Here is a 57,671-nt window from a genome sequence, read left to right as displayed (position 1 = left end):
GAGCAGGGTCACGCCCCGCACGGTACGAGGGGGTGTCAGAGGTTGACGAGCATAAGGGGCGGTGTGTCGCGAGATCGATCTCGCCGTTACTCTCCGTTTGCCGCGGCTTCTCGATCGCAGGATTCTTACGGAGGGAAAGTCACGGCGGACTCAAGTGCGCCGGGGAAATGCCTGTTTGCGCTCGGCCAGCCAGCGTGCGCGCAGGCCACCGGGCACGTCCTCGACGGTCAGGGCGTAGCAGATGTGGTCGCGCCAGGCTCCGTCGATGTGCAGATGGCGGCGGCGAATTCCCTCTTCCCGGAATCCGAGCTTTTCCACGACGCGGCGGCTCGCCGTGTTCTCCGGGCGGATATTCGCCTCCAGGCGGTGGAGGCCCACGGTGAAGAAACAGTGGTCGACGGCGAGGGCGACGGCGGTGGGAATGACGCCGCGGCCCGCCACCTGCTTGTCGACCCAGTAGCCGATCTGGGCGGATCTGGCCGAACCCCACACGATCGCGCCGATGGTCAGCTGGCCGGCGAACACGTCCTGGTAGGTGACGACCCAGGGCAGGGCGAGACCCTGGCGGGCCTCGCGGCGCATGGTGTGGACCATGCTGACGTAGGGGCCGAGGCCGCTGCGGAACAGCGGCGTCTCGGGGTTCGTGGGCTCCCAGGGGCGGAGCCAGTCGGCGTTGCGTACGCGCAGCTCACGCCAGGCGGCGGCGTCGCGGTGCCGTAGCGGGCGCAGCCCGACGGGACCCTCGGTCAGGGTGGCAGGCCATCCCCGCAAACGTTCCACGGTTCCATGATTCCCTGGTCGGACGTCCGAACGCCATTGATTCTTCCCGAGAAAACGGTCACGCGGGACGTTCTCGTACGCGACGGCACGTCAGCGGGGGTGGTCGCCGCCCTTGATCTGGTCGATGGCGTGGGAGAGGACGCGGCCGAGAACGGCCATGCCGTCGCGGACGCCGCCCGTGGAGCCCGGCAGGTTGACGATGAGGGTGCCGCCCGCGACGCCGGAGAGGCCGCGGGACAGGATCGCGGCGGGCACCTTCTCGCGGCCCTCCAGCCGGATCGCCTCGGCGATGCCCGGGATCTCCCATTCGATGACCCGGCGGGTCATTTCGGGGGTCTGGTCGGTGGGGGTGAGGCCCGTCCCGCCGGAGGTGACGACGACGTCGTAGCCGTCGGCGACGGCGTCGCGCAGGACGCCGGCGACCGGTTCGCCGTCGGGGATGACCACCGGGCCGTCCACCTGGCAGCCGAGGTCCTCCAGCATCTCGACGAGGACAGGGCCGGACTTGTCCGCGTACACGCCGGCGGCGGCCCGGTTCGAGACGGTGACCGCCATCGCTTTGATCATCGGCGCCATTCGCCCTTCTTGCCGCCGGTCTTCTCCTCTACCCGCACGTCGGTGATCACGGCGGCGGGGTCGACGGCCTTGATCATGTCGACCAGCGCCAGCGCCGCGACGCTCACCGACGTCAGCGCCTCCATCTCCACCCCCGTGCGGTCGGCGGTGCGGGTGACCGCGGTGATCGCGACGCCCTCGTCCCGGATCTCCAGGTCGACCGTGACGCCGTGCAGGGCGATCGGGTGGCACAGCGGGACGAGGTCGGGGACGCGCTTGGCGCCCATGATCCCGGCGATGCGCGCGACGGAGATCGCGTCGCCCTTGGGGACGTCGCCGGCGCGCAGGAGGGCAACGCATTCGGGCGATAGCCGGACGAATCCCGTCGCCGTCGCGGTGCGGGCCGAGACGTCCTTGGCCGACACGTCGACCATGCGGGCCGCGCCCGCCTCGTCCAGGTGCGTGAACTCCGAGCCCTTGGCACTCAAGACGGCAACCTCATGACGTCGACGCGGGAACCGGCGGGGAGGGTCTCGATGTCCTCCGGCACCTGGATGAGCGAGTTCGCGGTGGCCAGCGACCCCAGCTGGTGTGAGCCCTGCACCTCGGCGGCGGTGACGGTGTACGTACCGCGGTCGAACGAGAGGTTGCCGCGCAGGAAGTGGCGCAGTCCGGCGGGGGACGCGACCTCCTCCGCAAGGACGGCGCTCACCATGGGCAGTGGGTCGGGTTCCAGTCCCTGCATGGCGCGCAGAGCGGGACGTACGAAAACCTGGAACGACACGTAGGCGCTGACGGGGTTGCCAGGGAGGGTGAATACGGGCGTGCCTTCGAGGAGGCCGAACCCCTGGGGCTTGCCCGGACGCATGCGCACCTTGTGGAAGTTCACCGTCCCGGTGCCGGTCAAGACCTCCTTGACCACGTCCTTGGTGCCCATGGAGACCCCGCCAGTGGTGACGATGGCGTCGGCACGGACGAGCTGGTCTTCGAGCATCTCCAGCACCTTGCCGGGCTCGTCCTCCACGGTGGCCTGCCGAAATCCCACTCCGCCTGCCTCGACCACAGCGGCGGTGAGCATGTAGCCGTTGGACTCCCAGATCTGGCCGTGCCCCAGCGGGGAACCCGGCTCGCGCAGTTCGTCCCCTGTGGCGACGACGACCACGCGGGGCCTCGGACGCACCGTCACCCGGGCCCGGCCCACGGCGGCGATCATGCCGATCTGCGGGGCGCCGAGCCGGGTGCCCGCGGCCACGACGACCTGCCCGGCGCGGACGTCCTCGCCCGCCCGGCGGATGTAGTTGCCCGCCGGCGCGGAGCGGGAGACCCGGACGGTGGCGTTGCCGCCGTCCGTCCACTCGACGGGGATCACCGCGTCGGCACCGGCCGGCATCGGCGCGCCCGTCATGATCCGGGCGGTCAGGCCGGGCGCGATCGCCGACACGCCGGTGTCGCCGGCGACGATGTCCCCGACGACGGGCAGCGTGACCGGGGAGGTCTCGCTCGCCGCGGCGATGTCGGCCGCGACGACGACGTACCCGTCCATCGCGGAGTTGTCGAACGGCGGCAGCGGGGCCTGCGCGGAGACCGGCTCCGCGAGCACCGTTCCCTGCGCCTCGAGCAGCGCCATGTCGAGCGGCGGCAGCGCCGCGACGCTGCCGAGGATCTCCGTCAGGTGCTCGTCTACCGATCTCATGCCCACTGACCCAGCATGGCGTGCCGTCACGCGTCCCCGGAGCCGGCCGCGCCACCGCCGGCATCGTGCTCGCGGACGAACTCGCGCAGCCACGGGAGGAACTCGGGCCCCAGGTCGGGGCGTTCCACGGCGAACTGGACGACGGTCCGCAGGTATTCGAGCTTGTTGCCCGTGTCGTAGCGGCGTCCCCGGAACTTGACGCCGTAGACGCCGCCGCCCTGGCCGGCGGGCGTGTCGGCGAGCGTGCGCAGCGCGTCGGTCAGCTGGATCTCGCCGCCGCGCCCGGGCGGGGTCTTCTCCAGGACGTCGAACACCGAGGGGTCGCAGACGTAGCGGCCGATGATGATCCAGTTGCTGGGCGCCTCCTCGGCGGAGGGCTTCTCGACGAGGTCGGAGATCCGGACGACGTCGTCCTCGTCCGTCGCCTCGATGGCCGCGCACCCGTACGCAGAGACCTGGTCGGGCTCGACCTCCATCAGCGCGACGACGCTGCCGCCGTGCCGCCGCCGCACCTCGATCATGCGCCGCAGCAGCTTGTCGCGGGCGTCGATCATGTCGTCGCCGAGCAGCACGGCGAACGGCTCGTCGCCGACGTGCTGGCGGGCGCAGTGCACCGCGTGCCCGAGCCCGCGCGGCTCGCCCTGGCGCACGTAGTGCATGATGGCCAGGTCGCTGGACTCATGCACGGCCTCCAGGCGCTCGTCGTCGCCCTTGGCCCGCAGCGCCTCCTCCAGTTCGTACGCCCGGTCGAAGTGGTCCTCTATGGACCGCTTGCTGCGGCCGGTGACCATCAGGACGTCGCTGAGGCCGGCGTCGACCGCCTCTTCGACGACGTACTGGATCGCCGGCTTGTCGACGACGGGCAGCATTTCCTTGGGAGTCGCCTTGGTGGCGGGCAAGAATCGGGTACCGAGCCCGGCCGCCGGGACGACCGCCTTGAGCACAGGTGCATTGTCGGCCATGTACAGACCCTAGCCACCCACGAGGACGGCAGCGTGCAGGACATCGTTTCCAAGAGCGACCTACGAGCCGAGCTGCGCCGCAGGCGTGCGGCGATGACGCCGGACGACCGCGCCGCGGCCGGGAGATCGATACGCGACGCGCTGCTGTCGGTCCCCGAGGTCGAGATGGCCGGGACCATCGCGGCATACGTCTCGATCGGCACCGAACCGGACACGCGCGGCCTGCTGTTCGCGCTGTGGAAGCGCGGCGCGTACGTGATCCTCCCCCGCGTGCTCCCGGACGGCGATCTCGACTGGGCGTCCTACGAGGGTCCCGACTCGCTCGTCGAGGGGCCGCGCGGATGCCTGGAGCCGTCCGAGCCGTCCCGCGGTCCCGGCGCCGTGGCCAGCGCGGACGTCGTCATCGTCCCCGCGCTCGCCACCGACCGGACCGGCATGCGGCTCGGGCGCGGCGGCGGCTCCTACGACCGGGCGCTCGCCCGCGTCGGCCCGGCGATCCTGACCGTGGCGCCGCTGTACGACTCGGAGGTCCTGCCGACGGTCCCGGCCGAACCGCACGACCGGCGCGTCCGCGCCGCCGCCACCCCGTCCGACGGCATGCTGCGCTTCGGCTGACGGAACGCCCCTGGCGGCTCATTAGAGTTGGGGGCAAGATCGCCCGAAGGCGGTCATGGGCAGGTGAAACGGGAGGTTCGAGATGACGGCGCCGTGGCGGATCCTGTCGCTGCCCCCGATCGCGGACGAGATCGTCCGGCGGCTGTTCGAGCCGCTCGGGGACGCCGCCGAGGTGACGTTCCCGCAGACCAGGGACCGCGCCGGGCTGCTCGCCGCGCTCCCGGACGCCGACATCGTGGTCGGCGACTTCAGCGCCCGGCTGGCGCTGGACGCCGATGCGGTGCGGGCCGCGCGGCGGCTGGCGTTCGTCCAGATGCCGGCCGTCGGGACCGACAGCCTCGACGTCGCCGCGCTGACGGCGGCGGGAGTGCCGGTCGCGAACGCGGCGGGCTTCAACGCGCGCGGGGTCGCCGAGTGGGCGGTGGGCGCGGCCTTCGCGCTGTGCCGCCACCTCGCCTGGGCGGACCGGCGCGTCCGCGCGGGCGGCTGGCCGCAGCCGGACGTGATCGCCCGGCGGCCCCGGGAGATCCACACGCAGCGCGTCGGCATCGTCGGGTTCGGCGCGATCGGCGCGGAGGCGGCGCGGCTGTTCACCGCGCTCGGCTGCACCGTCTCCTACTGGACGAGGCGTCCGCGCCCTAAGTCCGTGGCCCAGTACAGGGAACTGGACGATCTGCTCGCCTCGTCCGACATCCTTGTGCTCGCCCTACCGCTGACGGACGAAACGCGCGGTCTGATCGGTCCCGAGCGCCTCGCCCTAATGCCGGAGGGCTCACTGCTGGTGAACGTGGCGCGCGGGGGCATCGCGCCCGACGACGCGATCCTCTCCGCCCTGGAGTCGGGACGGCTGGCCGGGGCGGCCCTTGACGTGTTCGACGAGGAACCCCTTCCGGAGGGGCATCCGTTGCGCAGCCACGAGGACGTCCTGCTGTCTCCGCACTCCGCGGGAGCGTCGATCCAGTCGCAGCTGAACCTGGTGTCGGTCGTGCGCGACAACGTCACCGCGGCCGTCCGGGGACACGAGGTGCAAAATGTGATCAACGGGCTGAAGCCGCAGGTCACACGGCGATAGCGAGCTTACGGGGCGGGCCGTCCCTCAACCGCAAATGTGCGTTCGTCCCGTGAATGAATAGGATTGCTAAACGATCCACGGCGAAGGCCCCGCGAAGGGTGGGATGTGCATCTCGACATTTGGCTACTCCTCGGGTCCACCCTCGTACTCAGCGCGATCCTCGCGGTCAGGCTGTCCCACCGGGCCGGTCTGCCGTCCCTCCTGGTCTACATGGGGCTCGGCCTCCTCATCGGCGAGTCCGGTCCCCTGCACATCGACTTCGAGGACGTCGAGCTCGCCCACATGCTCGGCTTCGCCGCCCTCGTCCTGATCCTGGCGGAGGGCGGTGTCACGACCGACTGGCGGCGCGTCCGCTCCGCGGTGCCCGCCGCGATCGTGGTCTCCACCATCGGCACGCTGATCAGCATCGTCATCGTGGCGCTCTCCGCCATGTGGCTGATCGGCATGGACTGGCGGCCGGCGTTCCTGCTCGGCGCGGTGCTCGCCCCGACCGACGCGGCCGCCGTGTTCTCGGTGCTGCGGCGGCTGCCGCTGCCGTCCCGGCTGAGCGGGCTGCTGGAGGCCGAGTCCGGGTTCAACGACGCCCCCGTCGTGATCATCGTGATCGCCCTCAGCGCGCACGCCACCGCACCCAACCTCGCCGAACTCCTCGGCCTGATGCTCTACGAGCTCACCGCGGGCGCCGTCATCGGCGTCGCCATCGCCTGGCTCGGGGCACAGGGGCTGCGCCGGATCGCGCTGCCCGCCTCCGGCCTCTACCCGATCGCCGTCCTGTCCCTGGCCGTCGCCTCCTACGGCGTGGCGTCGCTGCTGCACGCCAGCGGATTCCTCGCCGTGTACGTCGCCGCGCTCGTCCTCGGCAACGCCCGGCTGCCGCACCGTCCGGCGACCCGCGGTTTCGCCGAGGGCATCGCGTGGCTGGCCCAGATCGGGGTGTTCGTGATGCTGGGCCTGCTGGCGTCCCCGAGCGAACTGCCCGGCCAGATCGTGCCCGCGCTGCTGATCGGCTTCGTGCTGCTGCTGGTCGCCCGTCCGGTGTCGGTCGCGCTGTCGACGGTGGGGTTCAAGATGTCGTGGGGAGAGAAGATCTTCGCGTCGTGGGCCGGGCTGCGCGGCGCCGTCCCGATCATCCTCGCCACCATCCCGATGGTGCAGGGGGTCGAGCAGTCCGGCCGGATCTTCTCGATCGTCTTCACGATCGTGGTCGTCTTCACGCTGCTGCAGGGCCCGACGCTGCCGCTCGCGGCGCGGCTGTGCCGGCTGAACAGCGACGAGCAGACGCGGGAGCTGGACGTGGAGGCGGCGCCCCTGGAGGAGCTGCACGCCGACCTCCTGGAGGTGCGGATCCCGGCCGATTCCATGCTGAGCGGCGTGGAGATCTTCGAGTTGCGGCTGCCGCCGGGCGCGTCCGTCACGCTGATCGTGCGCAACGGGTCCAGTTTCGTCCCGGAGCCCACCACGCCTCTGCAGGCGGGTGACACCCTCCTGGTCGTGACCACCGACGCCGTACGGGAGGCCGCCGAACGCCGCCTGCGGGCGGTGAGCCGCAAGGGACGGCTGGCCGGATGGTTCGGGGAGACGGGCACGTGACCGGGTCCGGCCCGGGAGATCGGCTTCGCGGGCTTGCCGGACGGAGACCGGTCCGGGAACAGGCCGGGGGCGAAACGTGTTGCAGCCACGGGTACCATTAGCAGTCGTTCATAGTGAGTGCCAGTCCGGGGCTCAGCCGGGCTGAGTCAGCGAGGAGGAACCGTGCCGACGTATCAGTACGTTTGCACCGAATGCGGCGAGCCTCTGGAGATCGTGCAGAAGTTCAGCGACGACGCGCTGACCGAATGCCCGGCGTGCAGCGGCAGGCTCCGCAAGGTCTTCTCCGCCGCGGGGATCATCTTCAAGGGGTCGGGCTTCTACCGCACCGACAGCCGCGGCTCCGGCAAGAGCTCGACGGTGGGCGGCTCGGCCAACGGGTCCTCGTCCAACGGGTCCTCTTCGAGCGGGGAGTCCGGATCCGGCTCCGCCAAGTCGGACGCGTCTTCGTCGTCCGCTGGGGGCGACTCCTCGTCGTCCTCCAGCAAGTCCTCCTCCTCTTCCGAGAAGGTCGCCTGATTCTCTAGGGCTCCCACCGGGGGATCCGCCGCGCGTGGTCTGCGCAGGCCATACGGGTCCCCCGGCTATCGTCATGCCCTGATCCCGGCCGCGTCCCGGTGGGCCGCCCCTGCCGTCCGGTAGGAGGGCGCCCTCCGCCGCTGGTGCCTACCGGCTATGCCGCCTCTCCATCTCAAGACCTATCCGCGGGTGCGGTCTTACACCGCGTGCAGTAGCCGCGATCAAGCCTCGCGCCTGAGGCGCGGCCGGGGTCGTCCATAAGACGATTGAGATGCTGGGAGAGGCCCCGGACAGAGCTCCCTCTCCTGCGCGTTCAGCTCTGCGGCAGTGAGTCCCCTGGTCTGTGACCGGAGCGGGAGACTCGGCGGAAATTTCGCGATAGTACTTGACATTCGTCTCGACAGGCGAGAAGTTTCCAAAGACGCGATATATCTCGATAACAGGAGAGGAACCATGAGCGGACAGAGCCCGGCTCCCCCCAGGACGTGGGCCCACCGCCTGGCCGGACTGATCGCCGGCCCGCGCACCAAATGGGCCGTGCTGGCCCTGTGGGTCGTCCTGCTGGCCGCCCTCGGACCCCTGGCGGGCAGGCTCGGCGACGTTGAGAACAACGAGGCCGCGGCGTGGCTCCCCGACGGAGCGGAGTCCACCCAGGTCGTCGCACTGGACGAACAGTTCCGCACGGACGAGACCATGCTCGCCGTCGTCGTCTACGAACGCGCCGGGGGCATCACGGCGGAGGACCGCGCGAAGGCCGAGTCCGACGTCTCCGCGCTGCAGAACCTGCCGGGCGCGCAGAAGGCGCAGGGGCCGATCCCCTCCGAGGACGGCAAAGCCCTCCAGACCCTCGTACCTCTGCAAGACGAAGACGTGGTCGGTGCCGTGGACGAGGCACGCGAGATCGCCAAGCGCGGCCCTCCCGGCCTCTCCGCGTACGTCACCGGACCCGCCGGAAGCGGCGCCGACCAGATCGAGGTCTTCGAGTCCATCGACGGGTTCCTGCTCATGGCCGCGGGTTCCGTCGTCATCGTCCTCCTGCTCATCATCTACCGCAGCCCCATGCTGTGGTTCGTTCCCGTACTGAGCGCCCTCTTCGCTCTTGGGCTGGCCCAGTCGCTGGTGTATCTGCTCGCCAAGTACGGGGACCTCACCGTCAACGGCCAGAGCGCGGGAATCCTGACCGTCCTCGTATTCGGGGTCGCGACCGACTACGCCTTGCTGCTCGTCGCCCGCTACCGGGAGGAACTCCACCGGCACGAGGACCGGCACGAGGCCATGGCCTTCGCGCTGCACCGCGCCGCACCGGCGATCCTCGCGTCCGCCGCCACCGTCGCCGCCGGCCTGCTGTGCCTGCTGCTCGCCGAGATGAACTCCACGGCCGGCATGGGCCCCGTCGCCGCCGCGGGCATCCTCACCGCCCTCGCCGCGATGACCACACTGCTGCCGGCCCTCCTCGTCATCTGCGGCCGCTGGCTGTTCTGGCCGCTGATCCCCCGCTACGACGCCAAGTACCTGCGGCCGGAGGCGTACGACGCGGAGCACGGCATCTGGAGCCGGATCGCCGGTCTCGTCAGCAGGCGTCCGCGCGCGCTCTGGGCCGCCACCATGCTCGGCTTGGTCGTCCTCAGCCTCGGCCTGGGCTCGCTTAAGACCGATGGGACGTCGGACGCGGGGATGTTCACCGGACGTCCCGACTCGGTGCAGGGCTCGGAGGTCGTCGCCCGGCACTTCCCCGCCGGATCGGGCGCCCCGGCCGTCGTCATCGGCGCGGCGTCGGCGTCCGGCGAACTCGCCGACACCGTCCGCGGCACCCCGGGCGTCGCCGAGATCGGGCCGCCCGCCACGGCGAACGGCCTGGTCAGGTACGAGGCGACGCTGAAGGACCCGGCCGACGGTGCGGCCGCCCGCGCGACCGTCGAACGGCTGCGCACCGCCGTGGACGGCGTCCCGGGTGCCGATGCCAAGGTCGGCGGTTACAGCGCGACGATGCTCGACATCCAGCGGGCCTCCGACCGCGACAACCTGGTGATCATCCCGATCGTGCTGGCCGTGGTGTTCCTGATCCTCGTCGCGCTGCTGCGCGCCGTCGTCGCCCCGCTGCTGATGATGGGGACCGTGGTGCTGTCGTTCCTGGCCTCGCTCGGCGCCTGCGCGGTGATCTTCGAGTACGGCTTCGGCTTCGAGGGCGCCGACCCCGGATTCCCGCTGCTGGCCTTCATCTTCCTGGTCGCGCTGGGGGTCGACTACAACATCTTCCTGATGCACCGCGTCCGCGAGGAGTCGCAGACGCTCGGCACCCGCCGCGGCATCCAGCGGGGGCTCACCGTCACCGGCGGGGTGATCACCTCGGCGGGCCTGGTCCTGGCGGCGACGTTCGCGTCCATGGTCACGCTCCCGCTGGTGTTCATGGTCGAGATGGGCTTCGCGGTGGCGTTCGGGGTGCTGCTCGACACGTTCATCGTCCGATCCCTGCTACTCCCGGCCCTGGCCCACGACCTCGGCCGGCGGATCTGGGCACCCAGCCGCCTCGCCAAGCAGGAGCCCGTCCCCACCCCGCCCAAGGTCCTGGACCCGGTGGGCTGACACGCCGACAATCCCCGGCTCCGGCGCGGGGATGCGAAGGGGCCCGGTCCCGACCGGGCCCCTTCTGCGCGCCCCGGGAAGTTATCCACAATGTGCGGACGGTCTCCCGGGTGCCGGGGCGGGCTGGCTAGTGTCTGCGCCATGTCCTCACAGCCTTCCGCCGCAGCGCCCGCCGCCGAGATCGGAGTCATCGGCGGCTCCGGTTTCTACTCGTTCCTGGACGACATCGAAGAGGTGCGGGTCGACACCCCGTACGGGCCGCCGAGCGACCCCATCGCGGTCGGCGAGCTGGCCGGCCGCCGCGTGGCGTTCGTCCCCCGGCACGGCCGCGACCACCGGTTCCCGCCGCACAGGATCCCCTACCGGGCCAACCTGTGGGCGCTGCGCTCGCTCGGCGTCCGGCAGGTGCTCGCGCCGAGCGCGGTCGGCTCCCTCACCCCTCGCTACGGCCCCGGCACGCTCGGCATCCCCGACCAGATCGTCGACCGGACGTCCGGACGCGACCAGACCTACTACGAGCACGGCGCCGCCGTGCACGTGTCGTTCTCCGACCCGTACTGCCCGGCGGGCCGCCGCACCGCCGCAGGGACCGCGAAGACCGCCGGCTGGGACCTCGCCGACCGCGGCACCCTCGTCGTCATCGAGGGGCCGCGCTTCTCGACCCGGGCCGAGTCCCAGTGGTTCGCCGCCCAGGGCTGGACGCTGATCGGCATGACCGGCCACCCCGAGGCCGTCCTCGCCCGCGAACTCGCGCTCTGCTACACCTCCCTGTGCCTCGTCACCGACCTCGACGCGGGCATCGAGGAGGGCGAGGGCGTCACCATGGACGAGGTGCTCCGCGTCTTCGGCGAGAACATCGGCCGCCTCCGCACCCTCGTGGGCGACGTCGTCAAGGCGCTGCCCGCCGAACGCAGCTGCCCCTGCCCGAACGCCCTGGACGGCATGAAGCTCCCCCTGGAACTGCCGTGAGCGCCCGCCTAGCCCGGCTGCGGCGGCCCCTGGCGGCGCTGTTCGCCGCGGCCGCCGCCGGTCTCGCCCTGCTGGCCCTGCGGCCGGGGCCGGCGCCGTCCGTCCGCGTCCTCGCCGCCGCCCGCGACCTGCCCGCCGGGACGACGCTCACCCCGTCCGACCTGCGCCGCGTGGCCCTGCCGACCGCCGCCGTGCCGTCCGGCACCCTCCGCTCCGGCACCGGCCGCGTCCTCGCCACCCCCATGCGCGCAGGCGAACCCCTCACCGACACCCGCGTGGTCGGCGACGGCCTGCTGCGCGGCTACGGCACCGACACGGTCGCCACCCCGGTCCGCATGGCCGACGCCGACGCCGTCCGCCTCCTCCACCCAGGCGACCGCATCGACGTCCTGACCAGCCCCACCCCACCGCCCTTCCCAGAGGCCGCCCCGTCCCACCCCCCAGGCGACGCCAGAGTCGTGGTCTCCGCCGTCCCCGTACTAACAGTCCCTCCCCCCGACGAGACCACCCGCCAGCAAGGCGCCCTGATACTCCTCGCCACAGACAGACCCCAGGCCCTAGCCCTCGCAAACACCACCGCCCCCCTCTCCCTAACAATCACCCCAAAGCCCTAACCCCCAGCTCCACGGCCCAAGCCGCCCATGGCCGAGTCACCCCCACGGCCCCGAGCCAGCCCACGGCCCCCTGGCCAGCCCACAGCCCCCTGGCCCCACCCGCCACCTCATGGTGCGTCCCGAGGCTGAACGCGGCGGGCGTCGGCCGGTGGGTGGCTGAACGCGGCGGGCGTTGGTGGGTGGGGTGGCTTGGCATGTCGCTGGAGGGTTCATTACGATCCGTAGCCATTCCTGTGCGCCTGCTGCAGTGGATGGCGTATCCCCCGAGAGTCCGGAGTCGGTATGAGTGGTTTTAAGAAGTTTCTTCTTCGTGGCAACCTCGTCGAGCTGGCGGTCGCGTTCGTCGTGGGGGCCGCGTTCGCCGGTCTCGTCGAGGACTTCGCGGCCTCGTTCATCTCACCGCTGATCGCGCTGCTCGGCGGAGAACCCGACTACACGGGCCTGGCCGTGACGATCAACGGCACCAAGTTCCCGTACGGGATCTTCGTGACCTCGGCGATCGCGTTCACCATCACAGCGGCGATCGTGTACTTCCTGGTGGTGCTCCCGACGACCAAGCTGATCGAGCGAATCGACCGCGGCAAGGAGGCCACCGAACGCGACTGCCCGCAGTGCCTGAGCGCCATCCCGATCAGGGCCCGCCGGTGCCGCCACTGCACCGCCGAGGTGACCCCCGCCACCGAAACCCCCACCGCCATCTAGGGGGCCCGCCGCCGCCCAGGGGGGCCCCTTGGCTTACACGCTCTTCCCGCCCCACCGCTGCCTAGGGACCCTCGGGCTTACGCGCTCTTCTCGCTTCAGCGCCGCCTAGGGACCCTCGGACTTACCGCGCTCTACCCGCCCCACCGCCGCCTAGGGACCCTCGGACTTACGCGCTCTTTCCGCTCCAGCGCCGCCTAGGGGCCTGGGACTTGCCGCGCTGTTCCCGCGCCGCCGCCGGACGGTCGACCCGATCTCAAGCACGCGAGCGCGGACGAAGGAGACCGACATGGCTCCGACCGGCCGTTCCGGCGGGGGCGGTGGGTGGATTACTCGTATTCGGATTCGGTGCCGAATTCCCAGTGCCAGGGTTCGAAGGGGTTGCTGTAGGCCCATGCCGGGTGGTACCAGCCGTACTTTTCGGCATTGGCCTCCATCCAGTTGAACTGGATCGAGCCGGAGCTCTGGATGCCGCCGCAGAGGTCGAGCGCCTGTCCCTTGCCGTGGTTGCTCGTCCCGGGGACGGCTGCGAAACCGGGTCTCCGGGCGTAGACGGAGTGCTGCTCGGACAGGCTCCGGTACGCGTCTGTGACGCACATGTCGCGGCCGAAGCGGCGCTTGTAGGCGGCGTTCAGCTTGTAGAAGCCGAGTGCGGCGTCCGCGCGGAGCCGGTGTCCCTTCTGCGGCAGGGCGCAGAGGTACTTCGACGGGATCAGCCCGTTGGGGAACTGCTTGGCCTCGGTGGCGAGGCCCTCGTCGCACGTGAGCTGCAGCCGCTTCAGCCGGCTCACCGACAGCTTGTCGAGCATCGTGTTGAGCTGCTTGGTGAGCTGCGCCGACTTGGTCTTCAGCCCGTCCACCTCCTGCTGGAGGCGGGTCTGCTCGACCGCGTTGCTCGACTGGAGCTCCTGGGCGGTCGAGGCGAGGCGCTTGCGCCGCGACTGCAGTTCGTCGGCACGGTCCACAAGGGCCTGCTGCGACCTGGCGAGGAGCGTGACGTCCGCCGTCGAACGCAGCGCCTGGCCCGGGTCGCCGCCGCCGAAGATGGACATGGAACCGACGGCCCCGCTCTGCTGGTAGGAGCTGTTCGCCAGCCTCGCCAGCGGCTCGCGGATCCGGTTCAGCTCGGCCTCGGCGACCGCCAGGTCCTTCAGCGTGCTGCGGAGCTTGACCTGGGAGGCAGCGAGGTCCTTCTTCCGGGTCTGCATCTGCTTCGTGGCCTTCTCCAGCTCGGTGCGAGCCTTCGACGCCTCACGGCGCAGCGACTCCACGGAGTCGGCGTCGGCCGCGACGGCGACACCGTGCGGAGCGAGCATGGTCATCACCAGGAAGACCGCGGTCAGCGCCGCCGACCGGGGGTTCGGCACGGTGGTTTTCCTCCTGATGCCCAAATGCGGAACAGCGGCAGAACGGTACTACACGTTCTACGATGACCTGTGCGTAATCGGTTCAGCGGCCACGGTCACCATCGCGATCACGGCGGTCGTCGCACCACCGGCGCATCCACCAGACCTCCTGCCACTCCGGCGGGCACGGCCTCCTGGTCCTGGCGCGGGACGGCGTCGGAGCCGCAGCGGGCGTCGTCCTGCTCGGTGTGGTCTTCGGGACGGGCGCCGGCTTCGGCGGCGCCTTCGTCGCCACCTGCGGCTCCGCCTCGGGCGCCACGTACTCCCCGTACGTCGGCTCGCCCCCGGGGATGACCGGCACCTGCTGCTGCACGGAGGTGGCCGCCGTCTGCGGCTCGTTGTCCGCCGGCTCATCGCGCAGCCCGAAAGCGATTAAGGAAGCCGTCACCAGGAGCACGCCGGAACCAGCGGCGACCGCGAGCCTCCGCCTGCTTCTGGGCGGACGCTCAGCCACCTCGTCCTCGGCAGACCTGCCACTGGGCTGCCCACGATGCCGACCCGTCACGGCACCGAAGCGTACCCACCGCGGCCCCACCTGGCCTAGAGGTCCCAGCCGCCCCTTAAGAGGGAGCGCGCAACGGGTTCCGTCCCCTACCCTGTAGGTGCCGTCCGCTACGCTCTTGCCGCGAGCGACGACACGCCTCCGTAGCTCAGGGGATAGAGCACCGCTCTCCTAAAGCGGGTGTCGCAGGTTCGAATCCTGCCGGAGGCGCCCGATCAGCAGCACGAACACGCCCCCGCCCCTGACGTGGCGGCCGCCCGAAGGGGCTAGGCGGAGGTTTTGGTTTCTAGGGTTTTCAGGGCCTCTAGTAGGTAGTCGCGGAAGACGCGGTGGTTCTCGCTCATCGGGAAGTGGCCGATTTCCTCCATCTTGATGAAGGTGGCGTTCTGGATCGCGTCGGCGGTGCGGGCGCTGTCCTCCGGGGTGGTGAGGTAGTCGTACTCGCCGGTGAGCATCACCACGGGGCATCGGTTGCCGTCGATCTTGTCCAGGTCCTCGCGGAGGTCGTGGTCGACGGAGTAGAAGTGCAGGTCGCCCTTGAACGCCTCGGAGCCCTGGGAGTAGTAGAACCAGGTCTTCCAGCGGTCGGACTCGGGTGACTGGGGGGCCATCAGGTCCCACACGCCGCTCGCGCACACCTGGGCGGCGTTGGCGTGCGGGTGCTGCCACCAGTCGAGGTAGAAGCCGGGTGAGTAGTCGGCGCCCTCGACCGACAGGACGCCCGCGAAACGGTCGGGGTGGCGCAGGGCGAGCTGGAGTGCGACGTTTCCGCCGAACGAGGAGCCCATGAAGATCGGGTCTTCGAGTTCCAGGGCGTCGCAGAGGGCGACGATGAAGTTGACGAAGTGGTCCGCGGTGAGCTTGTACTCCTCCTTCCACCACTCGGTGTTCTCGGGCGGGTCGGACTTGCCGTGGCGGGGCAGGTCGTAGGCGATCACGCGGTGGTTCGCGGTGATCTCCGTGTCCTCCAGCAGGTCGCGCCACTGGTGGTTGTGGCATCCCGCGGTGTGCTGGCAGACCAGAGGCTGCCCGGTGCCGTTCTCCAGGTAGAAGACCTTGTACTCCAGGCCGTCGGCCTCGACTGTCACGTAGTGCCCGGTGACCGGGGAAATCCTGCTCACGGTGATCTCCTTCCTCAGACCGGTGAGCCGACGACGCGGAGCAGTTCGATCTGCCGGGTGATGCAGCGCAGGTTCTGCATGAGGACCAGGATGTCCCCTTCGAGCCGCATGTCCCGCTGGAAGCTGGCGGCCCAGATCCCGTGGTGCATCGGCGCGGGCACCGGCTCGCCGAAGCCGCGCCAGGTGTCGGTGCTCGCCCGGATCGCGAACTGGTAGGGCACGTCGAGCGGACCCGGGTCCGTCGTGACCTCGGTGACCCGCCCCGACTCCACCTTGATCGCGTAGCTGCGGTCGGTGGCGTCGAGGAGGTAGGTGCAGGTGAAGTACTTGCCGTGGGCCTGGATCTCGGGATCATCGTTGCTGGCCGCGGCGAAGGCGTCGGCCCAGTCCCGGCCCGGCCCGGCCTTGAGTGGTGCGGTCATGATCGGAACTCCTCCCCAGCGCTTTCAGCGAGCGCTATACCCGACCGATTGCGACACACGGGGATTTAATGGCCAATATCTGGTCAAAGTGGGGCATTTCTCCGCTTCGTCCGAGGTGATCTCCAGGCGCTACCGTGTGTTCGACGCGCGCTCGGATCGATGGGGAAGGACCGACGCTCAGATGTCCGAACGGGTGCTCGCCGGGCGGTACCGCCTCCGGGAACGGCTCGGCAGCGGCGGGATGGGCACCGTCTGGTCGGCCGCGGACGAGACGCTGCGCCGCACCGTGGCGGTCAAGGAGATCGTCTTCCCGGACGTCCTCACCGCGGAGGAGCGCCGCGTGGCGACCGCGCGGGCGCAGCGGGAGGCGCGGGCGGCGGCGCTGGTCGACCATCCCGGCGTCATCACCGTGCACGACGTGGTGATCGAGGACGAGCGGCCGTGGATCGTCATGGAGCTGGTGAGCGGCGCGTCCCTCGGCGAGGTGCTCCGGCGGGACGGCCCGCGCACGCCCCAGGTCGCGGCCCAGATCGCCCTGCAGGTGCTGGACGCGCTCGACGCCGCGCACCAGAAGGGCGTCGTGCACCGGGACGTCAAGCCCAGCAACGTGCTCCTCGCCGAGGACGGCCGGGTCGTGCTGACCGACTTCGGCATCGCGAGCATCGAGGCGGACCCGGGCCTCACCCGCACCGGGACGTTCGTCGGCTCGCCCGGATACATCGCCCCTGAGCGGCTGCGGGAGCAGCCGGGCGGCCCCGAGTCCGATCTCTGGTCGCTCGGCGCCACCCTTTACGCGGCGGTCGAGGGAAGGCCGCCGTTCGAGCGGGAAAGCTCGATGGCGACGCTCGGGGCCGTGCTGACCGAGGAACCGGCGCCGCCGCGGCGGGCAGGGTCCCTTTCGCCGCTGCTGTGGTATCTGCTGCAGAAGGAGCCGCACGCTCGGCCGAAGCCGGAGGACGTGCGGCGGGTTCTGCGAAATGTGTCCGCCGGAATGCCGTCCGGGCTGCCCGGTGCCGCTCCCATGCCTCCGCCCGCTCCCCCGAAGAAAGACCCTCGGCGTATATGGATTCCCGTCGCGGCGGGCGTCGCATTGGTCACGACCGGCGCCTTGTTCATCGTCGCCTTGGCCGTCAATGCCTCCAACGGAGGGGATGAGCCCCGGCCGACTCAGGGGGCGGCGGGGTCGGCCGCGCCGCAGGCGGCGTCTTCCAGCCCGCAGGCGACGCCGTCCGCGACGCCGTCCCCTCCCGCGCTCGACCTGTGCGGGCTGCTCACCCGGCAGCAGGTGAGCCGCCTGCTCCGGCAGGGAAAGCCGCTGGTCGAGGACGAGGACGATTCCTGCGGGTGGGCCGCCGCGAAACGCGGAGTCGTGATCACTGATCTCGGCCGCGCCGCCGGTGGGCCGCCGTCGCGGTCGCCGGCCGAGGCGCACAACAAATTCGTGAGCACGAAGAACGCGTCCCGGGGCGGGGTCCATTACTGGGGATGGCCCGAGATCGACGTGAACCACGTAAAGGCGCGGGAAAGCGGGGCGACCAACCTCAACGGGGTGGGCGACGAAGCCTTCACCTACACTTCCACGGGTCTGTCTAAGCCCATGGACATATCCGGTGTGGTGCTGCGGGTGAAGAATTCGGTGCTGCGGGTCGAGCACATGTACGAGCGCGGCACCGCGTCCCCCGGCGAGGTCCGCGAGACGGCGCGGCAGATCGCGCGGGCGGCGGCGTGACAGCGCCGCCGCGCACGCTCGCCGGCCGCTACCGGCTCGTCCGGCGCCTCGGCGAGGGCGGGATGGGCGTGGTCTGGCTCGCCCGCGACGAGCTGCTCGGCCGGGACGTGGCGGTCAAGGAACTCCTGCTCCCCGGCCATCTGAGCGCGCAGCAGCGCGAGCACGCGGCACAGCGCGCCCTGCGCGAGGCCAGGGCGGCCGCTCTGCTCCAGCACCGGTCGATCGTCACCGTGCACGACGTCGTGGTCGAGGAGGACGGGCCGTGCATCGTCATGGACCTGCTTCCCGGCCGCTCCCTGGACACGGTGCTCGCCGCCGACGGCCCGCTGCCGCCCGACCGGGTGGCGCGCATCGGCCTGGAGATCCTCGGTGCCCTCCGCACCGCCCACGCCCAAGGTGTGCTCCACAGGGACGTCAAGCCCGCCAACATCTTCCTCCGCGAGGACGGACGCGCCGTCCTCACCGACTTCGGCATCGCCGCGCTGGAGGGCGACGCCACGCTCACGCGACCGGGTTCGCTGATCGGGTCCCCGGCCTACATGGCGCCCGAGCGGGTGCGGGACGACCTCAGCGGCCCCGCCTCCGACCTGTGGTCCCTGGGTGCGACGCTGTACGCCCTGACCGAGGGCCGCTCGCCCTTCGCCCGCAGCAGCATGATGGGGACGCTCGGGGCCGTCCTGGCGGACGAGCCGGACCCGCCCCGCGCCGCCGGGACGCTCGAACCGCTGCTGAAGGGGCTCCTGGTCAAGGACCCGGCCGCGCGCCTCGACGCGGAAGCGGCCGAGGCGTTCCTGCGGGGACTGGTGACGGGCGAGCACACGGCTCCTCCCCCACCGGCCGCCCCGGTCACGTCGCCGCATCCCGCCTATGACGGGCGTCCCACCGTTCCCGCCGGGCCGCCGAAGACCGGCCGGGGCTGGCTCGTCGCGGCCCTCGCCGTCGCGGTGGCGACGGTGATGGTCGTCGTGACCGTGCTGGTCATCGTGCTTCGCGATCGGGAGGAGCCGCCGCCACCGGTGGCGCGGGAGACGCCGTCCCCGTCCTCGAGTACGGCGGAACCGGTGCGCTTCGCGACCGCGCCCGCCCCGTGCGGGCTCATCACCGCCGAGCAGGCGGGCGAGCTGGTGCGCACGTTCCACAACCACGCCGACGAGAGCCCCGACTCGGACACCGGCCAGCCGCGCAAGGAGTGCGTCTGGCAGACCTCCGCCACGGCGGACGGGGACGAGCGGCTCAGGCTCACGCTCCGCACCGCGGCGAGCACGGCGGCGGCCCGCCGGCTGCTCGCCGAGGAGAAGCAGAACGCGACCGAGCGGGTCACGCCGCTCTCCGGCCTCGGCGAGGCCGCCTTCGCGACGACCGGCCCGGACGGCGGTGCCGTCGTCTTCTTCGGCGTCGGCAACCTGGTGTCCGAGATCCGGTACGACAGCGGACGGGAGCGGCAGGACGAACTCGCCCTCCAGGCGGCGCGGTGGGCCCGCGCGTCCCTCGGACGCGCCTGAGAACCGGCGCCATTCCGCTTTTCCGTGAAATCCACAGGGTCTTCTTTCATCGGGTCGAGCCTTGTCGGGGCTGGTTGAACGGGCAATTCCGCGGAGCGCCGCGGCGCCACGTGAAACACGTTGACGAGTCGAATCGCTTCGATCACTCTCCTGGGCAGCGGTGTCGCCGACCTGGAGGGTTTGTCCGATGCGGAGATCGTTCACTCGCGCGGTGGGGGCCGTCGCGGCCACGTTGGCGCTGGTCGCCGGGGCGGTGGTGGGGGTCGCCACCGCCGCGCCCGCGGCGCCCGCCGCCGAGGCCTATGCCTGGAAGAACGTGCGGATCGACGGGGGCGGATTCGTACCCGGCATCATTTTCAGCCGCAAGGAGAGAAACCTCGTCTACGCGCGCACGGACATCGGCGGGGCCTATCGGTGGGACCAGTCGGGAAGGCAGTGGGTGCCGCTGCTGGACTGGGTCGGGTGGGACAAGTGGGGGTACAACGGCGTGGTCAGCCTGGCCGCCGATCCGGTGGACGCGAACCGGGTCTATGCGGCCGCCGGGATGTACACCAATGACTGGGACCCCAACAACGGCGCGGTGCTGAGTTCGTCCGACCGGGGCAGGACGTGGCGGACGGCGGAACTGCCGTTCAAGCTGGGCGGCAACATGCCGGGACGCGGGATGGGCGAACGGCTCGCGGTCGACCCCCACGACAACCGGGTGCTCTACCTGGGGACGCCCGAGGGCAACGGGCTGTGGCGGAGCACCGACCAGGGCGCGACCTGGGCGAAGGTGAACAGCTTCCCCAACCCGGGCGACTACGCCGACGATCCCGGTGACAGCAGCGGGTACGGCAGTCACCGGCCGGGCGTGGTCTGGGTGACGTTCGACGAGAGCGACGGCACGGCGGGCGCGCCGACCAGGACGATCTACGCCGGCGTCGCGGACAAGCAGAACACCGTCTACCGCAGCACCGACGCGGGCGCGACCTGGGAACGGGTGCCCGGCCAGCCCACGGGTTACATCGCGCACAAGGGCGTGCTGGACGCGACCAACCACGTCCTCTACATCGCGACCAGCGACACCGCGGGCCCCTACGACGGCGCTAAGGGGGACGTGTGGAAGCTCGACACGCGCTCCGGTGCGTGGACGCAGATCAGCCCCGTGCCGTCCAGCAGTTCCGACGCGTACTTCGGCTACAGCGGCCTGACGATCGACCGGCAGGACCCCGAGACGCTGATGGTCGCCACGCAGGTGTCCTGGTGGCCCGACATGATCATGTGGCGGAGCACGGACGCCGGCGCGACCTGGACGCGCATCTGGGACTGGACGAGCTACCCGGACCGGAGCTTCCGCTACACCCACGACATCTCGGAGGTGCCCTGGCTGACGTTCGGGGCCAACCCGGCGCCGCCCGAGGTGGCCCCGAAGCTCGGCTGGATGAACGAGTCGGTGGAGATCGACCCGTTCGACTCCGACCGGCTGATGTACGGGACGGGCGCGACGATCTACGGCACCGAGGACCTCACCAAGTGGGACGCGGGCGGCCAGATCGGGATCCGGCCGATGGTGCGGGGGCTGGAGGAGACCGCCGTCCTGGACCTGGTCAGCCCGCCGTCCGGCGCGCCGCTGATCAGCGGGCTCGGCGACATCGGCGGGTTCCGGCACGCCGACCTCGGGGCCGTTCCGCGGACGATGTTCACCCAGCCCGTGTTCACCAGCACGACCAGCCTCGACTACGCCGAGGCGAATCCGGGCGTGGTCGTGCGGGCGGGCAACTTCACCGACTCGGACCGCCCGGACGACAGCCATGTGGCGTTCTCGACGGACGGCGGGGCGAACTGGTTCCAGGGCACCGAGCCCGGCGGCGTCAACAACGGCGGCACGGTCGCCGCCGCGGCGGACGGCGGCCGTTTCGTCTGGGCGCCCGGTGACAGCGGCCAGCCGGTCGTCCACTCGGTGGGGTTCGGCACCGGCTGGAGCCAGTCGTCCGGCGTGCCCGCCAACGCGATCGTCGAGTCGGACCGGGTGAACGCGAGCAAGTTCTACGCGGTCTCGGGCGGCCGCTTCTACGTCAGCACCAACGGAGGCGCGTCGTTCTCGGCGGCGGCGTCCGGGCTGCCGACCAGCGGGGTCCACGTCAAGGCGCTGCCCGGCGAGGAGGGCGACATCTGGCTCGCGGGCGACACCGGCCTGTTCCATTCGACCGACTCCGGCGCGAGCTTCACCAAGATCTCGAACATCTCCGACGCCGTGAACGTGGGCTTCGGCAAGGCCGCCCCGGGCGCGAGCCACCAGGCGCTCTACCTGATGGGGACGGTCGGCGGCGTGACCGGGCTGTTCCGGTCGAACGACGCGGGCGGCACCTGGACGCGCATCAACGACGACCAGCACCAGTACGGCAACGCGGGCGAGGCCCTCACCGGCGACCCGCGCGTCTACGGCCGCGTCTATCTCGGCACGAACGGCCGTGGCGTCATCTACGGCGACACCTCCGACACCACACCGACCAGCACGCCGACCACCCCGACCACCACCCCGACCACTCCCCCCGCCGGGACCGCGTGCAGTGCCTCCTACGAGACGACGGGGTCTTGGCAGGGCGGTTTCCAGGGTGAGGTCACCGTCCGCAACACCGGGACGGACCCGCTCACGGCATGGCAGGTCTCCTGGACGTTCGGCGGCGGCCAGACCGTCACCCAGTCCTGGGGCGCCAAGGTGACGCGGGAGGGCACGGCGGTCACCGCGGCGAACGAGTCGTGGAACGGGTCCCTGGCCGCGGGGGCCACCACCACGTTCGGCTTCATCGGCACCGGCCCGGCCGGAAGCATCGACCCGGACTGCTCCGGCCGGTGACACCGTGGGGCGGGCGGACACAGCCGCCCGCCCCCGGTGACCGTCCTACAGCGGACGCGGGTTCACGCCGCCGTAGCCGGCGAATGCGATCAGCAGGTCAGGTTGCCGCCGGTGGGCACGCCCAGGCGCTCGGTGAACCTCCGGTAGGTGTCCACCCTGCTCTGCACCTGGGCGGGGTTACCGCCGTCGCATTCGATGCTGCCGTTGATGCTGCGGATCGTCTGGCCGAAGCCGTGCCCGTTGACCATGGCGTTGTGGCCGGTCATCGAGCCCGGACCGCGCTGGGTCATCCAGTACCAGAGGGCGGTCTTCCACGCCACGGCCGAGTTCTGCTCCACCTGCCACGGGTTGTGCAACAGGTCGAGGCCGAGCGCGTCGCCCGCCGCCTTGTAGTTGAAGTTCCAGCTGAGCTGCATGGGGCCGCGGCCGTAGTAGGCCGACTGCCCGGCAGGGCAGCCGTAGGGCCGGCCGCGGTCGCAGTAGTGCGGGTAGTTGGCGCTGTTCTGCTCCACGATGTGGACGAGCCCGCCCGTCTCGTGGCCGACGTTGGCCAGGAACGCCGCCGCCTCCTGCTTCCGCGTCGTGTCGCTCCCGGTGGTCGCGAACGCGGGGAAGGCGGCGATGGCCGAGGTCAGGCCGCCGTAGGTGTAGAAGGAGTTGCGGTTCGGGAACAGCTGCTGGAACAGCGACTCGCTCACCACGAACCCGCTCGGGCCACCGGGCCCGCCGGGGTCGTCGCAGGTGTACGGGTCCCAGAACCAGTGGCTGATCACCGGGTCGTAGCCCGGGTTCTCATGGACGGCGATGTAGTGGTTGCCGTCGGTGTACCGGACGATGCTGCCGACCGGGTACCACTGCCCGGCCACCCAGTTCGGCGCGTTGCACGCCGCCGCGGCGGCCGGCGACGCGGTGGCCGGGGACGGAACGGCGAACATCGTCGCGACCGCGAGGACCACGGCGCCGAGCAGCGCCAGAACGCGCTGCGGTGTCAGGGCGGGCTGCTGTGTCACCGCACCTCCAGGTCGACGCAGGCGTAGAAGGCGTTGGCGGTGTCGGCGATGTTCCACACGGCCAGGACCTTCTGCCGGCCGCTGACGCCGCCGAGGCCGATGGTGTGCGAGACGGTGGCGGGCGGCTGCTGGCCGTGGCCGTCGACCACCGCGACGCGCCTGTCCCCGACGTAGTACTCGTAGTTCAGCGTGCGGTGCCGGGCGGTGAACGTCCAGGTGAAGGTCACCGTGTTGCCGACGGAGGTGACCCGCCAGCCCTTGCCGTCATCGTCCAGCTCGCGGAACCGGGCGTTTCCGCCGCTGCAGCTGCGCAGGCCCTTCGGCCCTTCGACGCTCTGCGGCTCCCACTGGATGGCGCCGCACTCGACGATGCGCTGCGCGCACTGGGCCTGCCGGCTCAGCGGCGCCGAGACGTAGCCGTGGGCGTGGGCGGCGGACGCCGGAAGGATCGCGGAGAGGAGGGGGGCGATACCGAGGCCCGCCACGACGGCGGCGAGCCTGGGGCTTGACTTCTTCATGCGGGGATTCCCTTGCGTTCGGGGTGGGTCGTGTTCGACGCGCGCCGTGCACTGGGGGGAGCGGGGACTGCATGGAGACTCCATCTGATAGGAAACTTTCCTATCAGCTAAGACCGACGGTAACCCCGCGTCCGGAAGCGGACAAGGGTCGGTGCCGACGGGCCCGCCGGGCGTGCCGAGACCAGCGCAGGCCGGAAACCGAACCAGCCTCGCCGCCGCCAGGATTTCGTCAGAGTTTCGCCATCACCCGGTCCGCGTTCAGCAGTTTCTGCCCAGCGGGCGGCCACTTCCCCGTGATGGACATGCAGGGTCCAGGGAAGGGTAAGGGACGGCGAATATCGTCCGGGAGGACCGGTGATGGCGAAGCGACCGCGGCCGGAGATCGACACGAGCGCGCCGCAGTCGGCGCGGATCTGGGACTACTGGCTCGGCGGCCGGGAGAACTACCCCGTGGACCGCGAGGCCGGTGACGCCGTCCTCCGGGTGCTGCCGGGGATCGCCGGCTCGGCCCAGCAGGACCGCGCCTTCCTCGGGCGCGCGGTGCGCTTCCTCGTCACGGCGGGGATACGGCAGTTCCTGGATCTCGGATCGGGCCTCCCCACCGTCGACAACACCCACGACGTGGCGCAGCGCATCGCGCCATCGTCCCGGATCGTCTACGTGGACAACGACCCGCTGGTCCTCGACCACGCCCGTGCCCTGCTGACCAGCACCCCCCAGGGGGCGTGCGACTACATCGAGGCCGACATCCGCGACACGGAGGACGTCCTGTCCGGCGCGGCCCGCACGCTGGACCTCGACCGCCCGGTCGGGCTGATGCTGCTCGGGGTGCTGAACCACATCCTGGACGACGACGAGGCGGAGCAGATCGTCGCGCGGCTGGTCCGCAGGCTCGCGCCGGGCAGTTACCTGGTCATCTCGCACACCTGCGACGCCACGACAGACGAGCTGGACGGCGCGGCGATGCGGCGGGCGGTGCGGGAGGTCATGGACCGCGGCGGGACGCCCATCCGCGCCCGGTCCCCGGAACAGATCGAGAAGCTCTTCGTCGGCGCGCGGCTGGAGGAGCCGGGGGTCGTGTCGTGCTCGCGGTGGCGTCCCGACCCGACGCGGCCGCCGGGCCCGGAGGTTCCGCACTACAGCGGCGTCGGCATCGTCACCGGCGACACCTGACAGAATCGGGACGTGGCGAAATCGGTGCCCAAGTCGAAGAAGTGTCCCTGCGGTGCCGGGCCCCGGTACAAGGACTGCTGCGGGCGGCTGCATCGGGGGGAGGCGCGGGCCGAGACCGCCGCGGAGCTGATGCGGTCGCGGTTCAGCGCGTTCGCCGAGCGGGACGAGGCGTACCTGCTGCGGAGCTGGCATCCCGCCACGCGTCCGGAGCGCATCGACTTCGACCCCGGGACCCGATGGGTGCGCCTGGAGATCGTCCGGGAAGAGAGCGGCGGCCCCGGGGACGACAAGGGGACGGTCGAATTCCGCGCCCACTACCTGGACGGCTCGACGCCCGGCGAACTGCACGAGGTCAGCCGGTTCGTCAGGCACGACGGCGGGTGGGTCTACGTCCGCGGCAAGGTGAGCTGACCGGTGCGCCCCGTCACGCCGCCGGGTGCGCCCTGAGGCGCCATCCGCAGCGGACGAGGAGGATCAGCAGCAGGGCGGGCGCGACGAAGACGGCGGCGCGCAGGGTGGTGAGGTCGGCGAGCGTCCCGAGGGCGAGCGGGGCGAGGCCGATCGCCACCCCGGACGCGAGGGCGCAGCGGGCCGCCGCCCGGACGGGCTGAGCCGGCCACGCGGCGAGCGCCCGCGCGAGGATGACCGGGTAGAGCAGCGCGACGCCGAGCCCGGTCACCAGCAGCCCGGCGACCGCGGCGGAGGCGGGCGCGGCCCACAGGACCGCGAATCCGGCGACGCCGACGGCCGTCGCCGCGACGACCAGCCGGTCGGCCCCGCCCGCTGCGCGGACGAGGGGCCCGGAGGCGATCCGTCCCACGGCCATGCCCAGCACGAACGCGGCCGAGAGCGTGGTCGCTGCGCCGGAGCCGAGGCCCTTGACCGACCGGAGGAAGTCGGCGGCCCAGAAGACCATGCAGAACTCGACGCCGACCGCGAGCACCAGATCGGACCACCGGCTCACGAACGCGCGCGGGGCCCGGCTCCCGGCGTCCGGCGGGACGTCCGCGGGTGTCACCGGCACCACGGCGCGCCGCGTGAGCAGCAGGATCGCGGCCAGCGCCAGCGGCGGGACGGCGAACGCGAACCGCCACCCGAGCCCGGCGGCGAGCGCCGCGCCGATCAGGAGCGGCGACAGCACGGACGCCGTGCTCGCCACCGCGTTGGCCTCGCCGATCGGGACGGCCCCGTCTCCCCCGTGCAGCGCCCGCAGCCCGGCCGGGACGAGCTGGACGAGCCCCGCGCCGCCCAGCCCGAGGACGAGCGCGCCGATCCCGGTCCCGACCCGCCCGCCGCCGGCGGCGATGATCCCGGCGCCGCCGGCCAGCGCGGCCAGCGCCGCGGGCAGCGCCAGCCGCCCGAGCCGCTCCGCGAGCCGGTGCCCGACGAGCCCGACGACCACGAGCCCCAGCGCGAACGCCGACGGGTAGAGGGCCGCCTCGGCGCGCGGGAGCCCGCGCTCCGCGCGCAGCTCGGGCAGGATCGCGCCGAGTGCCGTCAGCAGGTAGCCGAGGCAGCCGAACGCCAGGTAGAGGCCGAAGGTCGAGGAGGTGCGCCGCAGCACCGCGGTCTCGCTCATGGGTCACCCCGGGAGGAATATGCTCGTGCCACGAGGATAATCCGGAACGGCCAGGATGTCACCATGCAGCCGAAGACCGCGCACTCGGCGCGGGCCCTGCGCAGCCAGGGCGCGCTGGCCGTGCTGCGGCACGTTCACGCGCACCCGTCCGCGACCAGGGCGGAGGTGGCGCGGGCGCTGGGGCTGAGCAGCGGGTCCGCCGCTGAGATCACGGCCCGGCTCAAGGCGGCGCGGCTGGTCCGGGAGACCCCGCCGCCCCGCGCGAGCGGGCGCGGCCGGCCGTCCCCCGTCCTCGGCGCCCACCCGGAGGGCCCGCTGGTGTGCGTGGTCGCCATCAGCCACGAGGAGTGGCGGGTGGCCTGCGTGGAACTCGGCGGCCGCGTCATCACCGAGGACAGCGGCCGGCACGCCGGATCCCCCGGCCTCGTCGGGACGCTCGCCGCGCGCGTGGCCGCGCTGCACGCCCACTACGGCGGGCGTGTCCGCGCGGTGTCGGCCGGCGTCGCCGGGACCGTCAGCGGGACGACGATCATCCAGGCGTCCGGGCTGGGCTGGCGGGACGTCGCCCTCGGGCCGCTCCGGCCGCCCGGCGTCCCCCTGCTCGTCGGGAACGACGCCTCGCTCGTGGGGCTCGCCGACGCCCGGCGCGGAGCGGGGACGGCGGCGCGGGTCGTCCTGCACCTGACGGTCGAGGTCGGCGTCGGCGGCATCCTGGTCGTGGAGGGGCGGCCGGTGGACGGCGCGACCGGCGCGGGCGGCGAGTTCGGGCACATGCCGTTCGGCGACCCGGCGCTGGAGTGCCCGTGCGGGGCACGCGGCTGCTGGGACCTCGCGGTCGACGGGCGCGCCATGGCCCGCGCGCTCGACCGTCCCCCGCCGGCCGACCCGCGCACCGCGGCCGGCGAGATCATCGCGTCGGCGGCGTCCGACCCCGCCGCGCTGAACGCCGTCGCAGGTGCTGCCCACGCACTCGGACGGGGCATGGGCGCCCTGGTCAACGCCCTCGACCCGGACGCCGTCACCCTCTCCGGCCTGGCCCTCGACCTGGACGAGCGCACGCCCGCGGCCCTGCGGGACGGCTACACCTCGGCCCTCATGCGCTACCGCCGCGCCGCGCCGCCGCCCGTCCTGCGGTCGCCCCTCGGCCCGCAGGGCCCCCTCATCGGCGCCGCGGACGCCGCGTTCGACGTCCTGCTCACTGAAGAGGGCCTGGAGACCTGGTCACGCGTCTGACCTGGTCACGCGGTCAAGCCTGGCTCCATTCGGGGATCGCGCCCGCCGCGAGCAGGCGCAGGTCCGGTGCGGCCTCCAGGGCCTTCTCCTCACCGCCCGGCGTGTAGGTGACGATCAGCCGGAGCGGGCGCCACGTCGCGTTGTACGTCGAGTGCCAGACGCCCTTCGGGATGTGGACCGCGTCGCCCTCGCCGATCCGGAACGGCTTCCCGTCGTCCACCATCTGCGCCGCCTCCCCGGAGATCACGTAGATGACCTCCTCGGCGCCCGGGTGGTTGTGCCGCGCGTGCCCCTTGCCGGGATTGACGATCACCTCGCCGAGCGTGCTGCCCGCGCCGGGCACGGACGACGGCGTGACGAACCACTTGATGGACCCCCAGTCGAAGGTCATCGTCGTCACGTCTCCTGGGTTGACCAGCATCAGAGCTCCAGATTCTTGAAGGCGGCCACCTGCCGCGTGATGGCCCGCTCGGTCGGCAGGCGCTCGACCGAGGACGCCCCGAAGAAGCCCACGACGCCCTCGGTGCGGGAGAGCACGTACGCCGCGTCGTCCGGTTCGGCGATGGGCCCGCCGTGGCACAGCACCAGGACCTCCGGGCGGACGGCGAACGCGGCGTCCCGCATGGCCTGGACCCGCTCGACCGCCTCGTCCAGCGTCAGCGCCGTGCCCGCGCCGATGCTGCCCTTCGTGGTGAGCCCGACGTGCGGCACGAGGACGTCGGCGCCCGCCTCCGCCATCGCCCGCGCCTGGTCCTCGTCGAAGACGTACGGGGCGGTGACCAGGTCGCGCTCGTGCGCGAGCCGCACCATCTCGATCTCCAGGTCGAAGCCCATGCCGGTCTCTTCGAGGTTCTGCCGGAACACGCCGTCGTACAGCCCGACCGTCGGGAAGTTCTGCACGCCCGCGAACCCCATGGCCTTCAGCCGGTCGAGGAACACCGGCATCACCCGGAACGGGTCGGTGCCGCACACCCCGGCCAGGACGGGCGTGTCCGCCACGACCGGCAGCACCTCGGACGCCATCTCCACCACGATCTGGTTCGCGTCGCCGTACGGGAGCAGCCCGGCGAGCGACCCGCGCCCCGCCATCCGGTACCGGCCCGAGTTGTAGATGATGATCAGGTCGACCCCGCCGGCCTCCGCGCACTTGGCGGACAGCCCGGTGCCCGCCCCCGCGCCGATGACGGGCCTGCCCTCCGCGACGGCGGCCCGGAGCCGCTCCAGGAGGGTTCCCCGCTTCATCACGCTCCCTCCGAGATCATCCGGTGCAGCCGGTCGGCCATCGCGCGGCCGAACGACGGATCGTTGATGTTCACGTCGAGCCTCTCCGTCTCCACCGCGCCCGCCACCGCGCCCGCCATGGCCGCGAAGCACGCCTCGTCCGCCGCCGGGTCGTGGAACGGCAGGCCCGGCGCGTCCAGCGCCGACACCCCCCCGAGCGGGACGAACAGCGCCGCCGGCCCGGTCGCGGCGGCCAGCTTCGCCGCCACCCGCCGCCCCAGCTCGGCCATCTCCTCCGGCGTCGTCCGCATCAGCGTCACGGTCGGGTTGTGGACGTACAGGACGCGCCCCTCGAACCGCTCCGGGACGGTCTCGCGCGGCCCGAAGTTGACCATGTCCAGCGCGCCCGGCGCCACGACCTGCGGCACCCCGCGCCGTCCCGCCGCCGTGAGCCGCTCGGGCCCGGCCGACAGGACCCCTCCCACCAGGTCGTCGGCCAGTTCCGTCGTTGTCAGATCGAGCACGCCCTCGACCAGCCCGCTCTCCACCAGCCCTTCGAGGGCCCGGCCGCCCGCCCCGGTCGCGTGGAAGACGAGCACCTCGTAGCCCAGCTCTTCGAGCCGCTCCCGCGCGGCGTCCACCGCCGGCGTCGTCACCCCGAACATCGAGGCCGCGACCACGGGCCGCTCGTCCGCCGGGGGCGCCGCCCGCGCCGCCTCGTACGCCCGCGCCATCCCGGCCGCCGCCGCCGCCGCGTTCCCGAGGACCAGCCGCGTCACCCGGTTCACGCCCGCGATGTCGGCGACGCTGTACATCAGCGTGACGTCCTTCGCGCCCACGTACGGCGTCACGTCCCCCGACGCCATCGTGGACACGATGAGCTTGGGCAGCCCGATCGGCAGGTCCCGCACGGCCCGCGCCGCGATCGACGACCCGCCGCTCCCGCCGACCGCGAGCACGGCGTCGACCCGGTCCAGCCCGGCGAGCACGGCCGCCGCGCCCTCCCCCATCGCCGTGACGGCCGCCCCCCGGTCCCCCGCGTCCCGCAGGGCCCCGAGCGACGTGCCCCCGGCCTCCGCGACCCGCTCGGCCGGAACGTCGGCTTCGACATCGGACGCCTCGATGCCCGTGTCCACGAGCACCACATCGCAGCCCAGCGCCCGCACCCGCTCGCGAAGCCACGCGTACTCGGCCCCCTTGGTATCGAGCGTCCCCACCAGCACCACAGTCGCCATGAAGGACGAGTTCCCCACCGCGCCGCCCCGCAACCGGCCCCCCGCAACCGGCATCGGCCAAGGAGGGGCGTCAGGCCGGCGTCGGTGCTTGCGGCTCGGTGATGAGGCCGTCCTCCAGGTGGAGGACGCGGTCGGCCTCGGTCAGCAGGGTCTCGTCGTGCGTGGCCACCAGCACCGTCACGCCTTCGCTGGCGACGAGGGCGCGGAGGAGGGGCATGATCGCGGAAGCCGTCTCGGAGTCGAGCTGGCCGGTGGGCTCGTCGGCCAGGAGCAGGCGGGGGCGGTTGGCCAGGGCGCGGGCGATGGCCACGCGCTGGCGCTGCCCGCCGGAGAGCTCGTGGGGGCGCTGGGCCGCGTGGTCCGCGAGGCCGACGAGGGACAGCAGGACGCGGACGCGCTCGTCCCGTTCGGCGGGCGGCGTGCGGACGAGCCGGAGCGGCACCTCGACGTTCTCGGCGGCGGACAGCACGGAGATCAGGCCGTGGGACTGGAAGACGAACCCGATGTCGTCGCGGCGCAGGGCGAGGAGGTCGTCCTCCGGGAGGGCGCCGACGTCGCGGCCGTTGACGTGGACGGTGCCCCCGTCGGGGGTGTCGAGGCCGCCGATCAGGTTGAGGAGGGTCGTCTTGCCCGAGCCCGAGCGGCCCTTGATCGCGACGAGCCGCCCCGGGTCGACGGAGAAGGACGCGCCGCGCAGGGCCGGGACCTCGATCCCGCCCGTCCGGTAGGTGCGGGTGAGCCCCTCGACGGCCACCATGGGGTCGGTCATTCGCGCTCCTCACCGGGCCGGACGCGGATGTGGTCGGTTTCGAGGTTGAGCCGGACGCGGTCGCGCATGCCGAGCGCCTCGGTGAACGGCGCGGGCAGCTGCACCCGCCCGGCCCGGTCGAGCACGGCGTACTCCTCGGCGGCGCCGGCGCGGCGGCGGACCTCGCTGCTGGTGCGGCCGTCGCGGATGCCGACCGTGCGGTCGACGTGCCCGGAGATCTGCCGGTCGTGGGTGACGACGACGGTGGTGGTGCCGAACTCCTCGTTGACCTGGCGGAGCGCGGCGAAGACCTCGGCGGCGGTGGCGGTGTCGAGCTCGCCGGTGGGCTCGTCGGCCAGCACGACGCGGGGCTCGTTGGCGACGGCGACCGCGACGGCGATGCGCTGCTGCTGGCCGCCGGACAGCTCGTCCGGGCGGCGGCCCGCGCAGTCGCCGACGCCGAGCATGCCGAGCAGCTCGGCGGCACGGGTGGCGCGGGCGCGGCGGGACCGCCCGGCGAACCGCATCGGCAGCTCGACGTTCTGCGCGGCGGTCAGGTACGGGAGCAGGTTGCGGGACGTCTGCTGCCAGATGAAGCCCACCCGCTCGCGCCGGAACGCCAGCCGCTCCCGCGCCGCCATCGTGAGCAGGTCGGAGCCGGCGACGCGGGCGACGCCGGCGGTCGGCACGTCCAGGCCGGACAGGATGTTCAGCAGCGTGGACTTCCCCGAGCCGGACGCGCCGACGACGGCGACCAGCTCGCCGGGGTCGACGAGCAGGTCGAGGCCCTGGAGCGCGACGACCTCGACCCCCTCGGTCTTGTAGATGCGGACCAGGTTGTCGCAGACGATGTGGGCGCCCTCGCCGTAGCCGGGCGTGCGTTCGGCGGCGCGGCGCTCCAGTTCGGCGAGGTCGGGCGTGTCGGTCATGGGTCCCCCGTTCTCAGGGCGGTTCCGGGGCGGGAGTCGGCGGCGCGGTCGACGGCGGCGGCAGCGGCGGCGGCGAGCAGCAGGGCCGCGGCGAGCCCGAGCAGCGCGGGGGCGCCCGGGAGGTGCGCGGCGGCGGCGAAGCCCCCGGTGTAGGGGCGCAGGTCGGCGGCGGGGCCGATGATCCGGGGCAGCAGCAGGCCGAGCGCCCAGCCGGCCCCGACCGCGCAGAGCAGGACGGGCGCGATCTCGGCGAGCGCGAGGGCCCGGCTCTGCCGGCGGCTCAGCCCGAGGGCGCGGAGGCGGGCGACGGTGCGGCCCCGTTCGCGGGCCCCCACGACGAGGACGAGCAGCACGGCGAGGAACCCGTACGCGCCGCCCGCGAGCGCGACGTCCCAGAACGTGCCGTGCACGACGGAGACGAGCGGGACGCCGGCCATGCCGTCCAGCACGTCCTGCCGCAGCCGGACGTCCCGGCCGGGGACGGCGGCGCGCAGCGCCTCGGCGTCCAGTCCCTCCCCGGCGACGAAGACCTCGGACGGGAACCCCTTCGCCTCGGCGAGCAGCTTGTACGGGACGACGACGAACGCCGACCCCGGGTCCAGGCCGGGGAAGCGCTCGATCCGCCCGGCCGGCGTGACGCGCATCGGGTCGAGGCCGGGGCGGCTCAGCGTCACGGCGTCCGTGCCGAGGAGGCGGGAGGCGGACACCGAGAACCAGGCCCCGGACGCGTCCGGCACACCGGGCGCGATCCCGCGGTAGGCGTCCAGGTCCACGCCGATCACGGTCACCGGGACCCGGTCCCCCTCGGCGGTCACGTTCGTCACGACCCGGGCCGGGACCGCCCCGGTCACGCCGCGCACCGCGCGGATCCGGCGGAGCGCGGCGTCGTCCACGGGCCCGGCCGAGATCCGGGCGTCGGCCCCCACCTCGGCCCAGGACGCGCGCTCCTGCCCGTCGCGCAGCGAGGTGCCGACGGTCGCGGTGAAGCCCGCGACGGCCGTGGCGATGAGCAGGACGGCCAGCGGCAGCGTCCCGGCGAGCCCCTGCCGTCCGGCGCGGGCGAGGCCGAGGAACGCGACGGCCCCGCGCCGCCGCCGCAGGTACGGCCCGGCGGCGCGCAGCAGGTAGGGGTAGGCGCGCAGGACGAGGACGCCGAGCGCCGCGCCGAGCAGCACCGGCACGGCGGCGACCAGCGGGTCGGTCCCCGCGGCGGCGCCGCGGCCGCGCACCAGCACCACACCGATCACGGCGAGCGCCACGAGCAGGAGGTCGAGGACGAGCCGCCGCCGGGACGGCCGCGCCGCGGCGACGTCGTCCCGCCGGCCCGCCGACGACTCCAGGCCGCCGCCGCGTTCCCGCGCCACCGCCGCGGCGGACACGGCGACGACCGCCAGGACCGACGCGGCGATCGCGTACAGCGACGCGGCCTGCGGGGGCCCGGCGTCCAGCAGCCGCCCCGCCGCGTACCCGAGCGCGGCGGACGGGACGACGGCGAGCACGGTCAGGCCGCACGCGGGCACGGCGAGCTGCCGGAGCGCGGCGCCGCGGGCCCGCATCGTCCCGAGGACGGGCCTGAGCCGCACCCCGAGCAGCCCGGCGGCCAGCAGCAGCACCCCGGCGGCGACGGCGGAGAGCCCGCCGAGCGCCGGCCCGACGACGGACCTGGCCGTGTGGAGGCGGTCCGCGTAGCCGCGCAGCCGCCCGTCGAGCGGTGTCACGACCTCGCAGGGGAACAGGTCGGAGCGGCCGCGCACCGCGGTCCGGTAGGCGTCCAGGTCGTCCGCCATGGCGGCGACTCCCGCGGAGTCGACGGCGCCCCGGTGGACGGGGAAGCGCCAGCTGTAGGTGAGCCGCCGGTCCTGGTGGCGGGTGAGCATCGTGTACCCGCCCGCGTCGGTGAGCGCGGTGCCGACATCGGCGAGGACGCCGTCGCCGATGCCCGCCTTCATGGGCCGCAGCAGGGTGGGGCGCGGCGCCCAGTACGGGGCGGCGGCGTCGTCCGCCTCGTACACACCCGTGATCCGGACCCGCACGGGTGCGGGCACGTTGCGCTCATGGAGCTCGAGGCGGTCGCCGGGGGCGTACCCCATCGCGTCGGCGTACTCCCGGCCGATGGCGACCTGGATCTCGTCGCCCTCGTCGCCGATGCCGGACGGTCGGTTGACGGGCGGCTCCCCCGCGACGATGTGGGCCCGTCTGAAGGCGCCCTCGTCCCAGCCCAGGTAGAGCAGCCGCGGGCTCGGCGCCACGCCGGCGACCGTCATGCGCCCGGAGGTCACCGACGGCTCCGGCTCGCCGACGGCGCCCCGCAGGGAGGGCGGCAGCAGCTCCTGCCAGGCGAGGGAGTTGGTCGTCATCGCCGCCATCCCGGGGATCATGCGCGCCCCGGTCTCGCCTCCCGACCGGCCCTCCACGCGCACGTCCGCGCCCGTGCCCACCGCGGACGCGGCGGCACGGTCGTACCCGGCGGCGATCCGCGCCGGCAGGACGGTGGCGAGCAGCGCGGACACCGCCGTCAGCGCGGCCAGCGCGACGAGCGGCGCCCACTGCGCGCGAGCCAGCCGCAGCAGCGGGCCCCTCATCGGTCCTCCCCCGCGCGCAGGCCCGCGCCGAGATTCCGGCGGCGCAGCGTCCGGACCACCGCCGGCAGCACGAGGCCGAGCACCAGCGCCACCCCGGCGAGCATGCCCAGCACCACGGGCCACCGGACGACCAGCTCGGCGGGCGGGTACGGCTCCGCCGCCTGCACGCTCAGCACCACGTGCGGGACCACGAGCCGCGCCACCACCAGCCCCAGGACGGTCCCGCCGAGCAATCCGAGCACCACCAGGTACGCCTGCTCGATCGCGAACATCCCGGCGATCTGCCGGGGGCGCACCCCGAGCGCCCGGAGCACCGCCAGCTCGCGGGAGCGTGCCCCGGCGGTCACGGCGGCGTTCACCACGAACGCGATGACGGCGAACGCGAGCGCCGCGCCGAACCCCAGCAGCAGCGCTCCCTGGAGCGCCGCGCCCAGGTGGGCGTCCCGCCGCTGGGAGCGCAGCGCCGTGCGGTCGGCGGCGACCTCGCCCCAGGCGGGATGGCCCGTCAGCGCTTGGACGGCGGGGCCGGTGCGGCCTTCCCGCGTCGCCGCCCACCACTCCCCGGGCGTGACGCTTCCGGTGTCCGCCCCGCCCGCGGTGAGCCTGCTCCCGGTGAGGGTCGGCAGGTCCACCAGGACGGCCGGGACGTCGGGCGGAACGCTCGGCAGGGCGGGCGCCACGCCCACGACCTCGACCGGCTGGTCGCCGTCGACGGTGCTCAGCGTGACCGTGCCTCCCGTGCCGACCCCGGCGCGGCGCGCCGCCTCGCCGGTGATGACGCCCGGCACGGCGGGCTGGAGAGCGGTGTTCCCCGGGCCGCGGGACGGCGGCGCCGCCGCCGTCCCGAGCACCGCGGAGACCTCCCCCAGCGGCTCGGTGACCCGGGTCCCCGACGCGTGCTCCGGGGTGGGCGGGATCGTCAGCCGCCCCATCGCGCCCTCCGTGTCCGCCACGCGCGGGTCGAGCTGCTTCGTCGCGTCCGTGGAGCGGGCGAACGCGGCCCATCGGGAACCGGGCGGCCGGGGCGCCTCCCCGGTGCCGTCGCCCCGCACGGACAGGACGTCCAGCACGAGCCCCTTCGCGAGGGGGTTCTCGTCGTAGGAGTAGTGGATGCCCCGGATGGACAGCGGGTAGGACAGCGCGCCGTCCCGCCCGGCCAGATCGTCCAGGGCGATGGTGTGCTCGTCGCCGTCGGCGGCGATCCCGGGAAGGGCGGCCCTCCGGGTGAATCCCTGCCCGTCCACGATCGTCACGGCGATCTCGTGGTCCTCGCCCGGCGGCGGGCGGCGGCCCGGTTCGGCGGGGCTGAGCCGGAGGTCGAAGAGGAGACGCTCGGGCCGTCCCGGGACGGTCAGTGCCGGCGCGGCGGGACGCGCCCGCGCCAGCTCGTCCAGCCGCAGGTCGCGCCGCAGGCCGGCCGGGACGCGCAGCAGCGGGCCGAGCGCCGTCGCGTCCGCGCCCAGCAGGACCGCCGGGCGGGTGCCGAGACTGGCGTCCGCCCGCAGCACCGGTGTCGCGGACGTCACCCCGGGCAGCGCCGCGAACCGCCCGCCCTGCCCGAGCGGCGCCGGGCCCTCACCGCCGGACGACGGGACGAACCGCAGGTCGGCGCCGCTCCTGAAGTCCGCGCGGTCGGTGTGCGAGCGGCTCCACGTCGAGATCGTCGTCACCGACAGCACTCCGACCGCCATCGCCATGACCAGCAGGAGCACCGGACCCGTGTAGCGGAGACGGCGGCGCCCGACCTGCCGGGTGCCGAGCGCGGGGACGAGGCCCCGGCCCCGCGTGGCGACCCGTTCGGCCGCGCGGGACACCGCCGGCACCGCCCGGAGCAGCAGCACCCCTCCGGCCAGCAGCGCCAGCGCGGGCCCGGACACGATGAACGGGTCCACACCGCCCGGTCCGCCGCCGGGGCCGCCGCCCGCGCCGTCCACCCCGTACCGGGTGAGCTGCCAGACAGCCAGCCCGGCGACGAGGAGCAGCGCCAGGTCGACGCCGGATCCGCGCAGCACGCCCCGCCCCGGGCGGCCGAGCCCGGCCTGCGCCTCCACGAACGTGCGGTTCGCACCGCGCAGCGTCGGGATCGTCAGGGCGACCGCGCAGGCCAGCGCCACCGCGACCGAGACGATCCACAGCGCCGGGGACGGCCCGGCCGCCGGCCGCAGCCCCGACTCGCGCACCGCCGGGGCGTACCCGGCCAGCCGCAGCAGCGGCCCGGCCAGCAGCGGGCCGAGCACGGCGGCGGGCAGCACGACCAGCAGGCCCTCGGCGAGGCCGGCGGCCGCGAGCTGCCGCATTCCCATGCCGCGGGTCCGCAGCAGCGCGACCTCGCCGCGCCGGTGGTCGGCCAGGAGCCGGGCGACGAGCAGCCACGCGCATCCCGCCAGCACCACCAGCTGGATCACCGGGATGAGCATCGCGGAGCGCGCGACCTGGACGGCCTCGCGCAGTTGCCGCAGCAGTTCCGGTAAGTCCGTCACCACGGAGTACTGCGCGCCGTCCCCGCCCTCCCGCAGGGTCTCCTCACCGGCGCCCACGCGGTCGGCGAGCGGGCCGAGGTCGCCGGTGTCCAGGACGCTCAGGTCGGGCAGGACGGTGAACCGGGCGTCGGAGCCGGTGCCGCCGAAGCGCTCCCCGAACACCTCGGGAGGCACCACCAGCGGCCCGTACGTCGTGTAGTCGAGGCGTTCGGCGCCGGTCGTGACGAGCCCGTCGCCCTGCCAGAAGTGGTGGCCGGGGTCGGGGACGTCGAACAGCCCGACGACCCGGACGTCCACGGCCGACGCCGTGTCGACGCGCCCCTTCAGGGTGAAGGCGTCGTCCACCTCGACGCGCATGGCCTCGGCCGCGGCGCGCGGCAGGACGGCCTCGACCTCGCCGGACTTCCCGCCGGCGGCGGGCCAGCGGCCCGAGGTGAGCCGCGCGTGCCGCTCGATCCCGGTGTAGGCCGCGAAGGTGGTCAGCTCGGGATGGTCGGCGTCCTCCTGGCCCGGCAGCGTGTACGAGTCGCCGCGCACGCTCATCGAGACCGCCAGCGGCACGTCCCCGTAGATCTCGCCGAGCGCCCGGCCGACCCGGTCCCGGACCTCGGCGAGCCCGCCGGGCCGGACGTGCGCGCCGATCGTCGTCCCGGCCGTCTCGAAGGTGGCGTCCGCCAGGGTGCGCCGCATCCCCTCGCGGGTCACCGGGCCGGTGTAGCCCGCCAGTGCCGCGAGGACCGCGGTCGTGAACAGCGCGGTCGCGCAGGCGGCCAGCATCAGCGTCCGGTCGCCGGCCATCCGCCCGATGACGAACCCCCGTCGTCGCCCCATGGAGGCCGATGATCATTTGTGTGTGACGGGCGTTACAAGGGACCCGGGGGATCTTTGACGAATCGCGACGTTTTCGCAATCTTCGCGCCGGCGCCCGGCGTCTAGGTGCCCGGCGTCGTTTCCGCCCGCCACACCGACGCGCCCGACGGCGGGACCGACTCCGCCCGCCGCAGGATCTCCGCCGGGTCGAGGAGGGCGCCCGCGGCGAGCGCGGCCGGGCCGAGGGCGGCGCCGAGCCGGCCGGTGGCGCGGTCGATGTCCTCCTGTTCGGCCGGGCTGGGCGGTAGGCCCGCCGACTCGCGGATCGCCGCCGCCTTGCCCAGGGCGTGCACCGCGTCCTCGGTGCGGCCGGCGAGGCTCAGCGCGCAGGCCAGCCCCTCCAGCGAACCCGCCAGGTCGCGCGGGGCCTCCAGGCGGATCGCGACGGCCAGGGCGTCCCGCTGCAGGGTGAGGGCGCGCGCCGCGTCGCCGCGGGCCTCGGCCACACGGGCGAGGCCCGTCTGGACGAGGGTGAGGTAGAGCGGGGGGAACTCCTCCGGGGACGCCGCCGCCAGCAGAGGGCGCAGGCAGTCCTCGGCATCGTCCAGCCGGCCTTCGCCGGCCGCCGCCAGGCCCTGGCCGATGGCGGCGAACGTCACGGCCTGCGCGAAGCCCTGCTCCACGGCCACCCGGTGCGCGCGGCCGCACAGCCGGCGGGCGGACGCGTAGTCGCGGCGCAGGTAGGCGATCCAGCCGCGCCAGGCCATCCGGACGGCGACGTCCGGCCACAGGCGCAGTTCCTCGGCCAGCCGCTGGCCCCGGTGCTGCAGCCGCTCGGCGCGGTCGTAGTCGCCGGTCAGCTCGGCCGCCGCGCCGAGCCACTCCGCCGTCTGGAGCCCGCCCCAGCGGTCGCCGACCTCGGCGAACAGGGCGGCGGCCCGCTCGGCGTCGCGTTCCAGCGCGACCGGGTCTCCGTGGGCGTGGGCGTGCTGGGCCCGCAGGGCGAGCGCCGCCGCCTCCCCCCAGCGGTCACCGGACGCGCGGAACGAGGCCAGCGCCTCCTCCAGCGCCGCGGCGCCCGCGCCGGCATCGTCCAGTTCGACGTTGGCGTAGATCAGGAACCACCTCGCCCAGGCCCGCAGCCGCTCGTCCCCGGTCCCGTCGACGCGGGCGAGGGCCTCGTCGCGGCGGGCCCGCCAGTCCGGCGGGGCGCTCTTGAGGACGGCGAGGCCCGTGCGCCACGTCAGCGCCCTCGCGCGCACCACGGGGTCCCCGCCGCCGTGCCGGAGCGCCGCGTCGAACGACCGCAGCGCCTCGGTCAGCCGGCCGCGCAGGAACCAGTACCAGCCGAGCGCGTTGACCAGCCGCAGCGCGGCGTCTCCGGTGGCGGCGTCCAGGGCGAGGCGGAGGTTCGCCGACTCCAGGTCGAGCCGGCGGAGCCAGCGCGCCTGGTCGGGGCCGTAGAGGTGCCGTTCCGCGCGCTCGGCCAGGTCGAGGTAGTGGCGGCCGTGATCGGCGCGCGCCCGCTCCTCCTCGCCCGCCTCGGCCAGGCGTTCGGCGGCGTAGGCGGCGACGGACTCCAGCAGCCGGTAGCGCGGCCCCTCGCCCGGCCGCTCCGTCATCACGACCAGCGAGCGGTCGACCAGCCGCACCAGGACGTCCAGGACCTCCCCGGCGGGGACGTCCGGCCCGGCGCAGACGGCCTCGGCGGACTCGGCCGCGCATCCGTCGGCGTGCACGGACAGCCGCCGCAGCACGGCCCGTTCCGGCTCGGTCAGCAGGTCCCAGCTCCAGTCGATCATCGCGGTGAGCGTGCGCTGCCGGGCCGGGGCGCCGCGGTGCCCGGACGACAGCAGCCGGAACCGGTCGTCGAGCCGGTCGACGATGCCCGCCACGCCGAGCGTCCGCACCTTGGTCGCGGCCAGTTCCAGGGCGAGGGGGATGCCGTCGAGGCGGCGGCACAGCTCGCCGACCGGGCCGGCCGTCGCCTCGTCCAGCCGGAACCGCCGCGAGGACGCCGCCGCCCGGGTCGCGAAGAGCCGGACCGCCCCGGCGGCTCCGGGGTCGTCGCCCTCGCCGGGCACGTCGAGCGGCGGCACCGACCACACCACCTCGCCGGGCAGCGCGAGCGGCTCCCGGCTGGTGGCGAGGATCCGCACCCCGGGGACGCGGCGCAGCAGCCGCTCCGCCAGTTCGGCGGCCTGCTCGATCACGTGCTCGCAGTTGTCCAGGACGAGCAGCAGCCGGCGGGCGCCGAGCGCCGCCGCGAGCCGGTCCAGGGCCGCGCCCCCGGTGCCCGGCGCGTCCCGGATGTCGAGGATCGCGGTCACGGCCTCCGCGAGGTCGGGCACCGTGGAGCGCTCGAACCCGGCCAGCTCCGCCATCCACACGCCGTCGCCGAACGCGTCCACGAGCCCGGCCGCCGTCTCGATCGCCAGCCGCGTCTTGCCGACGCCGCCGGGGCCGGTGAGGGTGACGAGCCGGTCGGTGCCGATGCGCGCCCGGATCTCCCGGACGGCGCCGTCCCGCCCGATCAGCTCGGTCGGCGGGACGGGCAGGTTCGACCGGGGGCGGGGCTCCGGCGCGGCGGGGGCGTCGAGGGCCGGGTCCTGCCGGAGGACGGCGCGCTGGAGATCGGCCAGCTCGGCGCCGGGATCGAGGCCCAGCTCATCCGCGAGCAGCGTCCGGTAGCCGTCGTAGCTCTCCAGCGCCTCGTTCTGGCGGCCCGCCCGGTAGAGCGCCCGCATGTGCGCGGCCCGCAGCCGCTCCCGCAGCGGGTGGGCGGCGACCGCGGCGCCGAGCTCACCGGCCAGGGCGCCGTGCCCGCCCAGGTCGAGCCGGGCCTCGGCGTGCTCCTCCAGCGCGGTGACCCGCAGCTCGCCGAGGCGCGCGGCGGCGGGGCGGGTGAACGGCTCGTCCGCGAAGTCGGCGAACGCGGGGCCGCGCCACAGCTCCAGCGCCTCGGCGAGCAGGGCCGCGGTCTCCTCCGGCTCCCCGGCGCGGCGCGCGGCGGCCACCAGGTGCTGGAAGCGCCGCGCGTCCACCTGCTCGTCGGCGGCGCACAGCAGGTACCCGGCGGGACGCGACTCCACCAGCGCCCGCGCGCCCGGCTCGGCGTCCTCCAGGACCCGCCGCAGCTGCGACACCTTCGCCGACAGCGCGCCCATCGGGTTGCCGGGCAGGGCGTCGCCCCACAGGTCGTCGATCAGCCGGTCGGCGGGGACCGGGCGGCCCTCGCGGACCAGGAGGCCGGCCAGCAGCGCCCGGACCTTGAGCCCGGGCACCGGAACGAGCCCGCCGTCGTCGGTCCAGACGGCGAGCGGGCCGAGCACCCCGAAACGCACACGCCGCACCCTAGTGCCGCCGTCCGACAACCCCGCCCGACGACCCCGGCGGAAAGCGACCGTAAGAATGCCGTAAACGGTGTGGCGCATGGTGGTTCCATCGAGCCGGAAGGCGCACGATCCAAGCCACGGAGGCGACCATGCGCAAGATCATCAACTCGACGTACATCTCGCTCGACGGCGTCATCGAGAACCCGCAGAACTGGACCTCGGCCTACTTCCAGGACGAGGCCGCCGCCTACGCCCAGGAACTCCTGTTCTCCTGCGGCGCCCTGCTGATGGGCCGCGCCACCTACGACGGCTTCGCGCAGGCGTGGCCGGCCATGGAGGAGGCCACCGGCGACTTCGGCGTCCGGATGAACACGCTCCCGCACTACGTGGTGTCCGACTCCCTGGAGAAGCCGGGGTGGGGCGACACGAAGGTGATCAAGCGGGCGGACACCGTCGCCGAGCTCACCAAGCTGAAGGAGCAGGACGGCCAGGACATCCTGCAGTACGGGTTCGGCGCGGTGTCGCGGACGCTTGTCGAGAACGGGCTGCTGGACGAGCTGCGCCTGTGGATCCACCCGGTGTTCGTCGGTACCGGCGACCCGGCGGAACTGGTCACCCGCGAGAACTTCGCCGCGTCGTTCGAACTGGCCGGCACCACGACGTTCAAGACCGGCGTCATCGTCGCGACCTACCGTCCGGCCGCCGCGTAGCGCGGGGGCGAAGACGGGCGGGAGGCCGGGCGGGAGACGCCCGGCCTTCGCGCGTCCGGCAGGCCGCCGGACGGGTCAGGAGAGGCGGTCCTCGATCTCGTGGAGCATGGAGAGGGTGCGCGTCGGCGGCTCGGCCTGGACGCCGAGGCGGTTCAGGACGTCCCGGTACCGGATGATGTCGGAGGCCCGGTCCGGGTAGAGCGCGCCGGTGAGCTGCTCCAGGTAGACGACGTCGGGCAGGTCGGGCTCGGCGAACCGCAGCAGCGTCATCGGGCCGCCCTCGGCCGCGTGGCCGCCGACGGAGAACGGCAGGACCTGGAGCGTGATGTTCGGCCGGCCCGCCATCTCGATGAGGTACCGGATCTGCGCGCGCATCGTCTCGGCGCCGCCGACCACGCGGCGCAGCGCCGCCTCGTCGAGGATCGCCCACAGCTTCAGCGGGTCGGGGCGGTCGAACACGCGGCGCCGCCGCATCCGCAGCTCGACCCGCCGCTCGACCTCGTCCCCGGACGCCTCCGGGTGCCTGACCGCGATCAGGGCGCGGGCGTAGTCGGCGGTCTGCAGGAGCTCCGGGACCTCCTGGACCTCGTAGACGCGGACGACCACGGCCCCCTGCTCCAGCCCCAGGTAGGGCTCGAACCAGCCGGGCACCACGTCGCCGTACTCCTGCCACCAGCCCGGGACGTTCGCGTACTCGGCCAGTTCCAGCAGCGGCTCGCGGCGCTCCGGGTCGGTCACGCCGTAGAGGGTCAGCAGGTCGGCGACGTCGCGCTCCTTGAAGCCGACGCGGCCCAGCTCCATCCGGCTGATCTTGGAGTGCGAGGCCCGGATCTCGTATCCGGCGGCCTCGGTGGAGATCCCGGCGGCCTCGCGGAAGCGGCGCAGCTGCGCGCCGACCAGCATCCGCAGCACCGTCGGGCCGGCGGTCCGGTACTCCTGCGCGGGGGCGACCGGGGCCGCCTCGTCCGGAGGTTCGCCCGCGCTCACGACCCGCACCCCACGGCACCAGTCACCGGATCTGCCACGGAACGCCTCCTCCGACGCGCAAGAACCTTTCCACCCAGAGAAGTTACTCGTAAGTTCCCCACTTGCCCACCGGGACGAGATGTCAAGTTTGTGGCGATTCGGGCGGTTATGTTGAGCTTCCGCCATCGGCGCCCCCCCGACCTGGAACGATACGCGTCCGGGAAAAAATCTGGAAGAAGTCGGAAGGAATGTCGATCCGGTCACTCCTTCTTCGACGCGTCAGCGAGGCCGGAGGGACCGGCCCGCGAACACAGGGAGACGACATGCGGTTCCTGATGATGACGACGGACACCGGCGAGCAGGGTCCGCCCGACGAGAAGCTGCAGATGGAGATGGGCCAGTTCATCGAGGAGATGTCCAAGGCCGGGGTGCTGCTGGCCACCGGCGGGCTGGAGCCGGGCGGCGCCCGCATCAACTCGTCCGGCGGCAAGGTCACCGTGACCGACGGCCCGTTCACCGAGGCCAAGGAGGCCGTCGTCGGGTTCGCGCTGATCGAGACGCGCAGCCGCGAGGAGGCCATCGAGCTGTCCAAGCGGTTCTGGCAGATCGTCGGGGACGGCGCGGGCGTCATCAAGCAGGTCTTCAGCCCCGGGGACCCCATGCCGGGGGCCTGAGGGCCGAACTTGCGCGGCGGCCGGTGCGGGTGCTCTCATCGGCAGCGTGGGGGCCTCAGGTGTACACGCGAGCATCGATGCGGTGTGGCGGCTGGAGGCCGCCCGGATCATCGCCGGTCTCGCCCGCATGGTGCACGACATCGGGCTCGCCGAGGAACTCGCGCAGGACGCGCTGGTCGCCGCGCTCGAGCAGTGGCCTGAGTCAGGCGTCCCGGACAACCCGGGCGCCTGGCTCATGGCCGTCGGCAAGCGCCGCGCCATCGACCGGATCCGCCGGCAGCGCCGCTACGAGGACAAGCTGGCGGAGATCGGGCGCGACACCGAGTCGCAGGCCCCGCCGGAGATCGACGTCCCCGACGACGAGCACATCGAGGACGACGTCCTCCGCCTGGTGTTCACCGCCTGCCACCCCGTCCTGTCCACGCAGGCCAGGGCCGCGCTGACACTGCGGATGCTCGGCGGGCTCACCACCGACGAGATCGCGCGGGCGTTCCTCACGTCCGAGCCGACCGTCGCGCAGCGGATCGTCCGCGCCAAGCGGACCCTGTCGGACGCGGGCGTCCCCTTCGAGGTCCCCGAGGGCCCGGACCGCGCCGCCCGGCTGTCCTCGGTGCTGGAGGTCGTCTACCTGATCTTCAACGAGGGCTACACGGCGACGTCCGGCGACGACTGGGTGCGGACGGACCTGTGCCAGGAGGCGCTGCGCCTCGGCCGGATCCTCGCCGGGCTGGCCCCCGAGGAGCCCGAGGTGCACGGGCTCGTCGCGCTGATGGAGATCCAGGCGTCCCGCACCAGGGCCCGCACCGGCCCGTCCGGCGAGCCCGTCCCGATCCTCGACCAGGACCGCGGCCGCTGGGACCGCCTCCTCATCCACCGGGGCTTCGCCGCCCTGCTCCGCGCGAAGGCCATCGGCGAGCCGCCCGGCCCGTACGTCCTGCAGGCGGCGATCGCCGCCTGCCACGCGCAGGCGCCCGCGCCCGAGGACACCGACTGGACACAGATCGCGTCGCTGTACGGCATCCTCGCGAGCGTCGCCCCGTCCCCCGTCGTGGACCTGAACCGCGCGGTGGCGGCCGGCATGGCGCACGGCCCGGCCGAGGGCCTCGCCGTCGCCGACAAGCTCGCGGACGAGCCGTCCCTGCGCGGCTACCACCTGCTGCCGAGCGTGCGCGGCGACCTGCTCGCCCGGCTCGGCCGCGCGGCCGAGGCCCGCGCGCAGTTCGAACGCGCCGCGGAGCTCACCCGCAACGCCGCCGAGCGCAAGATACTGCTGGACCGCGCCGCCAAGGCCGGAGAAGGAGAGGGGAACCGGTGATCGCTCGTTCGGACGTCGACGCCGCCGCGGCGCGCGTCGCGGGCCATGTCCGCAGGACGCCGCTGCTGGAGGTCGATCCGGCGCCGCTCGCGCCGGCCGCCCGGATGTGGCTGAAGCTCGAACTGACGCAGCACACCGGGTCGTTCAAGCCGCGCGGCGCGTTCAACCATGTGCTGGCCGCGCGGGAGGCGGGACGGCTCCCCGCGTCCGGCATCGTCGCCGCCTCCGGGGGCAACGCGGGTCTCGCCTTCGCGTACGCGGCGGCGCGGGCCGGGGTCCCCGCCGAGGTGTTCGTCCCCGAGACGGCGCCCGCGGTGAAGGTCGCCCGGCTCCGCGCGCTCGGCGCGGCCGTCACCCAGGTCGGCACCCGGTACGCGCAGGCGCAGGAGGCCGCGGCCAAGCGCGCCGCCGACACCGGCGCGCTGTCCTGCCACGCCTACGACCTGCCGGAGGTGTGCGCCGGGCAGGGCACGCTCGGGCTGGAGATCCTGGAGCAGACCGGCGGCGAGGTCGACACCGTGCTGCTCGCGGTCGGCGGCGGCGGGCTGATGGCGGGCGTCGCCACCGCGCTGGAGGGCCGCGCCCGCGTCGTCGGCGTCGAGCCCGAGCGCATCCCCACCCTCGAACGCGCCCTGCACGCGGGGCGCCCGGTCGCCGTGGACGTCTCCGGGATCGCCGCCGACTCCCTCGGCGCCACCCGGCTCGGCGACATCGCGTTCTCGGTCGCGTCCCGGACGGGGGTGCGGCCCGTCCTCGTCTCCGAGGAGGCGATCGTCGCCGCGCGCCGCCTCGTCTGGGACGAGTACCGGCTGGTCGTCGAGCACGGGACCGCCACCGCCGTCGCCGCGCTGCGCACCGGCGCCTACCGTCCCGCGCCCGGCGAACGCGTCGTGGTCGTCCTGTGCGGGGCGAACACCGACCCGTCCGACCTGGTCTGACCCGCCCGGCGCGGGAGGCCGGTCAGCCGAGCAGGTCGGCGAGGGTCTCGCGGCGGGACGGGTGGCGCAGCTTGTGCATGCCCTTCGACTCGATCTGCCGGATGCGCTCGCGCGTCACCCCGTAGACCTTGCCGACCTCTTCGAGCGTCTTGGGCTCGCCGCCGGCCAGGCCGAACCGCATCGAGATCACGCCCGCCTCCCGCTCGGTGAGCGTCTCCAGGACCGCGTCGAGGCGGCCGCGCAGCATCGAGGACGCGACGACGTCGGCGGGGTCGCCGCCGTCCGGGTCCTCGATGACGTCGCCGAGCTCGCCGTCGCCGTCCTCGCCGAGCGGGGTGTGCAGGGACAGCGGCTCGCGGGCCTGGCGCCGCAGCCACTCCACCTTCTCGGGCGTGACGTCCAGCTCGACGGCCAGTTCCCGCGAGGTCGGCTCGCGGCCGAGGTCCTGCGCCATCCGCCGCCGGACCCGCGTCATCCGGTTGAGGACCTCGACGACGTGGACGGGGATGCGGATCGTGCGGCTCTGGTCGGCCAGCGCGCGGCTGATCGCCTGCTTGATCCACCAGACGGCGTAGGTGGAGAACTTCAGGCCGCGGCGGTACTCGAACTTCTCCACGGCGCGGATGAGCCCGAGGTTGCCCTCCTGGACGAGGTCGGTCAGCGGGAGGCCGTGGCCCATGTAGCGCTTGGCGAGGGAGACGACGAGGCGGAGGTTGGCCTCGACCATGTGCTCCTTGGCGCGGCTCCCGTCGGCGGCGATCCATTCGAGGTCGGCGCGGTCCTGGAGGCTGAGCTCGTCGCCGAGCCGTTCGAGGCGCTCGCGGGCGAAGAGCCCGGCCTCGATGCGCTTGGCCAGCTCGACCTCCTGCTCGGCGGTGAGCAGCGCGGTGCGCCCGATGCGGGAGAGGTAGTCCTTCATCGGGTCGACGAGGTTCACGGTGGCGCGGTTGTACGCGCTCCGAGCGTGGCTGGCGTTCAGGATGGTGTCCTTTGCTCGTCCAGCTGGTGCTCGACCAGGTTTCTGCCCGGGTGCATCCCCGGCCGGGAGGGAACGGCTCACGCGATCTCGGTACCCGGCCGCACGGCGGCATAATCCCTCGCGGCCGTCAGCTGTCGGCCACCGCGGCGGGCGCCCTCCTCCGGGTGCTCCGCCGGAGGGCGCCCGCTCCGGCTACGCCTGGAGGACCAGCAGGAGGTCACCCGCCTGGACGGGGGTCGTCTCCGGGACGGCGAGCCGGGCCACGGTCCCGGCGATCGGCGCGGTGATCGCGGCCTCCATCTTCATCGCCTCGATGGTGGCGACGACGTCGCCGGCCGCGACCTCGTCGCCCTTGGCCGCGCGCAGGGTCACCGAGCCGTCGAAGGGCGCGGCGACGTGGCCGGGCTCGCCGGGGTCGGCGCGCTCGACCGGCGGCGCGTCGGACACGACGGACTTGTCGCGGACGGAGAGCGTCCGGAGCTGCCCGTTCACCGTGCAGATGACCTGCCGGACGCCCGCCTCGTCGATGTCGCCGACCGCCTCCAGCCCGGCCAGGACGCGCACGCCGGGTTCGAGGTCGAACGCGACCTCGTGCCCGGCGCGGAGCCCGAAGAGGAACGGGCCGGTGGGCAGGACGGACAGGTCGCCGTAGGCCGCGCGCATCTCGCGGTAGTCCTTGGCCGGGCCGGGGAAGAGGAGCCGGTCCAAGGTGTCGCGCACTTCGGGTCCGGCCAGTGCCTTCTCCTCTGCGCCTGTGAGCTCGGCGCGTACACCACGCACTTGCCGGGGGGCCTGGGGGGTCGACCCCCCAGCATGAGACGTCGTGTACTGGCGTCCGGCCAGGGCCTTGGTGCGGAACGGCTCGGGCCAGCCGCCGGGCGGGTCGCCCAGCTCGCCGTTCAGGAACCCGATGACGCTGTCGGGGATGTCGTAGCGGTCGGGGTTGGCGGCGAAGTCGTCCGGGTCGGCGCCCGCGGCGACCAGGTGCAGCGCCAGGTCGCCGACGACCTTGCTGGACGGGGTGACCTTCACCAGGCGCCCGAGGATCTTGTCGGCCGCCGCGTACAGCCGCTCGATCTCCTCGAAGCGGTCGCCGAGCCCGAGCGCCACGGCCTGCTGCCGCAGGTTGGACAGCTGGCCGCCCGGGATCTCGTGCTCGTAGACGCGCCCGGTCGGCGACGGGAGGCCCATCTCGAACGGCGCGTAGAGCTTCCGGACGGCCTCCCAGTACGGCTCCATGACGGTCAGCGCGTCCAGGTCGATCCCGGTGGCGTGGTCGGTGAAGTCGGTGGCCGCCACGATCGCCTGCAGCGGCGGCTGGCTGGTGGTGCCCGAGAGCGGCGCCGCGGCCCCGTCGACGGCGTCGACACCCGCCTCGATGGCGGCGATGTAGGTGCCGATCTGGCCGCCCGCGGTGTCGTGGGTGTGCAGGTGGACGGGCAGGTCGAAACGCTCGCGGAGGGCCGCGACCAGCGTGCGGGCGGCGGGGGCGCGGAGCAGGCCGGCCATGTCCTTGATGCACAGGATGTGCACCCCGGCCTCCACGAGCTGCTCTGCGAGGCGCAGGTAGTAGTCGAGGGTGTAGAGGCGCTCGTCCGGGGACGACAGGTCGCCGGTGTAGCAGAGGGTCCCCTCTACGAGCGCGTGGGTCTGGAGCGCGGCGTCGATGGCGGGACGCATGCACTCCACATCGTTCAGGGCGTCGAACACACGGAAGATGTCGACTCCGGTACTGGCCGCTTCGCGGATGAACGCGCGGGCCACCGAATCGGGGTACGGCGTGTATCCGACGGTGTTGCGGCCCCGCAGGAGCATCTGGATGCACAGGTTCGGGGCGGCCTCACGGATCGCGGCCAGCCTGTCCCAGGGCGATTCGCCCAGGAAGCGGAGCGCGACGTCGTAGGTGGCCCCGCCCCACGCCTCCAGGGAGAGCAGCTGCGGTGTCATGCGGGCGAGGTAGGGCGCGGCGGACAGCAGGTCGTAAGTGCGTACTCGCGTGGCCAGGAGCGACTGGTGCGCGTCCCGGAACGTGGTGTCGGTGACGGCCAGGGCGCTCTGGTTCCGCAGCTGCTCGGCGAACGCGCGCGCGCCGAGAGCCATCAGCCGGTCACGGGAGCCCTCTGGGAACGGGCGGTCCGCGTCGAGCGGCGGAAGCTTGGTCGCGGGGTCCAGGTCGGTGGGCGCGTCACCGTGCGGCTTGTTGACGGTGACGTCCGCCAGGTACCGGACGAGCCGCGTCGCGCGGTCGCCGCTGGAACGGGCCGTGAGCAGCTCGGGGTGCTCGGCGATGTAGCCGGTCGTGACGCCGCCCGCGCGGAAGTCCGGCTCGTCGAGCAGGGCCCGCAGGAACGGGATGTTGGACGCGACGCCCCGGATGCGGAACTCGGCGACGGCCCGGCGCGCCCGCCGCACCGCCTCCTCGAACGTCCGGCCGCGGCAGGTCAGCTTGACCAGCAGCGAGTCGAAGTGGGGGCTGACGATCGCGCCGCCGTAGGCCGTGCCGGTGTCCAGCCGGACGCCCGCGCCGCCCGGCGACCGGTACGCCGAGATCTTGCCGGTGTCGGGGCGGAAGTCGTTGGCGGGGTCCTCGGTGGTGATGCGGCACTGCACGGCGAAGCCGCTGACCGTCACCTCCTCCTGGACGATGCCGAGGTCGGCGAGGCTCTCGCCGCCCGCGATGCGCAGCTGGCTCTGCACCAGGTCGATGCCGGTGACCTCCTCGGTCACGGTGTGCTCGACCTGGATCCGCGGGTTCATCTCGATGAAGACGTGCTCGCCCCGGTCGTTCACCAGGAACTCGACGGTGCCCGCGTTCTCGTAGCCGACCTCTCGGGCGAACTTGACCGCGTCCTCGCAGAGCCGCCGCGTCACCTCCGCGTCCAGCCGCGGCGCGGGCGCGATCTCCACGACCTTCTGGTGGCGGCGCTGCACCGAGCAGTCGCGCTCGCGCAGGTGGACGACGCTCCCGGCGCCGTCGGCGAGGACCTGCACCTCGATGTGGCGGGGCCGGTCCACCGCCTGCTCCAGGAACACCGCCGGGTCGCCGAACGCGCTCTGCGCCTCGCGGCGCGCCGCGTCCACGGCGGCCTCCAGTTCCGCCCGGTCGTCGACGCGGCGCAGCCCGCGCCCGCCGCCGCCGGCCGCGGCCTTCACGAACAGCGGGAACCCGATCTCGTCGGCCGCCGCGAGCTCCGCGCCGGGCTCGGGCGTCGCCGAGCGCGGCACCGGCAGGCCCGCGCGCCGCGCCGCCGCGACCGCCTCGATCTTGTTGCCGGCCAGGCTCAGCACGGACGACGGCGGCCCGACGAACCTGATCCCGTTGCGCTCGCACGCCTCGGCCAGCTCGGGGCTCTCCGACAGGAACCCGTAGCCGGGGTAGACCGCGTCGGCGCCGACGCGCAGCGCGGTCTCCACGATGCCGTCCACGTCCAGGTAGGCCCGGACGGGGTGGCCGCGCTCGCCGATCTCGTACGCCTCGTCCGCCTTCTGCCGGTGCAGCGACAGCCGGTCCTCGTGCGCGTACACGGCGACGCTGGCGATGCCCAGCTCGTAGGCGGCGCGGAGCGCGCGCACGGCGATCTCACCGCGGTTGGCGACGAGCAGCTTTCTGATCACGTATCTCTCCCAGGAGACGGCTTCGGGCGCGTCCGCCCGCATCCGATGGCCTCCCGGGCTCGGCGCTGAGCCTCGGCGGTGAGCGGTACCTGGTCGGCGGGCGAACCGAATCTTCGGATACCTACCCAGTTGAGCGGCCGGACGAGCCCCCTGGGCCGCCCCTAAGTTGTGAACAATGTGACAGAACACGCCTTGTGGTGAAAATGGGCCGTTATTCTCCACGCCCCGGTGTTGGTCGGCCCCCCTCGTTAGGCTGTGCCGCCCGATTGGGTGTGCCAGAGGGGGAGAGCGTGCGGTTGCCGGAGCATCTGGAACTTCTCGTGTCCGACGAGCCCGTCATGGACCTGTACGCGCACGGCCCGTGGCGCGTCCCGGACGGGCTGTACGACGAGATCCGCGACCGCATCGACGCCTTCGTGGCGGATCCGCGCTGCGCCCCGCTGACCACCGGCCAGCACGGCATGATGAAGAACCCGGCGCCGCTGATCGCCGCCGAGCTGATCAGCGTGCTCGCCTACCTGCCGGGCGCCGGCGCCGTCTACTCCGGCCCCTTCACGAAGCTGTACCACGAGCTGTTCGGCCGCTTCATGAGCACGCCGCTCGACCCGAAGAAGCTGGGCTCCTGGAGCGGCCTCGCCGGGGAGTTCCGGCCGTTCGAATGGCTGGAGGACTGCCGCGACCAGGAGCTGGCGCTCACCCTGGCGCGCGAGTCGCTCGGCGTCTTCGATGGCCTGGAGCCCTTCGAGCGCCGCCGCCAGGCCATCGCGAAGCTGTACGGCGACCCGCCGGACGGCGACTGGCTCGGCCTCTCGGCGGAGCGCCGGCGCGACCTGTGGACGGCCAAGGCCGACGACGGCGTCTTCGAAGCCCTGCCCGAGCTGCACGGACCCATCGGCTACCTGGAATGGGTGTGCTCCGGCCTCCTGCCCGTCCACGAGCACCTGCGCGAGATCGCCCCGCACGGTGAGGACGCCGACCAGCTCCTCGTCCACCTGCTGCTGCAGGCCGGGAAGAGCCAGGTCCCCGCCGAACTGGCCGTCGTCCTCACCGAGGACCGGTACGGCGACCTGCTCGGGCGCTTCGAGGACAGGCGCGGCTCGTTCAAGGCGGACGCGTGGTCGGTGGACGAGTGGGCGTGGCTCGCTCGGGGCCTCGGCGCCGGAGCGATCGACGTCTGCCGCGGCTGGCTCGACATGGCGGTCCGCTTCACCGCGGCCGTCCAGGGGCTGCCCGGCGTGCCGGCCAGGCCCGACCCGGTTTGGGTCCCGGTCGCCGGGTTCGAGGAGGACGTCCGCCGCCTGTTCACCCCCCGGCGCCGGATCGTCAACCCGCTCGCCGCGGGCCTCGGCGCGGGCCACGGCACGGGCCACGGCACGGGCCACGGCACGGGCGGGTCCCGGCCGCGCGGCGGCGCCCGCACCCGCGTGAAGGTGGAGACCGACCTCGTCGGCCAGCCGGAGGTCGTCGCCGCGCTGGAGGAGATCGCGAGCGGGCCGGGGCCGGTCCGGCTGATGATCGTCGGCCCGGACGGCACCGGCAAGCGCGACGCCGCCCAGGAGATCGTCCGGCTCGTCCAGCGGCACGGCCTCGCCGACCCGCCGCTGTGGCTGGCCGGCGACTTCTTCGCCGCCAAGGAGGTCTCCGCCGCCACCGTGCACCTCCACAACGACGCGCGGGACAGCGCCGGGGTGCGGCTCATGGTCATCGACGGCCTCGACGACATGTCGAAGGACGACCGCAGCGGCGAGGCCATCCTGGAGCAGTTGCACCGGGCCCTCGACGTCCACGACGACCTCCACGTCGTCGCGCTGTGCGAACCGGGTGGAGACGACCGGATCCGGGAGGTCAACCCCGGGCTCGCCTTGCGGTTCCAGGTCGCCCGCACGCGCCCGTTCACCGCGGAGGGCTACGCGGAGTTGTTCAACCGGGCCGTCCAGCAGCGCGGGGCGCGCGCACAAGCGCGCCCTGACGGCCGCGGGCCAGCTTCTCGTGGGCACGCCGCCCGTCCGCAACCTGCGGAACGCCCGCCTCGCGCAGCGGCTCGCCGACATCGTCGTGGAATCCGTCCGCGAACGGACGGAACCCGGCGAGGAACTCGTCGTCAAGCGGCCCGACGTCCCCGCCTCGTTCGACTCCCCCGGCGCCGACCCGATGGCGGAACTCGAAGCGCTCACCGGCCTCGGCTCCGTCAAGCAGGAGATCGAGCTCCTCGTCGCCGGCGCGAAGGCCACGAAGATGCGGCGCGACGCCGGGGTGCCCGTCCCCGCCCCGCCCGCCCGGCACATGGTGTTCACCGGCAACCCCGGCACGGGCAAGACCGTCGTGGCCCGGCTGTTCGCGCGCATCCTCAAGGACCTCGGGGTGCTGACGTCCGGGCACCTCGTCGAGGCGACCCGCTCGACGCTCGTCGGCCAGTACCTCGGCGAGACCTCCGTGAAGACGCGGAACGTGGTGCAGCGCGCCCTCGGCGGCGTCCTGTTCATCGACGAGGCGTACTCGCTCTACCAGGAGGGCGTGGAGGAGGACTTCGGCCCCGAGGCCATCGCCGAACTGCTGAAGTTCATGGAGAACCACCGCGACGACCTCGTCGTCATCGTCGCCGGATACGAGCGGGAGATGCGGCGGTTCATCGCGTCCGACCCCGGTCTGGCGTCCCGGTTCCCCGGCACGGTCCGGTTCCCGGACTTCACCGACGGGGAGCTGATCGAGATCTTCTCCACCCAGGTGAAGTCCGCCGGCCTCGAACTGGCGCCGGGCGCCCGCGACCGGGTGGCCGACCTGCTCCGCCGCGCCCCGCGCGGCCGCTCGTTCGGCAACGCCCGCACCATGCGCAACCTGTGCGAGCGCGCCACCGTCCTCCAGGCCCGCCGCATCACCGCCCTGCGCAAGCCCACCCCGGAGGAACTGTCCGCGCTCCTCGCCGAGGACATCCCGGACACGCTGAGCGGCGCCACCCGCGTCCGGCCCGTCACCGACCCGCTCGCCGAGCTCGACGGGCTCATCGGCCTCGCGGACGTGAAGAAGGAGGTGCACCGCCTCGCCGCCGAGGCCCGCGCCGGCGACCTGCGCCGCGCCGCCGGGCAGCAGGTCACCGTCCCGACCCGGCACATGGTGTTCACCGGCAACCCCGGCACCGCGAAGACGACGGTCGCCCGCCTCGTCGCCTCCGCCTACGCCGATCTCGGGCTGCTGTCGTCCGGGCACCTCGTCGAGGTCGCCCGCGCCGACCTCATCGGCTCCTACATCGGCCAGACCGCCCCGCGGGTGCGGGCCGCCGTCGAGCAGGCCCTCGGCGGCGTCCTGTTCATCGACGAGGCGTACTCCCTCGCGGGCGACTCCTACACCCAGGAGGCCGTCTCCACGCTCGTCCAGCTCATGGAGGAGTACCGCAGCGACCTCGTCGTGATCGCCGCGGGCTACGAGCGGGAGATGGAGTCCTTCCTCGCCGCGAACTCCGGGCTCGCGTCCCGCTTCCCGAAGCGCGTCGCCTTCCCCGACTACTCCGACGACGAGCTGGTCCAGATCTTCGAGCACCTCGCCGCCGCGGAGGGGCTCCGCCTGGGCCCCGGCGTCCCCGCGCGGCTGCGCACGCTGATCCGCGACGTCCCGCGCGGGCCCGCGTTCGGGAACGGGCGCCTCATGCGCAACCTCCTCGACGCCGCGGTCGCCGCCCAGTCCGAACGCCTCACCGACTCGTCGGACGCGGCCGAGCTGTCCACCCTGGCGGCCGGCGACCTGGAGCCCGCCGGGTCCGCGGCGCCCGCCGAGGGGCCGGGGCTGTACCTCTGACCGTTCAGCGGCGGGCGCGCCACAGGCGGACGGCCACGACGGCCGCCGCGACGAGCGCGCCCGCCACGAACCCGGTGAGGAAGCTCGTGCGGGACTCCTCCGGGGCGAACACGCCCCAGACCGCGCACACGGCGGCGATGAAGGCGGCGTAGGCGAACCTCGGGCGTGCCGAACTCGTCCCGCGGATCGATCCCGGACTCGGCGACGTAGGCGGCCAGGTAGATAGGGCGGGAGAGGCAGCGACCGGAGCCGGCCGGTGGAAAAAGCGGCGATCACTCGGAATACGAGGGAAAATCTTGCAGTTGCAACTAACGTCGACGAACTCACGGAGGCCGGTCTTGCCCAGCAGCATCCCCAGAACCCGTTCCAGCGCCCACGCGAACGTGAAGACGACGTCGTTGCGCGCCCTGATGGTCGCCGCGCGACTCGAGCGCGGCCACGCCGAGGCCGGCCGACGAGGCCACGCCGAGGAGGGCCCGCCGGGCAATGGGAACGGCCGGGCGGAGCAGTTCCCAGAGCGGCGGACTCCCGACCCGGCCTGACATCGTCCGTTCCGGCCCTGCCCGAGCCGGACACCGCACAGCCCCCGTGCCCGCCACGGGGGCTTCGTTGTATCCGGGGCTGCTAGGAGCCCGCCACGTCGAAGAGAGCGCGGACGGCGGCGCGCGTGCGTTCCGCGCCCACGTTCTCGATCATCGCGGTCAGGTGCTCCGCGCTGAGGACGGCGAGCAGCGCGTGCGCCAGCGCGTCCCCGTCGGCGACGATCTGGTCGAGCAGGATCGTCACGTGCCGGTGCCAGAAGCCGTAGGCGCCGATGCGGTACCGGGCGCCCGGCGAGGCCGTCTCGGACATGCGCACCAGGGACAGGTGCTCCAGGACGTAGTCCAGGTAGGCGTCGGCGAAGGCGTGCAGGCGCTCGGCGGGCGGGACGGCCTCGCCCCGGCCGCCCGGCCCGAGCGGGGACGGGCCGGACAGGATCGCGTCCTGGAGTTCGCGCTCGCGCTCGTCCAGGAGCGCCACGGCCAGGCCCGCCTTGTCGCCGAAGCGGCGGAAGAGCGTCCCCTTGCCGACGCCCGCGGCGGCGGCGACCGCGTCCATCGAGACCGACTCGACGCCGTGCCGGGCGAACATCGCCGCGGCCGCTTCGAGGACCTTCACCCGGTTGCGCGCGGCGTCCGCGCGCTCCTTGGGCGGGGGCGTCCGCATCAGCTCCAGGTCGACGCTCCTCCCGGCGGGACCGCGGTCCATCACTGCACGCCCTCTCAACCCGCTTGAATCGGACTGTAGTCCTGTTAACCAAGGTAGTGCCATGGGCTAGATCAACTGCTCCGCGGAGCACCTACCATCTTGTGTCCATAGTCTTGCGGGGACGCCCGGGGTGGTGCGGCGATGTTCCGCCGATGAGCCGAAAGTGACAATGCACCGATAGTGACGGGGAGCGAATGGCGTGACGGACAGGACGATGCCGGATGCCCATCCACTGCGGTCGGGGGATCCGACCCGGCTGGGCGGGTACGAGATCCTCGGCCGCCTGGGCGAGGGCGGCCAGGGCGCCGTCTTCCTCGGCCGCCCCGCCGGTGAGTCCGCGGGCGGCGCCGCCGAGGACGGCCTCGCCGTCGAGGACCACGTCGCCATCAAGCTCCTGCACGGCGGGCTCGCGGGGGACGAGTCCGCCCGCGCGCGCTTCGTCCGCGAACTTGAAGTCGCCAAGCGGGTGGCGCGGTTCTGCACCGCGCAGGTCATAGACGCCGACGTCGCCGGGGACCAGCCCTACATCGTCAGTGAGTACGTCCCAGGCGTTTCTTTGCACCATGTCGTGCGCACGGAGGGGCCGCGCAGGGGCGGGGCGCTAGAACGGCTCGCCATCAGCACCCTGACGGCGCTCACCGCGATCCATCAGGCCGGGATCGTGCACCGCGACTTCAAGCCCCACAACGTGATGATGGGGCCGGACGGCCCACGGGTCATCGACTTCGGCGTGGCGCGCGCGCTGGGCGCGGCGGGGGAAACGCAGAACGTCGGTACTCCCGCCTACATGGCGCCCGAGCATTTCACCGGCGGTGAGGTCAGCACGGCCTCCGACATGTTCGCCTGGGGCACGACCATGGTGTTCGCCGCCACGGGACGTCCCGCGTTCGGCAACGACGAGCTGGCGACGGTCATGCACCGGATCCTGACCGCCGAGCCGGACCTCGGCGACCTGCCCAGCCCGATGCGCGAACTCGTCGAGGCGTGCCTGGCCAAGGAGCCCGCGCAGCGCCCGACCGCCCGCGAGGCCCAGGAACGGCTGGTGGGGGCCGCCAGCGGGGCGTCTTCGGCGACGCCGTCCGTCCAGCCGCTGCCCGCGTTCCCCGGGCTCCCGGCCGAGGCCCCCGGGCACCACGCGGGCGCGGCGCCGGGTTCCACGGATCCGCACGCCGGCCCGTCCGCGATGGCCGGTGCGGTCCTGCCGCCCGACCCGGTCACCGATCCGTCCGGTGTCAGGGGCCACACGGCCCCGCAGCCGCCGCCCTTCGGCGCGCTGCCGGGCCCCCAGGGGCACCACGCCGGCCCGCCCCCGCCCGCCCCTCCCGTCCATGGATCGGGCGGTAAGAAGCGCGGTCTCGTCGTCCCGATCGCGGCGGCCGTCGCCGTGGCCGCCGTCATCGCGGGCGGCGCCGCCTGGGCCGCCACGAGGTCCGGCGGCGAGGACGACCGGCGGTTGGCCGCGTCCGGTCAGGACGGCGGAGCGCAGGGCGGCGCGGAGGCGGCGAACGGCGCGGAGGGGCAGGCCCAGAGCCCGACGGAGGAGCAGCGCCGCAGGCAGCCGAAGGGGCAGCAGAGCCAGAGCCCGACGGCCCCGAGCAAGTCCCAGCGGCCCGGCACGCCGCAGCAGCCCGGCGGCTCGACGCCCACGAAGGGCAGCGGGGGCGGTGGAGGCGGGGACGGCGGCACCCAGCCCGGCAAGGAGCCGCCCAACAAGTTCAGCCCGCAGCAGGTGTGCAACAGCGGCGGCCATGGAGGCGGCTACTACGTGCAGCGCTCCCTGAGCGTCTCCGGCGGTACCGCCTACCTGCTCTACAACAGCTCCACCTACAACTGCGCCGTCATGATGAAGACGCAGAACGTGGGCGAGGCGTCCCCCGCGTCGGTGTGGATCCAGAAGAAGGGCGGCAGCACCATCGCCGACAGCGGGCAGTTCACCTGGTACGCGGGACCCGTGTACGTGAAGGCGCCCGGTACGTGCGTCAGGTTCGGCGGCAACGGCCGGTCGGCGCCCTACGGCAACTGCGGCTGAGCCCAGCGGGGCGGGGAGCAAGCAGGCCGGGAAGTAAGAAGGCCACCCTCGCGCCTGGGGTGGCCTCTGCTCGATGGCGGACGGGTCGACGTTCGGTGAACCGGAGCCGACCCGCCGCGATTCGATTGCCACCGCGACCTCGCCCCGGGGACTTCTGCGTCCCCGTCCCGGCCGGTCAGGTGGCGGTTGATTGGCGGTTTTCCGGAGTCATCTCAATTTCGGGAGGCGATGAGATGGTCGAAGTCGCCGTCCTTGGCTCCAAGGATCAGCGCCTCGATCTCGGGGCGGGTGTAGATCAGCGCGGGGCCGTCCGGGTGACGGGAGTTGCGCATCGCGATCCGCCCGCCCGGCAGTTCGGCGATCTCGACGCAGTTCCCCTGGGAGTT

Annotated in this window: 47 protein-coding genes, 1 tRNA gene and 1 pseudogene; 22 read left to right on the top strand and 27 right to left on the bottom strand. The window is 73.3% G+C overall.

Features of this window, described 5'->3' with window-relative positions:
• Positions 1 to 150 precede the first annotated feature (150 nt).
• From IEZ03_RS11200 to galU, 5 genes are all read right to left on the bottom strand, one after another.
• The gene (locus tag IEZ03_RS11200; protein WP_184890898.1) at positions 151 to 771 is read right to left on the bottom strand and encodes a GNAT family N-acetyltransferase; all 621 of its coding nucleotides are present in this window, start codon (positions 769 to 771) and stop codon (positions 151 to 153) included.
• 99 nt (positions 772 to 870) lie between these two features.
• Complete coding sequence (locus tag IEZ03_RS11195) at positions 871 to 1,356, bottom strand: MogA/MoaB family molybdenum cofactor biosynthesis protein (protein WP_184888511.1); 486 nt, start codon at positions 1,354 to 1,356, stop codon at positions 871 to 873.
• The gene (gene moaC, locus IEZ03_RS11190; RefSeq protein WP_132051725.1) at positions 1,344 to 1,823 is read right to left on the bottom strand and encodes a cyclic pyranopterin monophosphate synthase MoaC; all 480 of its coding nucleotides are present in this window, start codon (positions 1,821 to 1,823) and stop codon (positions 1,344 to 1,346) included. The genes IEZ03_RS11195 and moaC overlap by 13 nt, the downstream gene beginning before the upstream one ends.
• A complete protein-coding gene (glp, locus tag IEZ03_RS11185; protein WP_184888513.1) occupies positions 1,820 to 3,028 on the bottom strand; it encodes a molybdotransferase-like divisome protein Glp in 1,209 nt (402 codons plus the stop codon). The genes moaC and glp overlap by 4 nt, the downstream gene beginning before the upstream one ends.
• Before the next feature lie 26 nt (positions 3,029 to 3,054).
• The gene (gene galU, locus IEZ03_RS11180) at positions 3,055 to 3,990 is read right to left on the bottom strand and encodes a UTP--glucose-1-phosphate uridylyltransferase GalU (protein WP_184888515.1); all 936 of its coding nucleotides are present in this window, start codon (positions 3,988 to 3,990) and stop codon (positions 3,055 to 3,057) included.
• A 33-nt stretch (positions 3,991 to 4,023) separates the two neighbouring features.
• Between galU and IEZ03_RS11175 the strand changes: the two genes are divergently transcribed.
• The 8 genes from IEZ03_RS11175 to IEZ03_RS11140 all read left to right on the top strand — a co-directional run bounded on the left by IEZ03_RS11175 (position 4,024) and on the right by IEZ03_RS11140 (position 12,651).
• Entirely contained in the window at positions 4,024 to 4,605 is a 582-nt protein-coding gene (locus IEZ03_RS11175; protein WP_184888517.1) for a 5-formyltetrahydrofolate cyclo-ligase, read from the top strand.
• 82 nt (positions 4,606 to 4,687) lie between these two features.
• Complete coding sequence (locus tag IEZ03_RS11170; protein ID WP_184888519.1) at positions 4,688 to 5,677, top strand: NAD(P)-dependent oxidoreductase; 990 nt, start codon at positions 4,688 to 4,690, stop codon at positions 5,675 to 5,677.
• 105 nt (positions 5,678 to 5,782) lie between these two features.
• Positions 5,783 to 7,267 (top strand): potassium/proton antiporter, encoded by a 1,485-nt coding sequence (locus IEZ03_RS11165; protein ID WP_184888521.1) that lies wholly within the window; start codon positions 5,783 to 5,785, stop codon positions 7,265 to 7,267.
• 162 nt (positions 7,268 to 7,429) lie between these two features.
• A complete protein-coding gene (locus IEZ03_RS11160) occupies positions 7,430 to 7,783 on the top strand; it encodes an FmdB family zinc ribbon protein (protein WP_184888522.1) in 354 nt (117 codons plus the stop codon).
• Between the two features lie 453 nt (positions 7,784 to 8,236).
• Positions 8,237 to 10,366: an MMPL family transporter gene (locus IEZ03_RS11155; protein ID WP_184888525.1), complete on the top strand. Its 2,130-nt coding sequence runs from the start codon at positions 8,237 to 8,239 to the stop codon at positions 10,364 to 10,366.
• 141 nt (positions 10,367 to 10,507) lie between these two features.
• Positions 10,508 to 11,335, top strand: a complete 828-nt coding sequence (locus tag IEZ03_RS11150; protein WP_184888527.1) for an S-methyl-5'-thioadenosine phosphorylase — start codon at positions 10,508 to 10,510, stop codon at positions 11,333 to 11,335.
• Entirely contained in the window at positions 11,332 to 11,949 is a 618-nt protein-coding gene (locus IEZ03_RS11145) for an SAF domain-containing protein (RefSeq protein WP_184888529.1), read from the top strand. Before IEZ03_RS11150 ends, IEZ03_RS11145 begins: the two co-directional genes overlap by 4 nt.
• A 282-nt stretch (positions 11,950 to 12,231) precedes the next feature.
• Complete coding sequence (locus tag IEZ03_RS11140; RefSeq protein WP_184888531.1) at positions 12,232 to 12,651, top strand: MscL family protein; 420 nt, start codon at positions 12,232 to 12,234, stop codon at positions 12,649 to 12,651.
• 326 nt (positions 12,652 to 12,977) lie between these two features.
• Here the strand turns inward: IEZ03_RS11140 and IEZ03_RS11135 are convergent, their stop codons facing one another.
• Positions 12,978 to 14,015 carry a D-alanyl-D-alanine carboxypeptidase family protein gene (locus IEZ03_RS11135; RefSeq protein ID WP_184888533.1) on the bottom strand — a complete coding sequence of 346 codons (1,038 nt, stop codon included), beginning with the start codon at positions 14,013 to 14,015 and terminating at the stop codon, positions 12,978 to 12,980.
• Positions 14,016 to 14,097: 82 nt separating this feature from the next.
• The gene (locus IEZ03_RS11130) at positions 14,098 to 14,442 is read right to left on the bottom strand and encodes a hypothetical protein (protein WP_184888536.1); all 345 of its coding nucleotides are present in this window, start codon (positions 14,440 to 14,442) and stop codon (positions 14,098 to 14,100) included.
• Positions 14,443 to 14,693: 251 nt separating this feature from the next.
• Here IEZ03_RS11130 and IEZ03_RS11125 point away from each other — a divergent pair.
• Positions 14,694 to 14,766: transfer RNA gene (locus IEZ03_RS11125), tRNA-Arg, on the top strand.
• Positions 14,767 to 14,822: 56 nt separating this feature from the next.
• On the opposite strand, the gene IEZ03_RS11120 is transcribed toward IEZ03_RS11125, so the two are convergent.
• The gene (locus tag IEZ03_RS11120; protein ID WP_184888538.1) at positions 14,823 to 15,677 is read right to left on the bottom strand and encodes an alpha/beta fold hydrolase; all 855 of its coding nucleotides are present in this window, start codon (positions 15,675 to 15,677) and stop codon (positions 14,823 to 14,825) included.
• A 14-nt stretch (positions 15,678 to 15,691) separates the two neighbouring features.
• The gene (locus tag IEZ03_RS11115) at positions 15,692 to 16,099 is read right to left on the bottom strand and encodes a hypothetical protein (protein WP_184888540.1); all 408 of its coding nucleotides are present in this window, start codon (positions 16,097 to 16,099) and stop codon (positions 15,692 to 15,694) included.
• A gap of 181 nt (positions 16,100 to 16,280) precedes the next feature.
• On the opposite strand from IEZ03_RS11115, the gene IEZ03_RS11110 reads away from it, so the two are divergent.
• From IEZ03_RS11110 to IEZ03_RS11100, 3 genes are all read left to right on the top strand, one after another.
• Positions 16,281 to 17,828 (top strand): serine/threonine-protein kinase, encoded by a 1,548-nt coding sequence (locus tag IEZ03_RS11110; protein WP_184888542.1) that lies wholly within the window; start codon positions 16,281 to 16,283, stop codon positions 17,826 to 17,828.
• On the top strand, positions 17,825 to 19,330 hold the full coding sequence (locus IEZ03_RS11105) for a serine/threonine-protein kinase (protein ID WP_184888544.1): 1,506 nt from the start codon (positions 17,825 to 17,827) through the stop codon (positions 19,328 to 19,330). Before IEZ03_RS11110 ends, IEZ03_RS11105 begins: the two co-directional genes overlap by 4 nt.
• Positions 19,331 to 19,517: 187 nt before the next feature.
• The gene (locus IEZ03_RS11100) at positions 19,518 to 22,169 is read left to right on the top strand and encodes a cellulose-binding domain-containing protein (RefSeq protein WP_184888546.1); all 2,652 of its coding nucleotides are present in this window, start codon (positions 19,518 to 19,520) and stop codon (positions 22,167 to 22,169) included.
• Between the two features lie 89 nt (positions 22,170 to 22,258).
• On the opposite strand, the gene IEZ03_RS11095 is transcribed toward IEZ03_RS11100, so the two are convergent.
• On the bottom strand, positions 22,259 to 23,179 hold the full coding sequence (locus tag IEZ03_RS11095) for a chitinase (protein ID WP_229808211.1): 921 nt from the start codon (positions 23,177 to 23,179) through the stop codon (positions 22,259 to 22,261).
• A complete protein-coding gene (locus IEZ03_RS11090) occupies positions 23,176 to 23,697 on the bottom strand; it encodes a lytic polysaccharide monooxygenase auxiliary activity family 9 protein (RefSeq protein WP_184888548.1) in 522 nt (173 codons plus the stop codon). The genes IEZ03_RS11095 and IEZ03_RS11090 overlap by 4 nt, the downstream gene beginning before the upstream one ends.
• Positions 23,698 to 24,054: 357 nt before the next feature.
• Here IEZ03_RS11090 and IEZ03_RS11085 point away from each other — a divergent pair, with 357 nt between their 5' ends.
• Both IEZ03_RS11085 and IEZ03_RS11080 read left to right on the top strand, forming a co-directional pair.
• On the top strand, positions 24,055 to 24,870 hold the full coding sequence (locus IEZ03_RS11085) for an SAM-dependent methyltransferase (RefSeq protein WP_184888550.1): 816 nt from the start codon (positions 24,055 to 24,057) through the stop codon (positions 24,868 to 24,870).
• Between the two features lie 12 nt (positions 24,871 to 24,882).
• Positions 24,883 to 25,281, top strand: a complete 399-nt coding sequence (locus IEZ03_RS11080) for a YchJ family protein (RefSeq protein ID WP_229808210.1) — start codon at positions 24,883 to 24,885, stop codon at positions 25,279 to 25,281.
• Positions 25,282 to 25,294: 13 nt separating this feature from the next.
• Here IEZ03_RS11080 and IEZ03_RS11075 read toward each other — a convergent pair whose 3' ends face one another.
• On the bottom strand, positions 25,295 to 26,449 hold the full coding sequence (locus IEZ03_RS11075) for an MFS transporter (protein ID WP_184888552.1): 1,155 nt from the start codon (positions 26,447 to 26,449) through the stop codon (positions 25,295 to 25,297).
• Positions 26,450 to 26,512: 63 nt separating this feature from the next.
• On the opposite strand from IEZ03_RS11075, the gene IEZ03_RS11070 reads away from it, so the two are divergent.
• Positions 26,513 to 27,682, top strand: coding sequence for an ROK family transcriptional regulator (locus IEZ03_RS11070; RefSeq protein ID WP_184888554.1), 1,170 nt, complete (start codon positions 26,513 to 26,515; stop codon positions 27,680 to 27,682).
• A 13-nt stretch (positions 27,683 to 27,695) separates the two neighbouring features.
• On the opposite strand, the gene IEZ03_RS11065 is transcribed toward IEZ03_RS11070, so the two are convergent.
• From IEZ03_RS11065 to IEZ03_RS11030, 8 genes are all read right to left on the bottom strand, one after another.
• Positions 27,696 to 28,103: a cupin domain-containing protein gene (locus tag IEZ03_RS11065; protein ID WP_184888557.1), complete on the bottom strand. Its 408-nt coding sequence runs from the start codon at positions 28,101 to 28,103 to the stop codon at positions 27,696 to 27,698.
• Positions 28,103 to 28,924, bottom strand: a complete 822-nt coding sequence (locus IEZ03_RS11060) for a phosphoenolpyruvate hydrolase family protein (protein ID WP_184888559.1) — start codon at positions 28,922 to 28,924, stop codon at positions 28,103 to 28,105. The genes IEZ03_RS11065 and IEZ03_RS11060 overlap by 1 nt, the downstream gene beginning before the upstream one ends.
• Positions 28,924 to 30,138: a Tm-1-like ATP-binding domain-containing protein gene (locus tag IEZ03_RS11055; protein ID WP_184888561.1), complete on the bottom strand. Its 1,215-nt coding sequence runs from the start codon at positions 30,136 to 30,138 to the stop codon at positions 28,924 to 28,926. The genes IEZ03_RS11060 and IEZ03_RS11055 overlap by 1 nt, the downstream gene beginning before the upstream one ends.
• Positions 30,139 to 30,208: 70 nt before the next feature.
• Positions 30,209 to 30,907, bottom strand: coding sequence for an ABC transporter ATP-binding protein (locus IEZ03_RS11050; protein ID WP_229808209.1), 699 nt, complete (start codon positions 30,905 to 30,907; stop codon positions 30,209 to 30,211).
• Positions 30,904 to 31,815, bottom strand: coding sequence for an ABC transporter ATP-binding protein (locus IEZ03_RS11045; protein ID WP_132052901.1), 912 nt, complete (start codon positions 31,813 to 31,815; stop codon positions 30,904 to 30,906). Before IEZ03_RS11045 ends, IEZ03_RS11050 begins: the two co-directional genes overlap by 4 nt.
• The gene (locus IEZ03_RS11040; protein ID WP_184888563.1) at positions 31,812 to 34,397 is read right to left on the bottom strand and encodes an FtsX-like permease family protein; all 2,586 of its coding nucleotides are present in this window, start codon (positions 34,395 to 34,397) and stop codon (positions 31,812 to 31,814) included. Before IEZ03_RS11040 ends, IEZ03_RS11045 begins: the two co-directional genes overlap by 4 nt.
• On the bottom strand, positions 34,394 to 37,708 hold the full coding sequence (locus IEZ03_RS11035) for an FtsX-like permease family protein (protein WP_184888565.1): 3,315 nt from the start codon (positions 37,706 to 37,708) through the stop codon (positions 34,394 to 34,396). The genes IEZ03_RS11040 and IEZ03_RS11035 overlap by 4 nt, the downstream gene beginning before the upstream one ends.
• A 101-nt stretch (positions 37,709 to 37,809) precedes the next feature.
• Positions 37,810 to 41,031 carry an AfsR/SARP family transcriptional regulator gene (locus IEZ03_RS11030; protein ID WP_194506006.1) on the bottom strand — a complete coding sequence of 1,074 codons (3,222 nt, stop codon included), beginning with the start codon at positions 41,029 to 41,031 and terminating at the stop codon, positions 37,810 to 37,812.
• Between the two features lie 140 nt (positions 41,032 to 41,171).
• On the opposite strand from IEZ03_RS11030, the gene IEZ03_RS11025 reads away from it, so the two are divergent.
• Complete coding sequence (locus IEZ03_RS11025; RefSeq protein WP_184888569.1) at positions 41,172 to 41,732, top strand: dihydrofolate reductase family protein; 561 nt, start codon at positions 41,172 to 41,174, stop codon at positions 41,730 to 41,732.
• A 75-nt stretch (positions 41,733 to 41,807) separates the two neighbouring features.
• Here IEZ03_RS11025 and IEZ03_RS11020 read toward each other — a convergent pair whose 3' ends face one another.
• Complete coding sequence (locus IEZ03_RS11020) at positions 41,808 to 42,719, bottom strand: Sco1979 family transcriptional regulator (protein WP_373293576.1); 912 nt, start codon at positions 42,717 to 42,719, stop codon at positions 41,808 to 41,810.
• 302 nt (positions 42,720 to 43,021) lie between these two features.
• Here IEZ03_RS11020 and IEZ03_RS11015 point away from each other — a divergent pair, with 302 nt between their 5' ends.
• The 3 genes from IEZ03_RS11015 to IEZ03_RS11005 all read left to right on the top strand — a co-directional run bounded on the left by IEZ03_RS11015 (position 43,022) and on the right by IEZ03_RS11005 (position 45,625).
• Positions 43,022 to 43,372 carry a YciI family protein gene (locus IEZ03_RS11015; protein ID WP_184888571.1) on the top strand — a complete coding sequence of 117 codons (351 nt, stop codon included), beginning with the start codon at positions 43,022 to 43,024 and terminating at the stop codon, positions 43,370 to 43,372.
• Positions 43,373 to 43,445: 73 nt separating this feature from the next.
• The gene (locus IEZ03_RS11010) at positions 43,446 to 44,687 is read left to right on the top strand and encodes an RNA polymerase sigma factor (RefSeq protein ID WP_308427964.1); all 1,242 of its coding nucleotides are present in this window, start codon (positions 43,446 to 43,448) and stop codon (positions 44,685 to 44,687) included.
• Entirely contained in the window at positions 44,684 to 45,625 is a 942-nt protein-coding gene (locus IEZ03_RS11005) for a threonine/serine dehydratase (RefSeq protein WP_184888573.1), read from the top strand. The genes IEZ03_RS11010 and IEZ03_RS11005 overlap by 4 nt, the downstream gene beginning before the upstream one ends.
• A 22-nt stretch (positions 45,626 to 45,647) precedes the next feature.
• On the opposite strand, the pseudogene IEZ03_RS11000 reads toward IEZ03_RS11005, so the two are convergent.
• From IEZ03_RS11000 to IEZ03_RS10990, 3 genes and pseudogenes are all read right to left on the bottom strand, one after another.
• Positions 45,648 to 46,550 (bottom strand): annotated as a pseudogene (locus tag IEZ03_RS11000) (RNA polymerase sigma factor); the annotation flags it as partial.
• Between the two features lie 246 nt (positions 46,551 to 46,796).
• Positions 46,797 to 50,219, bottom strand: a complete 3,423-nt coding sequence (locus IEZ03_RS10995; protein ID WP_184888576.1) for a pyruvate carboxylase — start codon at positions 50,217 to 50,219, stop codon at positions 46,797 to 46,799.
• Positions 50,220 to 50,467: 248 nt separating this feature from the next.
• Positions 50,468 to 52,006, bottom strand: coding sequence for a hypothetical protein (locus tag IEZ03_RS10990; RefSeq protein ID WP_184888578.1), 1,539 nt, complete (start codon positions 52,004 to 52,006; stop codon positions 50,468 to 50,470).
• A gap of 202 nt (positions 52,007 to 52,208) precedes the next feature.
• Between IEZ03_RS10990 and IEZ03_RS10985 the strand changes: the two genes are divergently transcribed.
• The gene (locus IEZ03_RS10985) at positions 52,209 to 54,008 is read left to right on the top strand and encodes an AAA family ATPase (RefSeq protein WP_189241185.1); all 1,800 of its coding nucleotides are present in this window, start codon (positions 52,209 to 52,211) and stop codon (positions 54,006 to 54,008) included.
• Positions 54,009 to 54,012: 4 nt separating this feature from the next.
• Here the strand turns inward: IEZ03_RS10985 and IEZ03_RS38535 are convergent, their stop codons facing one another.
• Positions 54,013 to 54,138 carry a hypothetical protein gene (locus IEZ03_RS38535; protein ID WP_268248534.1) on the bottom strand — a complete coding sequence of 42 codons (126 nt, stop codon included), beginning with the start codon at positions 54,136 to 54,138 and terminating at the stop codon, positions 54,013 to 54,015.
• A 208-nt stretch (positions 54,139 to 54,346) separates the two neighbouring features.
• On the opposite strand from IEZ03_RS38535, the gene IEZ03_RS10980 reads away from it, so the two are divergent.
• Positions 54,347 to 54,550 carry a hypothetical protein gene (locus IEZ03_RS10980; RefSeq protein WP_184888582.1) on the top strand — a complete coding sequence of 68 codons (204 nt, stop codon included), beginning with the start codon at positions 54,347 to 54,349 and terminating at the stop codon, positions 54,548 to 54,550.
• A gap of 82 nt (positions 54,551 to 54,632) precedes the next feature.
• Here IEZ03_RS10980 and IEZ03_RS10975 read toward each other — a convergent pair whose 3' ends face one another.
• Entirely contained in the window at positions 54,633 to 55,256 is a 624-nt protein-coding gene (locus IEZ03_RS10975) for a TetR/AcrR family transcriptional regulator (RefSeq protein WP_184888584.1), read from the bottom strand.
• Between the two features lie 199 nt (positions 55,257 to 55,455).
• Between IEZ03_RS10975 and IEZ03_RS37775 the strand changes: the two genes are divergently transcribed.
• Complete coding sequence (locus tag IEZ03_RS37775; RefSeq protein ID WP_229808208.1) at positions 55,456 to 57,285, top strand: serine/threonine protein kinase; 1,830 nt, start codon at positions 55,456 to 55,458, stop codon at positions 57,283 to 57,285.
• 212 nt (positions 57,286 to 57,497) lie between these two features.
• Here the strand turns inward: IEZ03_RS37775 and IEZ03_RS10965 are convergent.
• Positions 57,498 to 57,671 (bottom strand): DUF397 domain-containing protein (locus IEZ03_RS10965; protein WP_189241184.1); only part of this gene is annotated, 174 nt, incomplete at its 5' end.

It is taken from the genome of Actinomadura livida, from assembly GCF_014648675.1.
In the GTDB taxonomy this organism is placed as follows: Bacteria; Actinomycetota; Actinomycetes; order Streptosporangiales; family Streptosporangiaceae; genus Spirillospora; species Spirillospora livida.
The sequence above is the reverse complement of the archived record's forward strand: the minus strand, read 5'-3'. Positions and strand labels throughout refer to the sequence as shown.

Coding starts and splice junctions, on each gene's coding strand:
- IEZ03_RS11195 (WP_184888511.1), bottom strand. CDS start 1,356: ATGGCGCCGATGATCAAAGCGATGGCGGTCACCGTCTCGAACCGGGCC.
- glp (WP_184888513.1), bottom strand. CDS start 3,028: ATGAGATCGGTAGACGAGCACCTGACGGAGATCCTCGGCAGCGTCGCG.
- galU (WP_184888515.1), bottom strand. CDS start 3,990: ATGGCCGACAATGCACCTGTGCTCAAGGCGGTCGTCCCGGCGGCCGGG.
- IEZ03_RS11170 (WP_184888519.1), top strand. CDS start 4,688: ATGACGGCGCCGTGGCGGATCCTGTCGCTGCCCCCGATCGCGGACGAG.
- IEZ03_RS11155 (WP_184888525.1), top strand. CDS start 8,237: ATGAGCGGACAGAGCCCGGCTCCCCCCAGGACGTGGGCCCACCGCCTG.
- IEZ03_RS11150 (WP_184888527.1), top strand. CDS start 10,508: ATGTCCTCACAGCCTTCCGCCGCAGCGCCCGCCGCCGAGATCGGAGTC.
- IEZ03_RS11140 (WP_184888531.1), top strand. CDS start 12,232: ATGAGTGGTTTTAAGAAGTTTCTTCTTCGTGGCAACCTCGTCGAGCTG.
- IEZ03_RS11115 (WP_184888540.1), bottom strand. CDS start 16,099: ATGACCGCACCACTCAAGGCCGGGCCGGGCCGGGACTGGGCCGACGCC.
- IEZ03_RS11110 (WP_184888542.1), top strand. CDS start 16,281: ATGTCCGAACGGGTGCTCGCCGGGCGGTACCGCCTCCGGGAACGGCTC.
- IEZ03_RS11100 (WP_184888546.1), top strand. CDS start 19,518: ATGCGGAGATCGTTCACTCGCGCGGTGGGGGCCGTCGCGGCCACGTTG.
- IEZ03_RS11090 (WP_184888548.1), bottom strand. CDS start 23,697: ATGAAGAAGTCAAGCCCCAGGCTCGCCGCCGTCGTGGCGGGCCTCGGT.
- IEZ03_RS11085 (WP_184888550.1), top strand. CDS start 24,055: ATGGCGAAGCGACCGCGGCCGGAGATCGACACGAGCGCGCCGCAGTCG.
- IEZ03_RS11075 (WP_184888552.1), bottom strand. CDS start 26,449: ATGAGCGAGACCGCGGTGCTGCGGCGCACCTCCTCGACCTTCGGCCTC.
- IEZ03_RS11070 (WP_184888554.1), top strand. CDS start 26,513: ATGCAGCCGAAGACCGCGCACTCGGCGCGGGCCCTGCGCAGCCAGGGC.
- IEZ03_RS11065 (WP_184888557.1), bottom strand. CDS start 28,103: ATGCTGGTCAACCCAGGAGACGTGACGACGATGACCTTCGACTGGGGG.
- IEZ03_RS11060 (WP_184888559.1), bottom strand. CDS start 28,924: ATGAAGCGGGGAACCCTCCTGGAGCGGCTCCGGGCCGCCGTCGCGGAG.
- IEZ03_RS11055 (WP_184888561.1), bottom strand. CDS start 30,138: ATGGCGACTGTGGTGCTGGTGGGGACGCTCGATACCAAGGGGGCCGAG.
- IEZ03_RS11050 (WP_229808209.1), bottom strand. CDS start 30,907: ATGACCGACCCCATGGTGGCCGTCGAGGGGCTCACCCGCACCTACCGG.
- IEZ03_RS11045 (WP_132052901.1), bottom strand. CDS start 31,815: ATGACCGACACGCCCGACCTCGCCGAACTGGAGCGCCGCGCCGCCGAA.
- IEZ03_RS11040 (WP_184888563.1), bottom strand. CDS start 34,397: ATGAGGGGCCCGCTGCTGCGGCTGGCTCGCGCGCAGTGGGCGCCGCTC.
- IEZ03_RS11035 (WP_184888565.1), bottom strand. CDS start 37,708: ATGGGGCGACGACGGGGGTTCGTCATCGGGCGGATGGCCGGCGACCGG.
- IEZ03_RS11025 (WP_184888569.1), top strand. CDS start 41,172: ATGCGCAAGATCATCAACTCGACGTACATCTCGCTCGACGGCGTCATC.
- IEZ03_RS11015 (WP_184888571.1), top strand. CDS start 43,022: ATGCGGTTCCTGATGATGACGACGGACACCGGCGAGCAGGGTCCGCCC.
- IEZ03_RS10975 (WP_184888584.1), bottom strand. CDS start 55,256: ATGGACCGCGGTCCCGCCGGGAGGAGCGTCGACCTGGAGCTGATGCGG.